The 49,599-nt window shown below is 73.6% G+C and carries 43 protein-coding genes, 1 pseudogene and 1 riboswitch (1 of these 45 cut by a window edge); of the genes and pseudogenes, 13 read left to right on the top strand and 31 right to left on the bottom strand.

Annotated elements, in window-relative coordinates; translation table 11 throughout:
* Together AB0I22_RS07910 and AB0I22_RS07905 are read left to right on the top strand one after the other, a co-directional pair.
* A pseudogene (locus AB0I22_RS07910) lies at positions 1 to 347 on the top strand (DNA polymerase III subunit alpha); the annotation flags it as partial.
* A 101-nt stretch (positions 348 to 448) separates the two neighbouring features.
* The gene (locus AB0I22_RS07905) at positions 449 to 1,399 is read left to right on the top strand and encodes an NAD-dependent epimerase/dehydratase family protein (RefSeq protein ID WP_363129773.1); all 951 of its coding nucleotides are present in this window, start codon (positions 449 to 451) and stop codon (positions 1,397 to 1,399) included.
* 27 nt (positions 1,400 to 1,426) lie between these two features.
* Here AB0I22_RS07905 and AB0I22_RS07900 read toward each other — a convergent pair whose 3' ends face one another.
* Both AB0I22_RS07900 and AB0I22_RS07895 read right to left on the bottom strand, forming a co-directional pair.
* The gene (locus AB0I22_RS07900) at positions 1,427 to 2,476 is read right to left on the bottom strand and encodes a prevent-host-death family protein (RefSeq protein WP_363129772.1); all 1,050 of its coding nucleotides are present in this window, start codon (positions 2,474 to 2,476) and stop codon (positions 1,427 to 1,429) included.
* Positions 2,477 to 2,558: 82 nt separating this feature from the next.
* Positions 2,559 to 3,983 (bottom strand): peptidase C39 family protein, encoded by a 1,425-nt coding sequence (locus tag AB0I22_RS07895; protein ID WP_363129797.1) that lies wholly within the window; start codon positions 3,981 to 3,983, stop codon positions 2,559 to 2,561.
* 178 nt (positions 3,984 to 4,161) lie between these two features.
* On the opposite strand from AB0I22_RS07895, the gene AB0I22_RS07890 reads away from it, so the two are divergent.
* Positions 4,162 to 4,770, top strand: coding sequence for a hypothetical protein (locus AB0I22_RS07890; RefSeq protein WP_363129771.1), 609 nt, complete (start codon positions 4,162 to 4,164; stop codon positions 4,768 to 4,770).
* A 465-nt stretch (positions 4,771 to 5,235) separates the two neighbouring features.
* Positions 5,236 to 7,134: an AAA family ATPase gene (locus AB0I22_RS07885; RefSeq protein ID WP_363129770.1), complete on the top strand. Its 1,899-nt coding sequence runs from the start codon at positions 5,236 to 5,238 to the stop codon at positions 7,132 to 7,134.
* Positions 7,135 to 7,209: 75 nt separating this feature from the next.
* On the opposite strand, the gene AB0I22_RS07880 is transcribed toward AB0I22_RS07885, so the two are convergent.
* The 12 genes from AB0I22_RS07880 to AB0I22_RS07825 form a co-directional block, all read right to left on the bottom strand.
* Positions 7,210 to 8,346, bottom strand: a complete 1,137-nt coding sequence (locus tag AB0I22_RS07880) for a hemolysin family protein (RefSeq protein WP_363129769.1) — start codon at positions 8,344 to 8,346, stop codon at positions 7,210 to 7,212.
* Entirely contained in the window at positions 8,343 to 9,668 is a 1,326-nt protein-coding gene (locus tag AB0I22_RS07875; protein ID WP_363129796.1) for a hemolysin family protein, read from the bottom strand. The genes AB0I22_RS07880 and AB0I22_RS07875 overlap by 4 nt, the downstream gene beginning before the upstream one ends.
* A 195-nt stretch (positions 9,669 to 9,863) precedes the next feature.
* Entirely contained in the window at positions 9,864 to 10,319 is a 456-nt protein-coding gene (locus AB0I22_RS07870; protein ID WP_363129768.1) for a PH domain-containing protein, read from the bottom strand.
* 44 nt (positions 10,320 to 10,363) lie between these two features.
* Complete coding sequence (hisG, locus tag AB0I22_RS07865) at positions 10,364 to 11,212, bottom strand: ATP phosphoribosyltransferase (RefSeq protein WP_363129767.1); 849 nt, start codon at positions 11,210 to 11,212, stop codon at positions 10,364 to 10,366.
* A gap of 73 nt (positions 11,213 to 11,285) precedes the next feature.
* Positions 11,286 to 11,558, bottom strand: a complete 273-nt coding sequence (locus AB0I22_RS07860) for a phosphoribosyl-ATP diphosphatase (RefSeq protein ID WP_363129766.1) — start codon at positions 11,556 to 11,558, stop codon at positions 11,286 to 11,288.
* Positions 11,559 to 11,593: 35 nt separating this feature from the next.
* Complete coding sequence (ribH, locus tag AB0I22_RS07855; RefSeq protein WP_363129765.1) at positions 11,594 to 12,079, bottom strand: 6,7-dimethyl-8-ribityllumazine synthase; 486 nt, start codon at positions 12,077 to 12,079, stop codon at positions 11,594 to 11,596.
* Between the two features lie 41 nt (positions 12,080 to 12,120).
* A complete protein-coding gene (locus AB0I22_RS07850) occupies positions 12,121 to 13,404 on the bottom strand; it encodes a bifunctional 3,4-dihydroxy-2-butanone-4-phosphate synthase/GTP cyclohydrolase II (RefSeq protein ID WP_363129764.1) in 1,284 nt (427 codons plus the stop codon).
* Positions 13,401 to 14,057 (bottom strand): nicotinamide mononucleotide transporter family protein, encoded by a 657-nt coding sequence (locus tag AB0I22_RS07845; RefSeq protein WP_363129763.1) that lies wholly within the window; start codon positions 14,055 to 14,057, stop codon positions 13,401 to 13,403. The genes AB0I22_RS07850 and AB0I22_RS07845 overlap by 4 nt, the downstream gene beginning before the upstream one ends.
* Positions 14,054 to 14,659, bottom strand: coding sequence for a riboflavin synthase (locus AB0I22_RS07840; protein WP_363129762.1), 606 nt, complete (start codon positions 14,657 to 14,659; stop codon positions 14,054 to 14,056). The genes AB0I22_RS07845 and AB0I22_RS07840 overlap by 4 nt, the downstream gene beginning before the upstream one ends.
* A gap of 9 nt (positions 14,660 to 14,668) precedes the next feature.
* A complete protein-coding gene (ribD, locus tag AB0I22_RS07835) occupies positions 14,669 to 15,787 on the bottom strand; it encodes a bifunctional diaminohydroxyphosphoribosylaminopyrimidine deaminase/5-amino-6-(5-phosphoribosylamino)uracil reductase RibD (protein ID WP_363129795.1) in 1,119 nt (372 codons plus the stop codon).
* A gap of 188 nt (positions 15,788 to 15,975) precedes the next feature.
* Positions 15,976 to 16,106: riboswitch (FMN riboswitch) on the bottom strand.
* A 71-nt stretch (positions 16,107 to 16,177) separates the two neighbouring features.
* Positions 16,178 to 17,689, bottom strand: a complete 1,512-nt coding sequence (locus AB0I22_RS07830; RefSeq protein ID WP_363129761.1) for a UDP-N-acetylmuramoyl-L-alanyl-D-glutamate--2,6-diaminopimelate ligase — start codon at positions 17,687 to 17,689, stop codon at positions 16,178 to 16,180.
* A gap of 357 nt (positions 17,690 to 18,046) precedes the next feature.
* Positions 18,047 to 19,255: an ROK family transcriptional regulator gene (locus tag AB0I22_RS07825; protein WP_363129760.1), complete on the bottom strand. Its 1,209-nt coding sequence runs from the start codon at positions 19,253 to 19,255 to the stop codon at positions 18,047 to 18,049.
* A gap of 128 nt (positions 19,256 to 19,383) precedes the next feature.
* Here AB0I22_RS07825 and AB0I22_RS07820 point away from each other — a divergent pair, with 128 nt between their 5' ends.
* Positions 19,384 to 20,577, top strand: coding sequence for an MFS transporter (locus tag AB0I22_RS07820; RefSeq protein ID WP_363129759.1), 1,194 nt, complete (start codon positions 19,384 to 19,386; stop codon positions 20,575 to 20,577).
* A gap of 263 nt (positions 20,578 to 20,840) precedes the next feature.
* Here the strand turns inward: AB0I22_RS07820 and AB0I22_RS07815 are convergent, their stop codons facing one another.
* Positions 20,841 to 21,131 carry a hypothetical protein gene (locus tag AB0I22_RS07815; RefSeq protein WP_363129758.1) on the bottom strand — a complete coding sequence of 97 codons (291 nt, stop codon included), beginning with the start codon at positions 21,129 to 21,131 and terminating at the stop codon, positions 20,841 to 20,843.
* Between the two features lie 204 nt (positions 21,132 to 21,335).
* Entirely contained in the window at positions 21,336 to 22,721 is a 1,386-nt protein-coding gene (locus tag AB0I22_RS07810) for a solute carrier family 23 protein (RefSeq protein ID WP_363129757.1), read from the bottom strand.
* A gap of 591 nt (positions 22,722 to 23,312) precedes the next feature.
* Here AB0I22_RS07810 and AB0I22_RS07805 point away from each other — a divergent pair.
* Positions 23,313 to 24,002 carry a DUF5995 family protein gene (locus AB0I22_RS07805; protein WP_363129756.1) on the top strand — a complete coding sequence of 230 codons (690 nt, stop codon included), beginning with the start codon at positions 23,313 to 23,315 and terminating at the stop codon, positions 24,000 to 24,002.
* Between the two features lie 280 nt (positions 24,003 to 24,282).
* Here AB0I22_RS07805 and AB0I22_RS07800 read toward each other — a convergent pair whose 3' ends face one another.
* The 6 genes from AB0I22_RS07800 to AB0I22_RS07775 form a co-directional block, all read right to left on the bottom strand.
* Positions 24,283 to 25,983, bottom strand: a complete 1,701-nt coding sequence (locus AB0I22_RS07800) for an NAD(P)/FAD-dependent oxidoreductase (RefSeq protein ID WP_363129755.1) — start codon at positions 25,981 to 25,983, stop codon at positions 24,283 to 24,285.
* Between the two features lie 53 nt (positions 25,984 to 26,036).
* Positions 26,037 to 26,837, bottom strand: coding sequence for a carbon-nitrogen hydrolase family protein (locus AB0I22_RS07795; RefSeq protein WP_363129754.1), 801 nt, complete (start codon positions 26,835 to 26,837; stop codon positions 26,037 to 26,039).
* 194 nt (positions 26,838 to 27,031) lie between these two features.
* The gene (locus AB0I22_RS07790; protein ID WP_363129753.1) at positions 27,032 to 27,481 is read right to left on the bottom strand and encodes an Lrp/AsnC family transcriptional regulator; all 450 of its coding nucleotides are present in this window, start codon (positions 27,479 to 27,481) and stop codon (positions 27,032 to 27,034) included.
* A 20-nt stretch (positions 27,482 to 27,501) separates the two neighbouring features.
* Positions 27,502 to 29,010 (bottom strand): amino acid permease, encoded by a 1,509-nt coding sequence (locus tag AB0I22_RS07785; RefSeq protein WP_363129752.1) that lies wholly within the window; start codon positions 29,008 to 29,010, stop codon positions 27,502 to 27,504.
* Positions 29,011 to 29,254: 244 nt separating this feature from the next.
* A complete protein-coding gene (locus tag AB0I22_RS07780) occupies positions 29,255 to 29,959 on the bottom strand; it encodes a methyltransferase (RefSeq protein ID WP_363129794.1) in 705 nt (234 codons plus the stop codon).
* Between the two features lie 152 nt (positions 29,960 to 30,111).
* A complete protein-coding gene (locus AB0I22_RS07775; protein ID WP_363129751.1) occupies positions 30,112 to 31,578 on the bottom strand; it encodes a GuaB1 family IMP dehydrogenase-related protein in 1,467 nt (488 codons plus the stop codon).
* A gap of 212 nt (positions 31,579 to 31,790) precedes the next feature.
* On the opposite strand from AB0I22_RS07775, the gene AB0I22_RS07770 reads away from it, so the two are divergent.
* From AB0I22_RS07770 to AB0I22_RS07760, 3 genes are read left to right on the top strand one after another with little or no spacing between them, the layout of a single operon-like run.
* Positions 31,791 to 32,522, top strand: a complete 732-nt coding sequence (locus AB0I22_RS07770) for a DUF6230 family protein (protein WP_363129750.1) — start codon at positions 31,791 to 31,793, stop codon at positions 32,520 to 32,522.
* Entirely contained in the window at positions 32,519 to 33,094 is a 576-nt protein-coding gene (locus tag AB0I22_RS07765; protein WP_363129749.1) for a DUF6114 domain-containing protein, read from the top strand. The genes AB0I22_RS07770 and AB0I22_RS07765 overlap by 4 nt, the downstream gene beginning before the upstream one ends.
* Positions 33,091 to 33,783 carry a hypothetical protein gene (locus tag AB0I22_RS07760; RefSeq protein WP_363129748.1) on the top strand — a complete coding sequence of 231 codons (693 nt, stop codon included), beginning with the start codon at positions 33,091 to 33,093 and terminating at the stop codon, positions 33,781 to 33,783. Before AB0I22_RS07765 ends, AB0I22_RS07760 begins: the two co-directional genes overlap by 4 nt.
* Before the next feature lie 18 nt (positions 33,784 to 33,801).
* Here the strand turns inward: AB0I22_RS07760 and AB0I22_RS07755 are convergent, their stop codons facing one another.
* Entirely contained in the window at positions 33,802 to 34,758 is a 957-nt protein-coding gene (locus AB0I22_RS07755; protein WP_363129747.1) for a GDSL-type esterase/lipase family protein, read from the bottom strand.
* A 316-nt stretch (positions 34,759 to 35,074) separates the two neighbouring features.
* Here AB0I22_RS07755 and AB0I22_RS07750 point away from each other — a divergent pair, with 316 nt between their 5' ends.
* A complete protein-coding gene (locus tag AB0I22_RS07750; protein WP_363129746.1) occupies positions 35,075 to 36,490 on the top strand; it encodes a helix-turn-helix transcriptional regulator in 1,416 nt (471 codons plus the stop codon).
* 212 nt (positions 36,491 to 36,702) lie between these two features.
* Here AB0I22_RS07750 and AB0I22_RS07745 read toward each other — a convergent pair whose 3' ends face one another.
* The 6 genes from AB0I22_RS07745 to fmt all read right to left on the bottom strand — a co-directional run bounded on the left by AB0I22_RS07745 (position 36,703) and on the right by fmt (position 43,120).
* Positions 36,703 to 37,692 carry a sugar-binding domain-containing protein gene (locus tag AB0I22_RS07745; protein WP_363129793.1) on the bottom strand — a complete coding sequence of 330 codons (990 nt, stop codon included), beginning with the start codon at positions 37,690 to 37,692 and terminating at the stop codon, positions 36,703 to 36,705.
* Positions 37,693 to 37,897: 205 nt separating this feature from the next.
* The gene (gene rpe / locus AB0I22_RS07740; protein WP_363129745.1) at positions 37,898 to 38,593 is read right to left on the bottom strand and encodes a ribulose-phosphate 3-epimerase; all 696 of its coding nucleotides are present in this window, start codon (positions 38,591 to 38,593) and stop codon (positions 37,898 to 37,900) included.
* Positions 38,594 to 38,711: 118 nt separating this feature from the next.
* On the bottom strand, positions 38,712 to 39,368 hold the full coding sequence (locus AB0I22_RS07735; protein WP_363129744.1) for a hypothetical protein: 657 nt from the start codon (positions 39,366 to 39,368) through the stop codon (positions 38,712 to 38,714).
* Positions 39,368 to 40,591, bottom strand: coding sequence for a MerR family transcriptional regulator (locus tag AB0I22_RS07730; RefSeq protein ID WP_363129743.1), 1,224 nt, complete (start codon positions 40,589 to 40,591; stop codon positions 39,368 to 39,370). The genes AB0I22_RS07735 and AB0I22_RS07730 overlap by 1 nt, the downstream gene beginning before the upstream one ends.
* A 73-nt stretch (positions 40,592 to 40,664) precedes the next feature.
* Positions 40,665 to 42,131, bottom strand: a complete 1,467-nt coding sequence (locus AB0I22_RS07725) for a transcription antitermination factor NusB (protein WP_363129742.1) — start codon at positions 42,129 to 42,131, stop codon at positions 40,665 to 40,667.
* Between the two features lie 53 nt (positions 42,132 to 42,184).
* Entirely contained in the window at positions 42,185 to 43,120 is a 936-nt protein-coding gene (fmt, locus tag AB0I22_RS07720) for a methionyl-tRNA formyltransferase (protein ID WP_363129741.1), read from the bottom strand.
* A 432-nt stretch (positions 43,121 to 43,552) separates the two neighbouring features.
* On the opposite strand from fmt, the gene AB0I22_RS07715 reads away from it, so the two are divergent.
* Positions 43,553 to 44,176, top strand: coding sequence for a hypothetical protein (locus AB0I22_RS07715; RefSeq protein WP_363129740.1), 624 nt, complete (start codon positions 43,553 to 43,555; stop codon positions 44,174 to 44,176).
* Positions 44,177 to 44,347: 171 nt separating this feature from the next.
* On the opposite strand, the gene AB0I22_RS07710 is transcribed toward AB0I22_RS07715, so the two are convergent.
* Positions 44,348 to 46,516 (bottom strand): primosomal protein N', encoded by a 2,169-nt coding sequence (locus AB0I22_RS07710; RefSeq protein ID WP_363129739.1) that lies wholly within the window; start codon positions 46,514 to 46,516, stop codon positions 44,348 to 44,350.
* Positions 46,517 to 47,098: 582 nt separating this feature from the next.
* Between AB0I22_RS07710 and AB0I22_RS07705 the strand changes: the two genes are divergently transcribed.
* Both AB0I22_RS07705 and AB0I22_RS07700 read left to right on the top strand, forming a co-directional pair.
* Positions 47,099 to 48,496, top strand: a complete 1,398-nt coding sequence (locus AB0I22_RS07705; protein WP_363129738.1) for a hypothetical protein — start codon at positions 47,099 to 47,101, stop codon at positions 48,494 to 48,496.
* Between the two features lie 133 nt (positions 48,497 to 48,629).
* A complete protein-coding gene (locus AB0I22_RS07700) occupies positions 48,630 to 49,289 on the top strand; it encodes a DUF4360 domain-containing protein (protein ID WP_363129737.1) in 660 nt (219 codons plus the stop codon).
* A 119-nt stretch (positions 49,290 to 49,408) separates the two neighbouring features.
* Here AB0I22_RS07700 and metK read toward each other — a convergent pair whose 3' ends face one another.
* A protein-coding gene (gene metK / locus AB0I22_RS07695; RefSeq protein ID WP_363129736.1) for a methionine adenosyltransferase crosses the window boundary here: on the bottom strand, positions 49,409 to 49,599 show its end. 1,033 nt of this gene lie beyond the right edge of the window; the window shows 191 of its 1,224 coding nt (coding positions 1,034-1,224); the start codon falls outside the window, past its right edge; it ends in the stop codon at positions 49,409 to 49,411.

The following is a 49,599-nucleotide window of genomic DNA, read 5'->3' as shown; positions in this document are numbered from 1 at the left end:
TCGTCTCCACCCAGCTCGTCGAGGACACCGTCGTCTTCGTCAAGGGCCGCCTCGACAAGCGCGAGGACGTCCCGCGCCTCGTCGCCATGGAGATGGCGGTCCCCGACCTGAGCGACGCGGGGCCGAACGCGCCCGTACGCCTCGAAATGCCGGAGTCGGGCGTGACGCCCGCGTCGGTCGGCCAGCTGGCGGAGATCCTTCGCTCGCACCCGGGGCGGGCCGAAGTGCACCTGAGGGTGCGCGGGAAGCGGAAGACGACCGTCTACCGGCTGGGTCAACGCGTCGAGGCACGTCCGGAGTTCTGGGCGGATCTCAAGGCGGCCGTGGCCGTGACGCGGGTGACGTGACGACCATGACGAAGCCTATTGACACCATCACTGGAACGATCGATCCTAGCGTCAGTTAGAAGTTATAACTAACACGTAGAGCGCTAACAAAGGATCGGTACATGAACGACCGTCAACTGCACGTTGTCCTGGGCACCGGCCCCTCGGGCCTCGCGGTCGCCGACGAACTCCTCGCCCGCGGCCACCGCGTCCGCTGCGTCAACCGCTCGGGCAGCGCCACGCTGCCGACAGGCGCGGCACTCGTCACCGCGGACGTCACGGACGCCGCCCGGCTGCGCGAGATCACCGAAGGCGCCGCCGCCGTCTACAACTGCACCCACGTCCCGTACGCGCAGCAGCCCGAGACGCTCCCCCGCATCCAGGACGCGCTCCTGAAGGCGGTCGGGCCCAGCGGGGCCGTCCTCGCCACCGTCGAGACGCTCAACCTGTACGGGCCGACGGGCGGCGTCCCCATGACGGAGCGCACCCCGTTCGCCGCCACGTCGCACAAGGGCCGGGTACGGGCCCGGATCGCCGAGCGCTACCTGGAGGCGCACAGCCGGGGCGACGCCCGCGTGGTGCTCGGAATGGCCGCGGACTTCTTCGGCCCCCGCACGCTGACGTCGTCCCTCGGCGGAGGCGTGTTCCCGCCGGCGCTGAGCGGCGACCCGGTAGGCGCCATGGGCGACATCGACCTGCCGCACAGCTACAGCTACGTCCCGGACATCGCCCGCGCCCTCGCGACCCTCGCCGAGCGCGAGGACTGCTGGGGCCGGCTGTGGCACCTCCCGGTGGCCCCGGCGCTGACCACCCGCCAGGTCTTCGACCTCATCGCCGAGGAGACCGGCCGCCCCGTCCGCGCCGAGGTCCTGACCGAACCCAGGCCCTGGGGCCCGTTCGACGCGGCGTTCATGGCCGAGTACGCCGAACTCTTCTACTGGCACACCGAGCCGTTCGTCATGGACGACACGGCCGTCACCGAGGCGCTGGGGCTGCGCGCCACCCCCCTGCCGGACGCGCTGCGCGCCACTGTCCAGTGGTACCGCGACGCCTTCGCCGCGCCGACCGGCTGACGGCCGCGCCGTGCCGGGCTCCGGGGGTCAACGACGGGCCGGCCGGGCGCAGCGCACGTGTCCGGAGGTGATCGCGCGCTGGGGCAGGCACAGGCCGAAGGCGCGTTCCAGTCCGGCGAAGAACAGCGGGATGCCGCCCGTCCAATCGGTCTGCCGCTCCGCGTGACGGATGTGCGGGTTGAGGAATTCCAGCGGCGCTTCCGGGCCGAACGGCGGCTCGCCCGGCGTGTACCAGATGAGCTCGTATGCGTCCGATCCCGCGTCGGCGCCGCCTTCGGCCGGGAAGGGGTTCTGGTATTCCCCGTCCTTGCGATAGCTGAAGTCGTAGATGGCCTTGGCCCCCGTCGCGGTCAGCGTGATCTGCTGCGCGGGAGGCGGGTCGAGCCGGCGGGTGAAGGCGTCGTCGAAGTCGTGGTAGCCCAGCCACGTCCACCCGGCCGCTTCCCCGAAAGCGAGCACGCGACAGAGTTCGTCGGTGCCTTCGCGTTCGTCTTGTTCCCGCACCGTGTGCAGCAGCAGCCCGCCGTCGATGTCCTGAGCGTCGGCCCCGTAGGCGAGAGCGACCTCTTCCGCTGTCACGCCCTTGATGAATTCGAGGACGGTGAAAGGCTCTTGTTCGCTCCAGTCGTCGGCGATCCACGCTATGCCGTCCTCGAATGGGGGCTGGCGGGCGAGGAATTCCTCGAACGCCGCCGCCTGCTTCGGGTCCATGTAGCTCTGGCGGCCGATGCGTGCCTTGCTCTCCAGCCAGTCGAGTTCGGCCGCGGACCGCAGCTCGGCCACGGTCGCGCGCTCCCGTGTGAACGTCATCCGCACCTCGCCGGTGTACGCGTACCGGGTGTACGGGCCCTGTCGCTCCGGGCCGGCCGGGCGCTCCTGCCCGCTTCCCGGCCGGGGCCTCGGGCCGGCGTGGACCCGTTGCGCGAAGTGCTCCAGCTCGGCCAGTTCGGCCGCCGCGAGGAGCACGCCCGCCGGTTCACGGTCTTCGGTGACGCCCACCCGCTCACCGGTCTCCTCGATACGGCCGATCACCGGCCCGAAGTCCGCTATGAGATCGCGTAGTTCAATGCAGTCCATGCGCTCGGACACTACTGGGGCCCTCTCCCCGTCCCGCGGGCAGAGGGCCCCACCTGAAGTCCGGGGCACCGCGTCGCGCCCGTCAGCGGATGCCGAAGGACCTCAGGACGCGCCGCTGCTCCGCCGTCACCTCGACGGGGAAGTACAGGTAGCAGACGCCGCCGGGGTTGCCCACCACCTTGTTGGAGGCGTTGTAGCGCCGCGTTCTCAGCCAGACATTTTCCCACTGACGACGTTTGTAGACGCGCCGGACCGCCGCGTTGGTGGGCGACGCCGGGTCGTTGGCGATGACGTCGCCGTCGGCGGTGAAGCCGACGACCGTCATCAGGTGGCCCGCCGTGCCGTAGCCCGCGCCGTCCAGCTCCGTGGCGAGGAAGGACTGGGAGGTGATGAGGGGGATGCCGACGCCGATGAGCCGCTCGGCGTCGTTGAGGGAGCCGAGCCGGGTGACGACGCCCTGCATGCCGCGGTAGGTCGCGGCGTAGGCGGCGTTGAAGGGCCAGTTGCCGCAGCCCTGGTACTGGTAGTCGTACGTGTAGCGGGCGGCGTGGCAGACCTGGGGGTCGGCGTAGGCGGGATCGACCCAGGACAGGTCCGCCGGGGTGGCGCGGCGGCCCCAGTACTCGATGATCATCTGCGAGGAGGTGGGGCTGCACCACGCCTCGCCGCCGTTGTCGTACTCCGGGTACTGCCCCTTGTGGATCTCCTGCGAGTAGCGCGGCACCTTCAGCTCGCGCGCGCCGCCCGGGAGCGGCGTCGAGGCGGGCACGGTGAAGCGGGCGGGCAGGTCGGAGGCCATCGCGCCGAGCCGCCACACGGTGGGCGTGAGCTTGCTGCCCGGCCTGCGGTAGAGGGTGATCTTCAGCTCGTACGAGGCCAGGCGGAGCCCGCCGGCGGCGGCGTCCATGGCGAAGGTGTCCGTGGAGATGCCGCTCTTGCCGTCGCGCTGGTCGTCGACGGAGGTGCGCCGGATGTCCTCGGCGGCGTCGCCGGCGGTCCAGCGCCCCATCACGTACCAGGGGGTGCTGGTGCCGTCCGTGTACGTGCCGTGGAGCTCGATCTGGAGCCAGGTGCCGTGCGGGGTGTGCGCGTTCCACGAGATCACGGCCTCGTCGGCCGGTACGGGCAGGGTGCGCGGCGGGGAGGTCCAGGTGGCGTACTCCCAGGTGGCCCGGGTACCGGTGTGCGGGTCGGGGTAGAGCGCGGTGCCGACGGGGTGGTCGATGACCACGCCCGGCCGGTCGCCGTGCTCGATCCGGGTCCCTTCGGCGGCGCCGCAGCGCCAGTCGCCGTAGCTGGTCCAGCCGTGGTAGTCGATGGCCGCGCCGGCCGCCGCGTCCCCCTCCGTCTCCGTTTCCGTCTCCGGGGCGGCGGGCGGGGGCCCGGCCGGGCCGTCAGGCTTCTGGGGGCCGCGGCGCGGCGCGGCGTGCGCCGAGGAGGAGACGGTCGCGGCGACGACGCCGATGGCGACGGCGAGCACGGTGCGGCGCGGAGTGGATCTGCTGATCATGGCGGGTGTCCCCCAGTCGTCTGCGGATGGGGCGGGAGCTGTGTGAGCGCGGCACAACTATCGCCCGGCTCGGCGTCCTGGGCCAGTGATTCCCCCTATGGCGCGCCGTGAATACGGGTGGCGACCACAGCCAGGGACGACCGGCCCGCCCCGCGTCGGACCGTAGGCTGACCAGGTGAAAGATCCCATCGACGCCGGCGCCCCCGCTCCCCTCGACGCGCTCGCCCGGCGGCTCGAAGCGCTGCCGCCCTCCCTCGGGCCGGTGCGGCTGGTCGCCGTGGACGGGCACGCGGGTTCCGGCAAGACCACGTTCGCGGGGCGGCTGTCCGAGGCGCTCGGCGGGGCACCGGTGCTGCATCTGGACGACCTCGCGACGCACGAGGAGCTGTTCGGCTGGACCGGGCGGCTGCGCGAGCAGGTGATCGGGCCGCTGGGGCGCGGGGAGGCTGCGCGGTACGGCGCGTACGACTGGGTGGAGCGGCGGTTCTCCCGGGTGAAGGAGGCCGGCCCCGCGCCGGTCGTCCTCGTGGAGGGCGTGGGGGCGGGGCGCCGGGCGCTGCGGCCGTATCTGGCGTGCCTGCTGTGGATGGAGCTGCCGGCCGGCGACTCCTGGGAGCGGGGTCAACTGCGTGACGGTCCCGAGCTGTCCGGATTCTGGGACGGCTGGATGCGCGCGGAGCGGTCGCATTTCGCCGCGGACCCCTCACGTCCGTACGCCGAACTCCTGGTGTTCTCGCGGGATCAGGGGTATGAGGTACTGCCGGGGCCCGCCGGGCCCCGCTGAACTGCCCTTGCCCTTACGCTCCGTGAGCGGGTGCGATCGGTCCGTTTTCCGTGGCCGGGCGTTCCCCGCCGAGTGTCTCAACTCCGCTTGACCTGGGGGCCGTACAGGACTTACGTTCTCATTGTGCGGTCCGCGAGGGCCGCCGACAGACGCGAAGCCCCCGGTTGTTCCCCCGTGATCGGGGGCTTCGTTCTGTCCTCCGGCGGCGATTTGCGGCCTTTGCGCACATCAGGCCTTACCCTCAGTAACCACCGCCAGGATTCCCCTTCGCACCGCGAACAGCCGTGCGGCACCCTTCGGTCGACGGCAACTCCGCAGGTACGATGCCAAACGGCGCACTCGGCGGGTCGCCGCACGAGGGCGCCGACGCAATGGTCAACTCCCGTCCACGGCACAACGGTCAGAAAGCGCGGCCAGGCACTCGCCCGGCGGCACGCTACGGGGGCACGGTTTGTGGGGGACGTGATGGATTTCGGCACGCAGGGCTCACACGCCCCGGCCGAACTCGCCTGGCTGCGCGCCGTCGACGCCTACACCATGGGCGCGTACGCGCAGGCCGAGGAGGAGTTCCGGGTCGCGGTCCGCATCGATCCGGCGATGGCGGACGCCTGGCTCGGCCTGCACGCGCTGCGCGCCGACACCACCACCGCGCTGCTGCGCATGCACCGCCACCGCGACCGCTTCGGCGAGCAGCGCACCCGCCACCGGCGCTCCCTCAATTCCTGGTACTGGCTCGGCTGGTGGGTGCAGCCGGTGCTGGAGAGCGGCCGCGATCTGCTGCTCGCGCACGCCTCGCACTGGCTCGACGGCCGCCACGTCCCCGACCTGGACCGGGCCCTGGCCGGCTGCCCGCCCGTCGAGGCCGACGCGCAGGTGCGGTTCCTGCACGCGTGCCGCGCCTATCTCGTCAAGGACTGGGACCAGCTCGTACGCCATACCGAACCGCTCCTCGACGACCCGGTCCTGGGCATCGAGGCCGGGCTGTTCGGCGGCATGGCGCGGGTCCGGCTGGAGATGTACGGGCAGGCCGAACCGCTGCTGGCCGCCGCCCTGATGCGCTGCCGCAGCGAGCAGCCGCAGCGCAAGGAGCTGCGCTACTGGCTCGCCCGCGCGCACGAGGGCACCGGCCGCAGCGCCGCCGCCCTCCCCCTCTACCGCGCCGTGCACCGCGTCGACACGGCGTTCATGGACACCGCCGCCCGGCTCGCCGCCATCGCCGACGGGGACGGCTTCGACGGGCCCGTCGAGTCGGACCTCGCGGCCGTATCGCTGGCGGGCATCGGCCAGGACGCGGCGGCCGACCCCGAGACGCAGGCCGCCGACAACGCCGCCGACGGCCGCGACCTGCTCGCCGGCCTGGACCCCGACCTCCCCGGCGCCGCACCGCCCGGCTCGCCCCTCGACTCCGAAGGCATACGGTCCAAGGGCCGAGTCCCCGCCCAGCCCGGCGGCGACGAGCTGCCCGTCGGCCCCTCCGACCCCGTGCTGCTCGCGAAGGCGCTCGGCGAGCTGGAGCGGATGGTGGGGCTGGAGCCCGTGAAGCGGCAGGTGCGGGCGCTCTCCGCGCAGCTGCACATGGCGCGGCTGCGGGCCGGGCAGGGCCTGCCCGTACAGCCGCCGAAACGGCACTTCGTCTTCTCCGGACCCTCGGGCACCGGCAAGACCACCGTCGCCCGCATCCTGGGACGGGTCTTCTACGCGCTCGGACTGCTCGGCGGCGACCATCTGGTGGAGGCGCAGCGGGCCGACCTGGTCGGCGAGTTCCTCGGCCAGACGGCCGTCAAGGCCAACGAGCTGATCGACTCGGCGCTGGGCGGGGTGCTCTTCGTCGACGAGGCGTACAGCCTCTCCAACTCCGGCTACAGCAAGGGCGACGCCTACGGCGACGAGGCGCTCCAAGTGCTGCTCAAGCGCGCCGAGGACAACCGCGACCGGCTGGTGGTCATCCTGGCCGGCTATCCCGAGGGCATGGACCGGCTGCTCGCCGCCAACCCCGGCCTCGGCTCCCGCTTCACGACCCGCGTCGACTTCCCCAGCTACCGCCCGCTGGAACTCACCAGCATCGGCGAGGTGCTGGCCGCCGAGAACGGCGACGGCTGGGACGAGGAGGCGCTGGAGGAGCTGCGCAGCATCAGCGGGCATGTCGTGGAGCAGGGCTGGATCGACGAGCTGGGCAACGGCCGCTTCCTGCGCACGCTGTACGAGAAGAGCTGCGCCTACCGGGACCTGCGGCTGTCGGGCTTCCCGGCCACCCCCACCCGTGCCGACCTCGCCACACTGCGGCTGCCGGACCTGATGCAGGCGTACGGCGAGGTCCTCTCGGGGCGCGGCCCGCTGGACCGCGACCCGCGAGAGCCGCAGTAGACCGGCGGGCCGCCGCTCAGCGGCCCGCCGTCCGTCTCAGCAGCCCTCAGCGGCCCGCCGTCCGTCTCAGCGGCCTCAGCCCGCCATGGCGTCCCGCTCGGCCGGCACCAGCGGTGTGGCGCCCGCCGCCCGGGGCCGCAGCAGCAGGTCGCCCGGCACCGCGTCGGGCCGGGTCTGCGGCACGACCCGGTGCGCCGGGTCGCGGACCTCGCCGACCAGCTTCTCCAGTACGTCCTCCAGCGCGACGAGCCCCAGCACCCGGCCCGAGGCGTCCGCGACGGCCGCCAGGTGCGCGGCGGCCCGGCGCAGCACGGTGAGCGCGTCGTCCAGGGGCAGTTCGGCTCGCAGCGTGTCGATGCGCCGCCAGACGTGCTGCGGCACCGCCCGGTCCCGGTCCTCCAGTTCCAGTACGTCCTTGACGTGCAGATATCCCATGAAGGCGCCGCCGGGGGCGCGGACCGGGAAGCGCGAGTAGCCGGTCCGTACGGTCAGCTCCTCGATCTGCCGCGGAGTGGCCGACGGGTCGATGGTGACCAGCGTGTCCGCGTCCAGGAGGACGTCGGTGACCGGGCGGCTGCCCAGCTCCAGCGCGTCCTCCAGCCGGTCCTGCGCCTCGGGGTCGAGCAGCCCGGCCTGCCGGGAGTCGTCGACGAGGTGGGTCAGCTGCTCGCTGGTGAAGACCGCTTCCACCTCGTCCTTGGGCTCGACGCCGAAGACCTTCAGCACGCTACGGGCGCACGCGCCGAGCAGCGCGGTGACCGGCCGGCACAGCCGCGCGAAGGCGACGAGTCCGGGCCCCAGCCACAGCGCCGCCCGGTCGGGGGCGGACATGGCCAGGTTCTTGGGCACCATCTCGCCGATGACCAGGTGCAGGAAGACCACCACGGCGAGCGCGATGGCGTAGCCGAAGGGGTGGACCAGCTGCTCGGGCAGGCGGGCCGCGTGGAAGACGGGCTCCAGCAGGTGCGCCACGGTCGGTTCGGCGACCGCGCCGAGCGTCAGCGAGCAGACGGTGATGCCGAACTGGGCCGCCGCCATCATCTGCGGCAGGTTCTCCAGCCCGGTCAGGACGGTGCGGGCGCGCGCCGAGCCCTCGGCGGCGCGCGGCTCGATCTGGCTGCGCCGTACGGAGACGAGCGCGAACTCGGCCCCCACGAAGAAGCCGTTGGCGAGCACCAGGAGGAGGGCGAAGAGGAGTTGCAGCAGGCTCATCGGTTCTCTCCCTGCGGGCCGCCGGTCCGTGCTATCCGCACCCGTTCGGCGCGGTGGTGGCCGACCTGGCGCACCGAGAGGCGCCAGCCGGGCAGTTCGGCGCTGTCGCCGGGGGCCGGGATGCGTCCGAGCAGCGTGGCGACGAGGCCGGCCACGGTCTCGTACGGGCCGTCCGGGGCGGCGAGGCCGATGCGGCGCAGAGTGTCGACCCGGCAGCCGCCGTCGGCGTCCCAGGCGGGCCGCCCGTCCTCGGTGAGGGCGGCGGCCAGCTCCGGCAGGTCGTGGCCGTCGTGTTCGTCGCGGACCTCGCCGACCAGTTCCTCGACGATGTCCTCCAGGGTCACGACCCCGGCCGTGCCGCCGTACTCGTCGACGACCACGGCTATCGGCTGCTCGCTGCGCAGCCGCTCCAGCAGCGGCCGTACGGGCAGCGTCTCGGGGACGAGCATCGGGGGCACGGCTACGCGGCTCACGGGGGTGCGCAGCCGCTCGTGCGCGGGGACGGCGAGCGCGTCCTTGAGGTGGACCATGCCGACGACCTCGTCCAGCCGCTCGCGGTAGACGGGGAAGCGGGAGAGGCCGGTGGCGCGGGTGAGGTTCAGGACGTCCTCGGCGGTCGCGGACGACTGGAGGGCGCTGACCTTCACGCGCGGCGTCATGACGTGCTGTGCGGTCAGCTCGCCGAGCGAGAGGGTCCGCACGAACAGGTCGGCGGTGTCCTGCTCGATGGCCCCGGCGAGCGCCGAGTGCCGGGCGAGCGAGACGAGCTCGCCGGGCGTACGGGCCGAGGCCAGCTCGTCGGCGGGTTCGACGCCCAGGGCCCGTACGAGCCGGTTGGCGACCTTGTTGAGGGCGGTGATCACGGGCCGGAAGAAGCGGGTGAAGGCGTGCTGCGGGCCGGCGACGAACCGCGCGACCTGGAGCGGCCGGGAGACCGCCCAGTTCTTGGGCACCAGCTCGCCGATGATCATCTGGACGGCGGAGGCCACCAGCATGCCGACGACCACCGCGACGCCGGCTCCGGCGCCGCCGGGCAGGCCGATGGCCGAGAAGGGGCCGGCCAGCAGCCGGCCGAGCGCGGGCTCGGCGAGCATGCCCACCACCAGGGAGGTGATGGTGATGCCCAGCTGGGTGCCGGAGAGTTGGAAGGAGAGTTCGCGGAGCGCCTCGACGACGGTCCTGGCGCGGCGGTCGCCTGCGGCGGCGGCCCGCTCGGCCTCCGGCCTCTCGACGGTCACCAGCCCGAATTCGGCGGCGACGAAGAAGCCGTTGGCCAGGATGAGGAGGAGGGCTGCCGCGAGCAGCAGGAGAGACACGGTGATGCTCATGCCGCCGCCTCGTGGTGGGGGGCGGCGCAGGTACTACAGGAAGATCCGTCCATCGCTGGAGGGAGTCACTCCTCGGTTCGCAGGTCCCCCGCCGGCCGGTTGGGGCGCGGCCGCTTGGGTGCGGGGCGGAGCACGGTGTGTGCCCGTGGCACCAGAGTAATCAAGGAGGCCCCGCCGGGGGCAGCCGCCTCAGGCGGAAGCGCCCGCTCCGTGCGTCTCGGCGAGGGCGCGCAGCGCGCGGGCGTCGCCGATGGCCTGCTCCTTGGCGACGCCGGGCTGGATGCCCATGGCGGGCAGACTGGTGCCGTCGGCGAGGTCGAGGTGGACCCAGGCGTCGCCGGGGCGCAGATTGACGCGGACGATCTGCGCCCAGGCCAGCCGGCGGGTCGTCGTCAGGTTGACGACGAGGACGCCGTCGGGGCCGGCGACGACCTTGGGGCGGCTGAGCAGCACCAGCACCGCGAAGATCACCAGGCCGGTGCAGATGAAGGTGGCCCTGTCGCCGGTGCTCAGGGTCTCCAGCATCAGCGACATCACGGTGAGCGCGACGAGCAGGGCCGTGCCCGAGGTCAGCAGGACGATCCGGGTGCGGGTGGGCCGGAAGGTGACCGGCAGGGCGGGGAGGTCGGGCTGGGGCGTGGACACGGCCGTCGTCTCTTCGTGGTGGGTGGGCGTGCTCTGCCGGGTGCTCAGAGGCGGCAGGCGTGGATGCCGGTGGTGAGGATCGCGCGGGCGCCCAGTTCGTACAGCTCGTCCATGATGCGCTGGGCCTCGTTGGACGGGACCATCGAGCGGACGGCGACCCAGCCCTCGTGGTGCAGTGGGGAGACGGTGGGCGACTCCAGGCCGGGGGTGAGGGCGACGGCGCGCTCGACGTGCTCGACGCGGATGTCGTAGTCCATCATCACGTACCGCCGGGCGACGAGGACGCCCTGCATGCGGCGGAGGAACTGCCGGATCTTGGGGTCGTCGACGCCCTCGCCGGTGCGGCGGATGACGACGGCCTCGGACTCCAGGATCGGCTCGCCGATGATCTCCAGGCCCGCGTTGCGCAGCGTGGTGCCGGTCTCGACGACGTCGGCGATGATCTCGGCGACGCCGAGCTGGATGGCGGTCTCGACGGCCCCGTCGAGGTGGACGACGGCGGCGTCCACGCCGTGGTCGGCGAGGTGCTTGCTGACCAGGCCGTTGAAGGAGGTGGCGACGGTCATGCCGCCGAAGTCTCCGACGCCGTTCGCGGTGCCCGGGCGGGTGGCGTAGCGGAAGGTGGAGCCGGCGAAGCCGAGCTGCATGATCTCCTCGGCGTTGGCGCCGGAGTCGAGCAGCAGGTCGCGGCCGGTGATGCCGATGTCCAGCTTGCCGCTGCCCACGTACACGGCGATGTCGCGGGGGCGCAGGAAGAAGAACTCGACCTCGTTGGCTGCGTCGACGAGGACGAGTTCCCTGCGGTCCTTGCGCTGCTGGTAGCCGGCCTCATGGAGCATCGCCGACGCAGGCTCGGAGAGAGAACCCTTGTTGGGGACGGCGATGCGCAGCATGAGGTCTGTTTCCTTTGTACGTCGGGGTATCGGACGTCGGAGTGGTGCGTCGGGGCGCCCGGCCGGGGCCGGGTCAGAGGTGAGCGTATACGTCGTCGAGGGAGATCCCCCGGGCGACCATCATCACCTGGACGTGGTAGAGCAGCTGGGAGATCTCTTCGGCGGTGGCGGCGGCGCCCTCGTACTCGGCCGCCATCCACACCTCGGCGGCCTCCTCGACGACCTTCTTGCCGATGGCGTGCACGCCCTTTTCCACCAGTTCGGCGGTGCGGGAGGTGCTGGGGTCGCCGGAGGCGGCCTTCTGCTGGAGCTCGGCGAAGAGCTCCTCGAATGTCTTGTCAGCCATGGTGGTGCCCAGCCTACGGGGTGGCGGGCCGGGGATCAGCGCCAGGGCTCCGACACGGAGCGCAGCGTGGTCGCGGTGGCGACGGCGGCGGTGACCGCCTCGTGCCCCTTGTCCTCGGTGGACCCCTCGATGCCGGCCCGGTCCAGGGCCTGCTCCTCGGTGTCGCAGGTCAGCACGCCGAAGCCGATCGGCACGCCGGTGTCGACGCTGACCTGGGTCAGCCCCTGCGTCACGCCCTGGCAGACGTATTCGAAGTGGGGGGTGCCGCCGCGGATGACGACGCCGAGGGCGACGATCGCGTCGTAGCCGCGGCCGGCGAGGACCTTCGCGACGACGGGCAGCTCGAAGCTGCCCGGCACCCGCAGCACGGTGGGCTCGTCGATGCCCAGCTCGCCGAGTGCGCGCAGGGCGCCGTCGACGAGGCCTTCCATGACCTTCTCGTGCCACTGCGCCGCGATGACCGCCACCCGCAGGTCGCCGCAGTTCTTCACACTCAGTTCGGGTGCGCCCTTGCCGCTCACGTCTCTCCTAGGTACTGGTGCTGTGTTCTCGGATACGGCTGCTATTGGTTGCCGCAGGCGGACGCCCGGTCGGCGTCCAGCCACGGCAGGTCGTGCCCCATCCGGTCCCGCTTGGTGCGCAGGTAGCGGAGGTTGTGCTCCTGGGCCTGTACGGGCATGGGCTCGCGGCCGGTGACCACCAGGCCGTGCCGGACGAGGGCCGTGACCTTGTCGGGGTTGTTGGTCATCAGCCGCAGGCTGTGCACGCCGAGGTCGGCGAGGATCCGCGCGCCGGCCGCGTAGTCCCGGGCGTCGGCGGGCAGGCCGAGTTCCAGGTTGGCGTCGAGCGTGTCGCGGCCGCGCTCCTGGAGCTCGTACGCGCGCAGCTTGGACAGCAGGCCGATGCCGCGGCCCTCGTGGCCGCGGAGGTAGAGGACCACGCCGCGGCCCTCGGCGGCGACGCGCTCCAGGGAGGCGTGCAGCTGCGGTCCGCAGTCGCAGCGCTGGGAGCCGAAGATGTCGCCGGTCAGGCACTCGGAGTGGACCCGGACCAGCAGGTCCTCGCCGTCCCCGATGTCGCCGCTGACCAGCGCGATGTGCTCGACGCCGTCGACGGTGGAGCGGTAGCCGTACGCGCGGAAGTCGCCGAACGCGGTGGGCAGCCGGGTGGCGGCCTCGCGGCGGACGGTGGGCTCGGCGGAGCGGCGGTAGGCGACGAGGTCCTCTATCGAGATGATCGCGAGGCCGTGCTTGCGGGCGAAGGGCACCAGCTCGGGCAGGCGCAGCATGGCGCCGTCCTCGCCCGCGATCTCGACGATGGCGGCGGCCGGGCGCAGCCCGGCGAGGCGGGCGAGGTCGACGCCGGCCTCGGTGTGGCCGGGCCGGACCAGGACGCCGCCGGGGCGGGCGCGCAGCGGGAAGACGTGGCCGGGGCGGACGAAGTCGCCGGGCTCGGAGTCCGCGTCGGCCAGCAGCCGGATGGTGGTGGCGCGGTCGGCGGCGGAGATGCCGGTGGTGACGGAGTGCGCGGCGCTCGCGTCGACGGAGACGGTGAAGGCGGTGCTCATCGACTCGGTGTTGCGGGCGACCATCTGCGGGAGGTCGAGCCGGTCGAGGGTGCTCTCCTCCATCGGCGCGCAGATCAGGCCGCGGCACTCGCTCATCATGAAGGCGACGAGTTCGGGGGTGGCCTTCTCCGCGGCGACGACGAGGTCGCCCTCGTTCTCGCGGCTCTCGTCGTCGACCACGACGACGGGGCGGCCGGCGGCGATGTCGCTGATCGCCCGTTCGACGGGGTCGAGGGTGAGGTCCTCTTCGGCCCCGTACCAACTGTGCGGTGCGGTCATGCCGCCGCTCCTTCCGGGATGTGCTGCTGAGTGCTCGTGCGGGACCGCAGCCACCAGTCGCGCAGTCCCCACAGGACGAGGCCGAGGTAGACGACGTAGACGAGGCCGGCGAAGGCCAGGCCGCTGGTGAAGGCGAGCGGGACGCCGACGAGGTCGACCAGGAGCCAGGCGAACCAGAATTCGACGAGGCCGCGGGCCTGGGCGACCATCGCGGTGAGGGTGCCGACGAAGATGTAGGCGTCCGGCCAGGGGTTCCAGGACAGTTCGGGGACGGCGGTGAAGAGCGCGCCGACGGCGAGGGTGCCGAGCGCCGTGCCGCCGGCCAGCAGCCCGCGCTCGCGCCAGGTGGCGAAGCGGACGGCGATGGAGCCGTCCTGCGCGTCGCGCCGGCCGCGCTGCCACAGCCGCCAGCCCCACAGCGCGACGCCGATGACCAGGAGTTGCTTGCCGACGCCGCCGGACAGGTGCGCGTAGGCGTAGGCGGAGACGAGGACGACGCCGGAGAGGAACTGGGCCGGCCAGGTCCAGATGGAGCGCCGCCAGCCGAGGGCGAGGGCGATCAGGCCGACGATGTTGCCGATCATGTCGGACCAGATGACGTGCTGGCCGAGGACGGCGAACGCCTCGTCGTTCAGCCAGCCGACGGCAGTCACTTGGCGGTCTCCGTACGGTCGCCCAGCAGCCGCTCCACGTACTTGGCGAGCACGTCCACCTCAAGGTTGACGCGGTCCCCGGGCTGCTTGATGCCGAGGGTGGTCAGGGCGAGGGTGGTGGGGATGAGGCTGACGGTGAAGTAGTCGGGGCCCGCGTCGACGACGGTGAGGCTGATGCCGTCGACGGTGATGGAGCCCTTCTCCACGATGTAGCGGGTGAGGTCGGCGGGGAGGGAGATCCGGACGATGTCCCAGTGCTCCGAGTGTTCGCGGCCGGCGATGGTGCCGGTGCCGTCGACGTGGCCCTGGACGAGATGGCCGCCGAGCCGGCCGCCGAGCGCCATCGGCCGTTCGAGGTTGACGCGGGAGCCGGCGGCGAGGTCGGCGAGGCTGGAGCGGTCGAGCGTCTCGGCCATGACGTCGGCGGTGAACTCGCCCTCGCCCGCGTCGACGACGGTGAGGCAGACGCCGTTGACGGCGATCGAGTCGCCGTGGCGGGCGCCGTCGGTGACGACGGGGCCGCGGAGGCGGAAGCGGGAGGCGTCGCCGAGGTCCTCGACTCCGGTGACCTCACCCAGTTCTTCGACGATTCCGGTGAACACGTGACTCTCCTAGCGGGCGGGGTGCGGAGCGGCGGCGCTGCCGGGGGCGGGTTCGGCGGCGTGCCGGATGCGGGGCACGGCGGTGAGGCGCAGGTCGGGGCCGAGGCGGCTGACCTCGCTCACGTCGAGGCGCAACGCCTGCGAGATCGTGCCGATTCCGGCGTCCGTCAGCACGGCGGGCCCGGCGCCGAGCAGGGCGGGGGCGAGGTAGCCGACGACCTTGTCGACGGCGTGGGCGGCGAGGAAGGCGCCGGCGAGGGTGGCGCCGCCCTCCAGCAGGACGGAGCGGACGCCGCGGCGGTACACCTCGGCGAGCAGGGCGTGGATGTCCAGGCCGCGGCCGCCGGCGGCGCGCGGCAGCCGCACCACGGGGGCGAGCCCGTCGAGGTGGGCTGTCCCGGCGTCCTCGGCGACAGCGATGAGGGTGGGCGCGGCGCCGTCCAGGACCCGGGCGCCGGGCCGTACGGCGGTGGCGTTGGTGTCGACGACGACCCGCAGCGGCTGGCTGATCCCGGTGTCCGGCATCCGTGCCGTGAGCTGCGGGTCGTCCGTACGGGCGGTGCCGGAGCCGACGATCACGGCGTCGGCCTCGGCGCGCAGCCGGTGCACGTCGGCGCGGGCCTCGGGCGAGGTGATCCAGCGGCTGGTGCCGTCGGCGGCGGCGGTGCGGCCGTCCAGGGTGGCCGCGTACTTCCACAGCACGAAGGGGCGGTGGCGCAGGACCGAGGTCAGCCACGCCTCGTTGCCGGCGGCGGCCTCGTCGGCGAGCAGGCCGCCCTCGACGTCGACGCCCGCGTCCGCGAGGGTGCGGGCGCCGCCGGTCGCGGTGGGGGTGGGGTCGGCGACGGCGTAGACGACGCGGGCGATCCCGGCGTCGAGGAGCGCCTGGGCGCAGGGGCCGGTGCGGCCGGTGTGGTTGCAGGGTTCGAGGGTGACGACTGCGGTGCCGCCCCGGGCCCGCTCCCCCGCCGCGTGCAGCGCGACGACCTCAGCGTGCGGGCCGCCCGCGTGTGCGTGCCAGCCCTCGCCCACGGCGCGGCCCTGGTCGTCGAGGACGACGCAGCCGACGACGGGGTTGGGGCTGGTGGCGCCGAGGGCGCGCGCGGCGAGCGCGATGGCGCGGCGCATGGCGTCGCGCTCCCCGAGGGGCGCTGCGGCTGAGGTGGCCACCGGGTCCTCCTGCCTTCATCAGGCACGGACTCCGGGGCTGTCGGAACGACAAAAAACGGGAACATCGCAACGGCTACGCGGACGCCGGGATACAGGTCGCCCAGGGGAGGACGAGCCGTCGGCGACGGCGTACCGAAACGAGCCCGCCGCGCACTGCCTCCCATCCGGACTTTAACCGTCGGTCCAGGAGTTTCACCTGGTCAACCGGTCGCTGGAGGCGACCGGGTCGCGGACTGTAACCGCCGGTTCGGACTTTCACCGACCCCGGAGTGCGCTTGCGTATATCAGTACGGGTCCAGTCTGCCACGTCTGATCGCAGGGCATGCGGGCGAACTGTTGTGCACTGGGTCACACGCCGTGGGAGCGGTCGCCGGTACCCGGGGGCCTGCGGGGCTCGGCGAGCTCGCGGACGACGGCCATGTCGCTGAAGGGGATCAGCTCGTCGCCGATGCTCTGGTACGGCTCGCTGCCCTTGCCCGCGACGAGGACGGTGTCGCCGGGCTGGGCCATGGCCAGGGCGAAGCGGATCGCGCGCCGCCGGTCGGCGAACCGCTCGAAGGGGGTGCCGGTCGGCGTGACGCCGGCCTCCACGTGGTCGAGGATCGTCTCCGGGTTCTCCGTGCGCGGGTTGTCCGAGGTGAGGACGCACAGGTCGGAGAGGCGGCCGGCGATCGCGCCCATGGCGGCGCGCTTGGTGGTGTCCCGGTCGCCGCCGCAGCCGAAGACGGTGATGATCCGGGCGGCGGCGAAGCCCCGGAGCGTGGTGAGGACCTTCTCCAGCGAGTCCGGGGAGTGCGCGTAGTCCACGATCACCGAGGTGCCGTCCCGGGTGTCGTACCGCTCGAACCGGCCCGGTATGGGCGGCAGCCGGTCGAGCGTGCCGACCAGCGCTTCGAGGTTGTGGCCCAGCTGGTGGCAGGCGGCGACGGCGGCCAGGGCGTTGGAGACCGAGTAGCGGCCGGGGAAGGGGATGGCCGCCGGGTGCTTCTGGCCGTCGTAGTGGAGGGTGAAGCGGCTGCCGGAGGCGCCCACGGAGAGGTCGCTCGCCCGGTAGTCGGCCTCGGTGTCGATGCCGTAGGTGACCGACGCGTCGGGCATCAGCGCCCGTATCTCGGCGCCGACCGGGTCGTCGGCGTTGACGACGGCGCGCCGGCAGAGCCCCTGGAAGAGCCGGAGTTTGGCCTGCTTGTACCGGTCCATGGTGCCGTGGTCGTCCAGGTGGTCCTGGGTGAGGTTGGTGAACACCCCGACGTCGACGAACGTGCGGTCAACCCGGTGGGTGAACAGGGCCATGGAGGTGGCCTCCAGCACCACGCTGGAGGCTCCGCGGTCGCGCATGCGGCCGAGCAGGTACTGGAGTTCCGGGGCCTCCGGGGTGGTCAGGACCGACCTCGGCATCGGGATCGGCTCGCCGCCGACCCGGCTGCCCGAGGTGCCGATGACGCCCACCCGCGCGCCCTCGGCGAGCTGCAGGATCGATTCGGCCATGTACGAGACCGAGGTCTTGCCGTTGGTTCCGGTGATCGCCACCAGGTCCATGCCCCGGCCCGGTTCGCCGTGGTAGCGGGAGGCGGCGACGGGGGCCGCGACGCGGGCGTCCGGCACCCGCACCACGCACACCCCGTCGCCCGCCCCCTCGGGCACCGGGACCTCGCCGTCGATCAGTACGGCCGCCGCGCCCCGCGCCAGCGCCCGTCCGACCGCCCCGGGCCCGCCCTCCGCGTGGCCCCGGACCGCGATGTAGAGCGAGCCGGGCGCCGAACGGTCCGCGTCGAAGGTGATTCCGCCGGTGATCGCGGTGCTCGGGTCGCCCTGGAGGACCTGGTGCTCGTGCCCGTCCAGCAGTTCGCTCAACTTCACAACTGTCCCCATTCGAAGTGCGATCGCGGCGTGCCGAGCGCGGCCTCGGCGGGCGGGCGTGCGGCGTTCCGGACATCGCGGTGGTGGGCCTTGGGAAGGCGAGCGGACCCCACGGGGCGGGGAGATCTGCGGACGAGCCCGGAGCCGGGGCGGCAAAGGACCGCTACCTGCGGCGGCGCGAAGCACTCCGGTGAGCGTCCTGCCCGGCATCGGAGCCGGGCCCGCCAAGGGCCGGAGCGAGAGCGGCATTCGTGTCCGCAGGCCGTCGGGTACGGCAAGGACCGACCCGACGCCATGTGAGCATACATCGGGTCATCGGTTCACTACGCACCGCACCCCGCGCCGCCCGGACCGCGGTCAACGGTCCGGCGAGAACAGGTCGTTGTGGGCGGCGTCCATCGCGGTCAGGACGGCGCCGCGCAGCACCGCCGAGCCGCCTACGGCCGTGGGGCGCACCTCGGTGCGCAGCGGGGACATCCGGGCCAGCCGCCGCTCGACGCGGTCGGCGAGGGCCGCGCCGCCGGCCCGGCCGGTCTCGCCGCCGAGGACCACGCAGCCCGGGTCCAGCACGGCACACAGGGCGGCGGCGCCGAGAACGACGCGGTCCGCCAGCGCGTCGAGGAAGCCCTCGCCCCGCTCCCCCGCGCCGGCCGCGGCGCGTACCGACGCCTCCGCCGCGGCGGCCCCGTCGGACGGCTCGGTCGTGTCCGGGACAGGAGCGATGCCGTGTTCGCGGGCCAGGGCGCACACGGCGGCGCTGCCCGCGAGGGAGTGGAAGCCGCCGTCGCAGGCGGTGGCCGACGGCAGCGACGGGGTGCCGGGGACCGGCAGGAAGCCGATCTCGCCGGTGCCGCCGGACGCGCCGCGGTGGAGTCTGCCGCCCAGGACGACGGCCGCGCCGGTGCCGAGCCCGAGCCAGAGCAGGACGAAGGTGTCCCGGTCGCGGACCGCGCCGAGCCGCCGCTCGGCGACGGCGGCGAGGTTGACCTCGTTCTCCAGCAGGACGGGGACGGCCAGCCGGTCGTGCAGGGCGGCGGACAGCCGGCCGTGCCAGCGCGGCAGGCCGCCGGTGGGCGAGAGCGCGCCGGTGGCCGGGTCGATCAGGCCGGGGGCGCCGACGCCGACCGTGTGCAGCCGGGTGGCGCCGGCCTCCGCGGCGGTACGGGCCACCAGTTCGACGACGTCCACCAGAACTCTCGTCGAGCGCGGGCCCGTACTCGCGTCCGGGTCGACGGGCAGCGACGCCTCGGCGAGCGGCCGGCCGAGCAGGTCGGCGACGCGGACGGCGACGCTGTGGGCGCGTACGTCCACGGCGGCCAGGTGGGCGCGGTCGGCGACGAGCCCGTACAGCCGGGCGTTGGGGCCGCGGCGCTCGGCGCCCGCCTCGCCGACGACCGCGATCAGGCCCGTCTCCCGGAGCCGTTCGACGAGGTCGGCGACGGTGGGCCGGGCGAGCCCGGTACGGGCCCTGAGCTGGCCTGCGGTCAAGGGGCCTTCGTCGCGGAGGAGTTCGAGGGCGATGCGGTCGTTGATGGCGCGGGCCGTGCTCGGGGTCGCGGTGCGCATGCCGGGTTCCTCGCAGACGCTGGTGGACAGGCTATTTAACAGGCAGGGTTCCTGATAGTTTATCGCCTCGAATGGACAGGGCAGGTCGGAGGGAGGGCTGAGCGGCCCTTCGGGGAGGACATGGGGGCATGGCCAAGGGCACGGATCCGCAACTGCGCAGGGCGCGCGTCGCCATATCGGTGGTCTTCGCCGTGCACGGCGCGGTCACCGGCAACTTCGCCACCCGGGTCCCCTGGATCCAGGAGCACGCGGGGATCAGCTCCGGCCTCCTCGGGCTGGCGCTCGCGTTCCCCGCGATCGGCGCGTCGTGCGCGATGCCGCTCGCGGGCCGGATATCCCACCGCTTCGGCTCTCGCGCCGCGCTGCGCGGGCTGCTCGGCCTGTGGTGCGCGGCCCTCGCGCTGCCCGCGATCGCCCCGGGCCTGGCCGGGCTGTGCGCGGTCCTGTTCGTCTACGGCGCCACGGCCGGTGCGGCGGACGTCGCCATGAACGCGCTGGGCGTGGAGACCGAGGAGCGGCTCGGCCGCTCGATCATGTCCGGGCTGCACGGCATGTGGAGCGCGGGGGCGCTCGTCGGCTCGGCGGCGGGCACGCTCGCCGCGCGGGCCGACGTGGACGCCCGGCTGCACCTGGCCGTCGCGGCGGCGGTCCTCGTCGTGCTGGGCGCGCTCGCCTGCCGGTGGGTCCTCGATCTGCGCGGCACGGCCGAGGAGCACCCGCCGCCCCGGTTCGCGCTGCCGCCGCGCTCCGCGCTGATCATCGGCGCCATCGGGTTCTGCGCGGTCTTCGCGGAGGGCGCGAGCCTGGACTGGTCGGCCGTCTACCTGCGGGACGTGATGGACTCCGACGCGGGCCTCGCCGCGGCCTGCACCACGGCGTTCTCCTGCACGATGGCCGCGTCCCGGTTCGCGGGCGACGCGGTGGTGCGGCGCTTCGGGCCCGTACGGACCGTACGGGCGAGCGGCGTGCTGGCGACGGCGGGCGGCCTGCTGGTGGTCCTCGCGAACGGCCCGGGGCCGGCCATCGCGGGGTTCGGGCTGATCGGGCTGGGCATCGCGGTCGTCGTGCCGCTGGCCTTCGCGGCCGCCGCGCGGAGCGGCCCGGCGCCCAGCCAGGCCATCGCGGGCGTCGCGACGATCACCTACACCTCGGGGCTCGTCGCCCCGGCGGCCATCGGCCAGATCGCCAACGCGACGTCGCTCACGGTCTCCTTCGGTCTGGTCACCGCGCTCGCGTTCGGGCTGATCGCGGGGGCGGGCGTCCTGCGCGGCGCCGGCCGCGAGGCGGCCGGGGCGCAGTCCACGGCGGTCGAGCGCAGCTGATCCGGGGGCTCGGCGGACCGTACGGGCACCCGATCCGAGGCCTGTAGGCGCACACGGGCAGCCGGTTCGGGCGAGGCTCGCCGACTGTGCGTACGGGCGTCGAGCGGTACGAACGCCCGGCGACGGTACGGACGACCGCCGGGCGTTACGGGCACCACGCCGGATCGACAGCAGCCCATACACGCGGCATGGGCCGTACCCCGCTCCCCTCGACGGAGTGCGCGGTACGGCCCACGGTCTGCCGGCAGGTAAGCCGCCAGGCGTCAGAAGCCCCAGCCCTGGTGGTGGTTGTGGTGGCCGCCGTGCCAGCGGTGGTTGTCACAGCCCCAGCCGCCGCTGTGGCCCCAGCGACCGCTGTGACCCCACTCGGCGTTGTCCCAGCCGTTGTTCCAGCTGTTGCCCCAGCCGCGGGCCGGCAGGTCGTGGTAGCTGCCGTAGGAGTGGCAGTCGTTGTGGCGCCAGCCGTCGTGGGCCTGGGCCACGCCGGACATGGGGACGACGACGGCGCCCGCCAGAATCGTGGCGGCCGCGGCGCGGCCGATGAACTTCAGCATGTTGCGTCTCCTGTTGCGCAGGAAGAATGTGACACCGAACGCTTACCGTGGCGCGGCGCCGGAGGGTTCCCGGCTCGGCGGCAGTGCATTCGATGGGGTGGCCGGAATTGAGCCGGTTGCAGCAGCTCAACAGGGCGCCGCGGCCGGGCTTCCGGCATAGTGCGGAAGCCCGGCCGCCGACCCGCGCGCGGGAGCGCCGCCCGGTCAGTCCCCTGCGCCGGCGGCGTGGTCGTACTCGGTGGTCCCGCCGTCCAGCAGGGAGGGCCGCTGACGGCCGGCGGCGCGGGAGAGCCAGCGCAGCGCGTGGTAACCGGTGAGGACGATCAAGGTGCCCAGCGCGATGCCGCTCAGTTCGAAGTTGTCGGTGAACTTCAGGGTGACGCCGCCGATGCCGATGATGATGCCGGCCGCCGCCGGTACGAGGTTGAGCGGCTGCGAGAAGTCCACCTTGTTCCGCACCCAGATCTGCGCGCCGAGCAGGCCGATCATGCCGTAGAGGATGACGGTGATGCCGCCGAGCACGCCGCCGGGGATCGCGGCGACGACCGCGCCGAACTTGGGGCAGAGGCCGAAGAGGAGGGCGAAGCAGGCGGCGGCGGAGTAGGCGGCGGTCGAGTAGACGCGGGTGGCCGCCATGACGCCGATGTTCTCGGCGTACGTGGTGGTGGCCGGGCCGCCCACCGCGGTGGAGAGCATCGTCGCCGTGCCGTCCGCGACGATGGCCGTTCCCATCTTGTCGTCGAGGGCGTCGCCGGTCATCTCGCCGACGGCCTTGACGTGTCCGGCGTTCTCCGCGATGAGCGCCACCAGTACGGGCAGCGCGACGAGGATCGCCGACCACTGGAAGTTCGGGGCGTGGAAGGTGGGGGCGCCGATCCAGTCGGCCTTGGCGACGCCGGAGAAGTCGATGCGCCAGTGGTCGACGACCTTGCCGGCGCCGTCCGCCGAGTGGATCTGTCCCAGCACGGCGTCGAGGAGCCAGGAGAGCAGGTAGCCGAAGACCAGGCCGAGGAAGATCGCGATACGGCCCCAGAAGCCGCGGAGCACGACCAGGGCCAGCCCCGTGAAGAGCATGGTGGCCAGGGCGGTCCACTGGTCCTGGGGCCAGTACGTGGTCGCGACGACGGGGGCCAGCCCGAAGCCGATCAGCATCACCACGGCGCCGGTCACCGCCGGGGGCAGTACGGCGTGGATGACGCGCGCCCCCAGGAAGTGCACGGCGATGCCGCATCCGGCCAGGCAGGCGCCGACCACGAACATCGCGCCCGTCAGGGTGCCCGCGTCCCCGCCCTGGCCCGCGATGACCGCGGACACGCCGACGAAGGAGAGCGAAGACCCCAGGTAGCTGGGGATTCGGCCACGGGTCAGCACGAGGAACAGCACCGTCGCCACGCCGGAGGCCATCAGCGCCAGGCCGGGGTCCAGGCCCATGAGCACCGGGGCGACGAAGCACGCGCCGATCATCGAGACGACGTGCTGGGCCCCGAGTCCGACCGTTCTGCCCCACGTCAGCCGCTCGCCGGGTTTGACCACCTCGTCGGGGCCCAGGTGTTTGCCGTCGCCGTGCAGCTTCCACCCGAAGCCCGCCATGTTCACGCTCCACATCTGTGCCGCCCTGCACGCCACAGAGCCGAAGTGATTAATAGCTGATCACTTCGACGGGGACAAACCGAACCGGAAGGGGTATTCGAGTGGATTCGCTCAGTGACCAAAAACCGCCCGCGGCCGGACTCGCGCTGGGGCCGGGGGCGCGGCCGGGGATCATCCGGAAGGAGCGGGTCCGTGCCCCGCGCACGCGATGTGCCCGCTCTCTGCCCGCGCACACCCTGTTGCTCGCGTCACACGCGGTCGACGCTGCGACATACCCCTTCGGCGCGGGCGCGGCCGGAGGGGCCGGCCCCCGCGCGGAACGCATCCGGGCGGGGGCGTGCGGGGGCCGCGTGCGGCCGGCATGGGCACGCGGCCGGAACGGGCCCGGTGGGCGGCCGGGGCCGAGCCGGCGCTTCCGTCGGCCTCCCCGCCGGAGGCGCCGCCGCAGCCGCCCCGGTCACCGCTGACACCGGGGGCAGCGGTGGCCGTACCGGCCGGGCGCGGCGGGCGCCCGGCGGCGGGGTTCATCCGTTCCGGTCATCCGCCGCCCGGCGCCCGCCGCGCCCGGTACGGGCCTGTCACGCTGAGCACATGACGACGACGCAGTCGCAGTGGGTCCCGACCGATGTCGACGGCGTGCTGGCGCGCATGCGGGCGCTGGACGCCGAGCTGCCGCCGGGCGACGGCGTGGCCGTCTTCAACCGGGTGTATCTGTCGGTCACCGCGGAGATCGCCCGGCGGATCGCGGCCGGGCACTTCCGGGACCGGGCGACGGCCGCGGAGCTGGACGCCCGGTTCGCCGGGCGGTATCTGGCGGCGGTGGACGCGGCCGGGGCCGGGCGGCGGGCCCCGGCCTGCTGGCGGCCGCTGTTCCAGTCGCGCCGCCACCCGTCCGTACGGCCTCTTCAGTTCGCGCTGGCCGGCATCAACGCACATATCGGGCACGACCTGGCGCTCGCGCTCGTCGACACCTGCCGGGCCCGGAGCGTCGAACCGGCCGCGCTGGAGGGCGACTTCGACCGGGTCGGCGATCTGCTCGCGGGGATGGAGGAGATGATCCGCGAGGAGCTGATGCCCGGCCCCGATGTACTGGACGTGGCCGATCCGCTGACGCATCTGGTGGGGTCGTGGAGCTTGCAAGCAGCGCGGGAGGGGGCGTGGGCGGCGTTCCGCGCGCTGTGGGCGGTGCGCGCGCTCGGCGATGTCGCCGAGGAGCTGACGGAGCGGATCGACGCGAGCGTGGGCCTGGTCGGCCGCTGCCTGCTGACGCCGCTGAGCTGAGGCGGCGCTGTGGGAGCGGGCCGCCGCCGTGTCCCCTGAACACGGCGGCGGCCCGCGGCTCGGGGCCGGGCGGGGGGCCGGCGGCACGCATCGCGGCGGATGCCCGCGCCGCGGCGGCCCGTTCGTACGCCGCTCGCCAGGCCTGTTCGTACCCCCACCGTCAGGCCTGCTCGTACACCGCCCGCCAAGCCGGTTCGTACACCCACCGTCAGGCCTGCTCGTACACCGCCCGCCAAGCCGGTTCGTACACCGCCCGCCAAGCCGGTCCGTACGCCGCCCGTCAGTCCTCGGGGAGCTCCACAGGCGCGATCTCCTCGAAGCGGTCGCCGGGGCCGGGGTTGGCCGGGTCCGTCGCGCCGCCGAAGTGGTGCATGACGCCCCACACGGCGTTGAGCGCGGTCTGCACGGCGCCCTCCGCCCAGCCCGCGGTCCAGGAGATGTCGTCGCCCGCGAGGAAGAGGCCGCGCTTGTCCTCGGCGAGGCGGTCCTGCATGAAGTGGGTGAACAGCCGCCGCTGGTAGCGGTAGTGGCCGGGGAGGTTGGCCTTGAACGCGCCCATGAAATAAGGCTCGTTCTCCCAGGAGACGGTGACCGGGTTGCCGATGATGTGCTTGCGGATGTCGACCTTGGGATAGATCTCGCCGAGCGACTTCAGCATCACCTCCATCCGCTCGTTCGCGGACAGCGGCAGCCACTTGAGGCTGTCGTCGCACCAGGTGTACGAGAGGCAGATGGCGGCGGGCCGGTCCGGGCCGTCGTCCAGCAGGTAGGTGCCGCGCGTCATCCGGTCGGTGAGCGTCATGCTCATCACGTCCCGCCCGGTCTCCTCGTCGGTGTCCCGCCAGAAGGGCCGGTCGACGGGGACGAAGAGCTTGGACGACTCCATGTAGTGGGTGCGCTCCACCGCCGTCCAGTGGTCGATGGGCAGCAGCGACTCATCGCAGGCGATCTTGGAGAGCAGCATCCAGGACTGCGCGGTGAAGACCGCCGCCCGGTACGTGCGGATGTCGCCGGAGGCGTCGGTGACGGTGACGCGGTTGCCCGCCGTACGGTCCATCCGGGTCACGGCCGGGCGTGGGTCGCCGCCGTGCAGCGAGGCCAGCGAGGTGCCGGGCGCCCAGTGCACGGTCTTGGCCGGCTCGCGCTCCCACAGCCGCTGCGGCAGCTGCTGGCTGCCGCCGACGATCCCCCGGTGGTCGTCGTCCGCGCCGGTGTAGACGACGCGCAGGATCTCCAGGATCGAGTTGGGGAAGTCCGTGTCCCAGCCGCCGGTGCCGAAGCCGACCTGGCCGAAGATCTCGCGGTGCCGGAAGGACTTGAAGGCCGGGGAGTCGCAGAGGAAGCCGTAGAAGGTCTGGTTGTCGAGCCGCTCGACGAGCTGTGCCCAGATCGCGCGGATGCGCGGGATGTCGCGCTCGCGGATGGCGTGCTGCATGTCGGAGAAGTCGGCGCCCTCTTCGAGGCAGGCGTTCCAGGCGTGCATCACCTGGTGGTAGACCTCGGGCAGGTCCTCGACGGTCTCGGCGTAGTGCGTCTCGCCCTTGAGGTCGACGATGGTGGAGGGGGTGTCGGGGGCCAGCGGGTTGGGGAACGGCTCGGTCCGCAGCCCGGCCAGGTCGATGTAGTGCTGGAGCGCGGTGGAGCACGGCGGGAAGCGCATGGCGCCCATCTCGGCCGTCAGCGTCTCGTCGCAGCCCTCGAAGCGCTCGGTGCGCAGCCGGCCGCCGATCCGGTCCGCCTCGTACACGACGGGCCGCAGCCCCATCTTCATCAGCTCGTACGCGGTGACGATGCCGGAGAGGCCGCCGCCGATGACCGCGACCTCCGTGCCGTGCTCGGTCGCGGGTATCTGGCCGAGGCCCGCCGGGTGGGCGAGGTAGTCGTCGTAGGCGTAGGGGAAGTCCGGGCCGAACATGGTGATGGGCGGCAGGGCGGGCTTCGCCTGCTCGTCGTGGACGGCGGTGGGCACCGTGGACGTCATCGGCTGGACTCTCCTACTGGCAAAGGGGGGTGAGGGACTTCGAGAGAGGGTGCTCACACGAGCGAGGTGTACAGCTGGGGCCGCCGGTCGGCGAGGTAGCTGTTCTCGGCGCGGGACGCCTTCAGGAACTGGGTGTCGACGTCGGCGAGGATCAGGTCCTCGCCCGCGCCCGCGCGTGCCCGTACGGTCCCGTCGGGCGCGGCGACGCAGCTCATCCCGGCGAAGTCGAACTCCCCCTCCCTGCCGCAGCGGTTGGCGTAGGCGAGGTAGAGCTGGCTCTCCCAGGCGCGGGCCGGGATGATCGTCTGCGGGACGATCTCGTACGGGCGCATCAGCGCGGTCGGCGCGAGCAGCAGTTCGGTGCCGGCCAGCGCGTGGACCCGTACGGTCTCCGGGAACTCGACGTCGTAGCAGATCAGCAGGCCCAGCCGGACGCCGTCGAGGTCGGCCTGGACCAGGGCGTCGTCGCCGGGGGTGAAGCAGCCCGTCTCGAACGGGCCGAAGAGGTGGGTCTTGCGGTAGTTCGCCAGCCGCTCACCGGCGGGGCCGATCAGCTGGACGGAGTTGTACAGCGCGTCCCCGGCCCGCTCCGGGTAGCCGTAGCCGATGGCGATGCCCTGCTCGGCGGCGATGCGGGCGACGGCCTCGGCCCCCGGCCCGGAGGCGGTCTCGGCGCGCCGGCGGACGTCCTCGCCGATCGCGTACCCGGTGAGGTACAGCTCGCCGGTGAGCAGCAGCCGGGCACCCGATCCGGCCGCCCGGCGGGCGGCGGCGGCCAGCGCCGCGATGCTGTCCGCGGTGGTCTCGGGGACGCCGCCGGGGCCTTGGTACAGCGCGATGCGCAGCGACGGCATGGGGGACCTCTTCACCGGGTTGGGGGGCGGCTGCCGGGGATCGAAGAGGCGATCACCGGGACGTATCGACGCTACGGTTCGCGCTCAGCACCGGACAAGCGGCCTCTGTTGCGCGTTCCCGGAGGATTCGTTGCGTGTTGTACGGACCTGGCGGCGATTCATTGCGCCGCGCCCCGTAAGCGCGGCGGAGCGGCTCAGGAAGGGGCGCCGGAGGTGAAGCGGCGCAGCAGCGGGGAGAGCACGAGGACGGACTTGGTGCGCTCCACGAACGGCTCGCCCGCGATGCGCTCCAGCACCCGCTCGAAGTGGCGCATGTCGGAGGCGAAGACCTGGACGATGGCGTCGGCCTCGCCGGTGACGGTGGAGGCGGACGCCACTTCCGGGTAGCGGGAGAGGCCGCGGTGGATCGATTCCGGCGAGGTGTTGCGGCGGCAGTACAGCTCGATGAATCCCTCGGTCTCCCAGCCGAGGGCCGCCGGGTCCACCCGGACGGTGAATCCGGTGATGGCGCCCTCGGCGCGCAGCCGGTCCACGCGCCGCTTGACGGCGGGCGCGGAGAGGCCGACCTCGGCGCCGATGTCGGCGTAGGAGCGGCGGGCGTCCTGGGCGAGGGCGTGGACGATGCGCTGGTCGAGCTCGTTCATCTGGCGCACGTGCGGACGGGTCACTTCTCTGCGGGCGGCTGCGGGTCTTCCGGGGCGGGCCGGGCGTCGCGGGCCAGCCGCGAGCGGTTCATGCCGTACCCGAAGTAGATCACGAGGCCGACCGCCATCCATGCCGCGAAAACGACCCATGTGATGGGGGACAGACTACCCATCATGTAGACGCACAGGACGAAACCGACGGCCGGGAAGAGCGGGGCGAGCGGTACCCGGAAGGTGCGGTGCATCTCGGGGCGGGTCCGGCGCAGCACGATGACGGCCACGTTGACCAGCGCGAACGCGAAGAGCGTGCCGATGCTGGTGGCGTCGGCCAGCTGGCCGAGCGGGATCGCGGCGGCCAGGACGCCGCAGAAGAGGGAGACGAGGACGGTGTTGGCGCGGGGGACGCCGGTGCGCGCGTGGACCCTGCCGAAGACCTTCGGTACGAGCCCGTCGCGGGCCATCGCGAAGAGGATGCGGGTCTGGCCGTAGAGCACGGTCAGCACGACGCTGGCGATGGCGATGACCGCGCCGGCCGCGAGCAGCACGGCCCAGAAGCTCTGCCCGGTGACGTCCTCCATGATCCCGGCGAGGGCGGCCTCGGAGCCCTTGAACGACTTCCAGGGCATGGCCCCCACCGCGACGGCCGCGACCAGTACGTACAGGGCGGTGACGATCAGCAGCGACAGCATGATCGCGCGCGGCAGGTCGCGCTTGGCGTCCTTGGCCTCCTCGCCCGCGGTGGAGGCGGCGTCGAAGCCGATGTAGGAGAAGAAGAGGGTGGCTCCGGCGGCGCTGACGCCGCCGAGGCCGAGCGGCAGGAACGGCGCGTAGTTGCCGGCCCGGATGCCGGTGAAGGCGACGGCGCAGAAGAGCAGCAGCGCCACGATCTTCACGCCGACCATGATCGCGTTGGCGCGGGCGCTCTCGCGGGCGCCGCCGAGCAGGAAGGCCATGCACAGCGCCACCACGAGCAGCGCGGGCAGGTTGAAGACGCCGCCGTCGCCGGGCGGGCTCGCGAGAGCGGTGGGGATGGTGACGCCGATGGTGCCGTCGAGGAGTTCGTTGAGGTACTGGCCCCAGCCGACGGCGACGGCCGCGACGGAGACCCCGTACTCCAGGATCAGGCACCAGCCGCAGACCCAGGCGACGAGTTCGCCGAGGGTGGCGTAGGTGTACGAGTAGGAGGAGCCGGAGACGGGGATGGTGCCCGCCAGTTCGGCGTAGGAGAGGGCGGAGAAGAGCGCGGTGATCCCGGCGAGGACGAAGGAAATCATCACGGCGGGCCCGGCCTTGGGCACCGCCTCGCCGAGTACGACGAAGATGCCGGTGCCCAGCGTCGCCCCGATGCTGATCATCGTCAGCTGCCACATGCCCAGGGAGCGCCGCAGCGAGCCGCCCTCGCCCTGCCCGCTCTCGGCGACCAGCAGCTCGACGGGCTTGCGCCGCATGACGCGTCGGAGGGGGCCGGCGGGCGGCCGCGAGGGCCGCCCGGGGTCCGCGGCCGGGGGCGCTGCGCCGTGCTCCAACACTGGGGTGGCTCCTTTATCGCTGCCGGTCGGGCGGCGACCGGCGGCGGGCCCGGGCGGCGGGCACGCGAAAGGCGCGTGCAACCCGTAGCCGAGGGACCGCCGAGCAGGCGGTCCCCGCCACTCCACGTACAGCGCACGACCCTACGAGCTGGGTGCGTACGCCCGTAATGCATCATTCTTGCGCACCGGCGCACGATCGTTGCGCAGGGGGCGGCCCAATGGGGAAACGTTGCTCCTCACGTCATCAATCAGCACATTGCGGCACCGCCCGCAGCCACGTCCGGTCGTCCGTGAGATAGGCGTCCACCCGCAGCCCGGCCTCGGCCAGGACGGCTTCGACGGCCGCTTCGTCCAGGTCGTGCGAGGTGTGCGTCTGGCTCCACCGGCGCCCGTCGAAGTCGTACTCCATGCGTACGGACGTCCGGCCCGGTCCGAGCGGCTCGACGGCGGCCACCGTGATCCGCAGCGGGCCGCGCAGCAGCTCGCGGGGCACGTTCGCGGGGTCGTGCCAGCCCTCGCCCTCGCGCTGGATCAGCACGCAGCCGTCGTCCTTCACATGGCGGCGGCAGGTGCGCAGCAGGTCGGCGCGGAGCGCGGGTCCGGCGGTGTTGACGAGGTAGGAGGCGAGCAGCACCGCGTCGAAGCGCTCGCCGAGGTCGAGCCCCTCGATGGTGGAGCGCACGGTGCGCGCGCCGCGGATCTCGGCCAGCATCTCGGGCGATTCGTCGACCGCGACCACCTCGAAGCCGAGCTCCAGCAGGGCGTGCGTCACCCGGCCCGCGCCCGCGCCCAGTTCGAGGACGGTCCTGGCCCCGGCCCGTACGGCGCCGGCGACGATGTGCTGCTCGCCGTCGGGCCCCATCCGGGCGTACATCTCGACGGCGCAGCCGTCCGGGGTGATCGTGCCCGGTCCCGCTCCCGCGCTTCCCGCGCGCGTCTCTTCGCTCATGTCACTCATGCGGACCAGCACAGCACGGGGCCCGGGGGCCGGAAAGGGATTCGGGAGGAGGCGAATCACCGGTGGGGCAGGCGGCTTATACGGCTACGGGCCCGGCCGCCGCGTGGGTCGCGGCGGCCGGGCCCGTAGAGCGCCGGTCGTGCTCAGCTCCAGCTGGCGTGCAGCGGCTTGCCCTCGGCGTAGCCCGCGGCGCTCTGGACGCCGACGACGGCCCGCTCCTGGAACTCGGCCAGAGAGTCCGCTCCCGCGTACGTGCACGAGCTGCGCACGCCCGCGATGATCGAGTCGATCAGGTCCTCGACGCCGGGCCGGGCCGCGTCCAGGAACATCCGCGAGGTGGAGATGCCCTCCTCGAAGAGGCTCTTGCGGGCCCGGTCGTACGCGGACTCCTCGCTGGTGCGGTTGCGCACGGCGCGCGCGGAGGCCATGCCGAAGCTCTCCTTGTACAGCCGGCCGTCGGCGGCCTGCTGGAGGTCGCCCGGCGACTCGTACGTACCGGCGAACCACGATCCGATCATGACGTTCGACGCGCCCGCGGCCAGCGCCATGGCGACGTCGCGCGGGTGCCGGACGCCGCCGTCCGCCCAGACGTGCTTGCCGTACTTGCGCGCCTCCGTGGCGCACTCCAGCACGGCGGAGAACTGCGGGCGGCCCACGCCCGTCATCATCCGGGTGGTGCACATGGCGCCGGGGCCCACGCCCACCTTGATGATGTCCGCGCCCGCCTCGATGAGGTCGCGCACGCCCTCGGCGGCGACGATGTTGCCCGCGACGATCGGCACCTGCGGGTCGAGCGCCCGCACCGCCCTGACCGCGCTGATCATCGAGTCCTGGTGGCCGTGCGCGGTGTCCACCACGATGGTGTCCGCACCGGCCGCCAGCAGCGCCTTGGCCTTGCCCGCCACGTCGCCGTTGATGCCGACGGCGGCGGCGACGCGCAGCTTGCCGTCGGCGTCGAGGGCCGGGGTGTAGAGCGTCGCGCGCAGCGCGCCCTTGCGGGTGAGGATGCCGGCGAGCCGGCCCTCCGCATCGACGGCGGGGGCGAGCTTGCGGTGCCCGGCGTCGAGCCGGTTGAACGCCTCGCGCGGGTCTATGTCCGCGTCGAGGAGCAGCAGCTCCCTGGACATGACCTCGGAGACCTGGGTGAAGCGGTCCACGCCGGTCAGGTCGGTCTCGGTGACCACGCCGACCGGCTTGTGGTCGCCGTCCACGACGACGCCCGCGCCGTGCGCCCGCTTCGAGAGCAGGGCCAGTGCGTCGGCGACGGTCTGGGACGGCGCGAGCACGATCGGGGTGTCCAGCACGTGGTGGCGCGTCTTGACCCAGCCGATGACCTCGGTGACGACGTCGATCGGGATGTCCTGCGGGATCACCACGAGCCCGCCGCGGCGGGCGACGGTCTCGGCCATCCGGCGGCCCGCGATGGCGGTCATATTGGCGACCACGAGCGGAATGGTCGTGCCGGTCCCGTCCGGCGCGGACAGGTCCACGCCCTGCCGGGAACCGACCGCGGAGTGCCGCGGCACCATGAACACGTCGTCGTACGTCAGGTCGTACGGCACGGAAGAACTGCTCTCCACGGCGCCGGTCCGCGGGTTGAGGAATCGCATACCACCAGGGTACTTGCCCCTTTCCCGCTCAATACGATCGTCCGATTGAGCGCCGCTCCGGTTGTAGGAACACCTGACGATCCGGTGGCCCCGCCGACGCTTTATGGGCCCGATCGACTGGAGAACACGCCGAAACTCCCCGCCCACGTGTCCTACGGCATCCGGCGGGGGTTATGGCCACTGCCATGGCCATAACGACGGTGGAGGAATGCATGACCTCTCAAGAGCCCGGCGCGGCCGGGGGGAGAACGGCGGCCGGAGACGGCACGGCAGCCGACCGCGGAACGGCCCCGGCCGGCGGTGCGACAGAGACCGGGCAGCCCACGAGAGCCGGCGGCGGCGCGCGTGACGGCGCGCGGCGGGCCCGTACGGACTGGCGCCGCCTCGCCCTGGCCGCGCCGCTGGCGCTGGCGCTCGCGGCGGGCAGCGTCTGGGCGACGACCGCCTCGGCGGTCCCGGTCACCTTCGCCGTGTCGGGCAGCACCTTCCAGGTCGCCGCCGACCACCTGGCCGGCAAGGACGCCGTGCAGTTCGCCTCCTTCTCCTCGGACGCCGCGGGCAAGCGCCGCCCCGTGGCGGTGGCGGGCATCGGCAGCGCGCGCATCTCCCACCTGTGCCAGTCGTCGGTCGCGCACACCCCGTTCGGCAGCGTGACGCTGACCATCCGGTCGGGCGGGGACCGCCCCGTCGAGGCCGAGAACCTGGTCATCGACCTCAAGCGGCTGGACGGCGACCTGCGGTTCGGCCGGGTGCAGATGGGGCGGGACGCCGGGACGCTGGACGCCGTCGAGGGGGTGCGCGGCGCGCGCGGCGCCTACGGGCAGCAGGCCCGCACGCTGGACATCGACCGGATGCGGCTGCGCGCGTGGTCGCTCACCGCGGGCACCTTCGGCCTCAAGGACGCCAGCATGTCGATCAGTCCGGGTGATCATTCGTGCCTGTGAGCGCCTCGCCCCCAGCCTCCCCCCGCGTCCCTTCCCGCGCTGGGGAAGGTATCGCGCGCCGCCGTCCCCGGCTGCGCGAACGCCCGCTCACCGCCGCCGCGCTGATGGCGGCGGCCGGCGCGGAACTGGCCTACTTCCCGCTGCGCCGCCCCGAACTGCTCGGCCTCCAGGGGATCGGCGGGACCTCCGCCGTGCTCATCGCCTGCGCCCTCGTCGGGTGCGCCGTCCTCCTACTGCTGCGGCCCCGGCTGGCGCCGGCCTGCGGCGCGGCGGCCATCGTGCTGGGGCTGGTCTCCTGCCCGATGGCCAACCTCGGGGGCTTCCTCGTCGGCATGGTGCTCGCCGTGCTGGGCGGGGCGTTCGCGACGGCCTGGCGGTCCGCGCCTGTGGCGGAGGCCGCGTGTGTGGCTGCGTCCGAGTCCGAGGTCCCGCCTGTGGCCGTGACTGCGTCCGAGGCCGTTCCCGCGCCCGTGTGCTCGCCCGAGGCCGTGCCCGTTTCCGAATCCGCGCCGGAATCCGAGCCCGAATCCGCGTCCAAGGCCGTGCCCGACGAGCCCGCGACGGCGCGGTGACGGGCGCGGCGACGCGCTGGACGGCCCTCGCGGTCCTGGTCCAGACCTCACTGGCGACGGCGGCGCCCGCCTGGCCGGCCGCTCCCCCGCCGAGCGCACGCGCCCCGGCCCGCGCCCTGGCCCGCACGCCGGCCCCCGAGCCGGAAGCGCGCGCCGCCCCCGTCCCGGCGACTGCGCACCGCCCCGTCCCGGACGGCGAGCGCTGCCGGCGCGCCGCGCTCCCCCGCACGGCGGCGCCCGAGCAGGCCCGCGAGGCCGCGTCCGCGCTGGCCGACTGCCTGACCGGAGGTCGCCGCCCGGCCGTGCCCGCGCACGGCGGGGCGGTCTCGCTCACCGCCCGGACCATGACGGTGACCGGCCTGCTGTGCCCGCTCCTGCCCCTCGCCCACGGCGTGTGCCGGGCCGAATCCGTCGTCCTCGACGACCCCCTGGTGTCCTACGGCGGCGGCCGTGAACTGTGCACGTCGGCACGGCGGTTGACGGTCCGCGGCACGGTGCGGCTGCGCGCCGAGTGGCTCACCGGTCGCGTCTTCGGGCTGCTCCCCGTGGGCTTCTCCACCCGCGTCCTGCCGCCGGTGCCCGTGCCGTACGTACAGCTCACCGACGTCCGCGCCCTCGGCGTCGCCCTGAGCGCCGACGACATCCGCGGCGACCGCGTGACCATGGGCACCGGCCGCGAGTGCGGCTGACGGGGGCCGGGACAGGCGTCAGGGGCTCAGCGGCAGCGGAACGTCCGTCAGGCGCACGACCGCCCGTCCGGGGCGGCCCGGCGCGCACTGCAACCCGGGGATGATGACCGCGGCAGCGGCGGCGGTACGGAGCGGGACCTCGCGGTCGTGCGGCCAGGCCGCCCCCGGGCTCACCGGCCCGTCGGCCGACCGCCGGGGCTCGGGCATGGCCCGGTGCTCCGGGGGCCGCGGCCGCCCGGACTCGGCGGCGAGGCGCGCGGTGGCCTGGACGGCGGGGGCCAGACGCCGCAGGTGCAGCGCGTAGCCCTGCGCCGAGGGGTGCAGGCCGTCGGCGCACAGCAGCCCGTCGCCGAGGTCGAGGTGGTGGTCGAAGAGCGAGACCGACTGGGCCCCGCAGCGCAGCGCGGCATGGGTCTGGGCGCGGGCGAGGCGGCGGCTGCGGCGGGCCGTGAGCGACCGGGCCCAGCGCCGCACGGCGGGCTGCTGACGTACGTACGGGCAGGTCGCGATCGTCACGGACCACCCCGCGTCGGTGAGCCGCCGCAGCTCGGCCTCCAGGTGGCGCGCAGCCGTCCGGGTCCGTACGGGCGCCAGTACGTCACTGGTGCCGATGGCGACGACGGCGACGCCGGGGTGGGCGAGCATCATCCGGTCCACCTGGCGGCTCAAGGAGCCGCTGAGCGCCCCGAAGCGGGCCAGCACCCGGAGTTCGACGCGGCGGGCGGCGGCCTTCGACAGGGCGGTGGCCAGGACCGATCCGACCGTCTCGGACCGGCGCTCGACGCCGATGGAGAGCGCGGCCGAGTCTCCCAGCAGGACGAGCCGCAGCGGCTCCCCCGGGTCGTCGCCGTACGTGCCGGAGCAGGCGACCTCGGACTGCCGGCCGGGTTCCTCGCCGCGCGCGAGCACCGCCGCCGTCCAGAGCCTCGACAGCGCCTTCCTGACGGGGCGCCGGCGGGCGGACCGGGTAGTCATGTGATCTCCAAGAACGTTAGTGGATTCATCATCGGTCCGAATTCATGATGAGAGGTGCCATGGATCAAGAACTACCCGCAATCGTCAATCCATGAGGCCGAACCACACACCGTCATGTGTTGAAAGTGTTGAAAGCCCGGCGCGACGGAATATGGCTCGGCGCACGGTCCAATGCGCCCTTTCACGGCCGGTCACAGCTGTGAGATGAATGTGGAGAGCTGCCCGCCGCCACGGCCGGACCACGCGTGCGCATCGCCTCCGGCCCGCCGCCCGGCAGCCGGCCCGTAATGATGATTTGCGGCTTTCCGGAGGCATGATGGCCGAACGACGGTGCCCCAATGAGCGATTGCGCGCGCTGCTGCGCGAGGCTGGATGGACCCATGAGGCATTCGCCCGGGCGGTCAATTCGGTCGGCTCGGAGATCGGACTGAGCCTCGCGTACGACCGCAGCTCCGTATCGCACTGGCTGGCGGGCACCCGGCCGAACGCCCCCGTGCCGCAGCTGATCGTCGAGGCGCTCACGCGCAGGACGGGACGGGCGATGACGGCGGGCGCCGCGGGGTTCGAGGAGACGTCTCCCCAGCCTCCCCCGTCGCCCCAGGACCCCCTGAACCCCCAGGAACCGCCGGCCGTCCGGCGGGCCGGGGCCGCCGAGACCGTCAACGCCCTGGCCGTGCTGAGCCGGCAGGACACGGACCCCGTGACGAGGGCGCCGCTGCTGCTGCGCCCGTTCCGGGCGGCCGTGTCGCACGTGCCGGTCTGGGCCGAGCCGCAGGAGGCCCCGGCGGAACCGCTGTCCGCCGAGCGCATGCGCGTCGGGAGCAGCGAAGTCGCCGTGTTGCGCGGCGCGGTGCGCTTCTTCGCCTCCTCCATGGACGCGCACGGCGGCGCGCACGCCCGGGTGGCGCTGGCCGCCTGCATCGCGGACACGGCGGTGCCCTGGCTGCGCGCGCCCGGACCGCAGGACGTGCGCGACACGCTGCGCACCGAGACCGCCCGGCTGGCGTTCGTACTGGCCCGGATGCACGCCGACATGTCGGGGCACGGCCTGGCCCAGCGGTATCTGCGGCTCTCCATGGAGCTGGCCAACCAGACCCGGGACCGGGTCACTTGGGCCGTGGCGCTGCGCGCGATAGGCGCTCAGTCCCTGGCCCTGGGGCACCGCCGGACCGCGCTGCACTGCGTGGAGGCGGCGGTCGACGCGCTGCCCGCGCACGCCTCGCACGCGGTACGGGCGTTCGCCCTGGCGCAATTGGCGCTGACCCGCGCGGCGGTCGGCGAGCGGCACGCGGCGCTGACCGCGCTGGCGGCCGCCGAACGGTCCGGGGAGCGCTCCTGGGACCACTCCGGCGACCGGCCGCCGGAGGACGGGGGCCCCTTCGCGCACTACCCGCCCGCCGCGTTGGCGTTCCAGACCGCGGAGACGCTGCACCGCCTGGGGCAGTTCGCGGCGGCGTCCCGCGCGCTGGAGCAGTCGCTGCGCCACCGCGCCGCCGCGGACCGCCGGGGCCGTGCGCTGACCCTGGCCAGGCAGGCCGAAATCCTGCTGGAAATGGGGCAGTTGGAGGAGGCGTGCGCCACCTGGCGGGAGTTCCTGCGCGCCGGCGACGGGCTGCGTTCCCACACGGTGGGCAGCGCGGTCCAGTCGATGCGCGCCGGCCTCACGCCCTACCGCGGCCACCCGGCCCTCCACGGCCTGCACCCTGGAGCCCCGCACGCCGCCGCCCGGTGACGCGGGTTGGTACGCGCCAAGGCCCGTATGCCTGGAGCGCGTACGTATGGAGCGCGTACAGCCGAAGTGCGTGACGCCGAGGCTCGTGCCCCCAAGGGGCGTACGCCCGGTGCGCATACGGCGGGGGTTGCGCGCGCCCGGAGCAGAGCCCCCGTACGGCCGGGGTCAGGGCGTACGAGGCCCGTGCGCCCAAGGCTCGTACGCCCGCGGCGTCACGCGCCGTCCGGGTCCGCCCGGTCCAGCGCGGGGCGCGGGCCGGGGCCGGTCTCCAGCAGCAGGTAGTCGGCGGCGGCGGTGTCCGTGACCAGGCTGGTCACCAGCCCGGAGCGGAGGACGGCCCCGATGGCGGCGGCCTTGCGCGAGCCGCCGGCGATGGCGACGACCTCCGGTATGCGCCGCAGCCGGTCGGCCTCGACGGTGATGCAGCGCTCCCCCAGGTCCCGGCCGACGCGGCGCCCGTCCGCGTCGAAGAGGTGCGCGGACATCTCCGCGGCGACGCCGAAGGAGGCGTAGCGCGCCCGCTCCTCGGGGGAGAGCATGTCGTACACGGTGGAGATGCCGGGTTCCCAGGAGCCGATGGAGACGGCGGCGACCGTGACCTTGTCGAAGTACTCGAAGGCGCGGGCGATGCCGGTCTGGTCGCGCAGCGCGGCGGCGGTGGCCGAGTCGGGCAGCAGCATCGGCGCGTAGATGGGGTGGGCCTCGCCGCCGGAGACCTGGGCGGCCCGCCGTACGGCCTCGACGGAGCCGCGCTCGGCGGTGCCCGCGTCGTACACGCCGGTGAGCTGGACGACGGTGCACGGCGGCAGGCGGTGCAGGGCCGCGGCCATGTGGATGGTGGAGCGGCCCCAGGCGAGGCCGAGCACATCGCCCTCGGCGACGAGCTCGCCCAGCAGGTCGGCCGCCACCTCGCCGAGGTTCTCCGGGTCGGGCGCGTCGTCGCTGGCGTCGGCCGGGGACTCCACGACCACGGCGTGGCGCAGGCCGTAGCGGGCCCGGAGTGCGTCGGAGCGCTCCGCGTCGAGCTCCGCGGGCACCCTGATCTCGATCCGCACGAGGTCGTGTTCGAGCGCTGTCTCCAGGACGCGCGCGACCTTGAAGCGGCTGACGCCGAACTCCTCGGCGATCTGGATCTTGGACTTGCCCTCTAGGTAGAAGCGGCGGGCCATGGCCGCCGCTTGAACCAGCTCGGCGGGTCCCATCCGCGTGGCTGAACGGCCCGTCGACACCGCGGTCTCCTCACTTAGTTCAAAAATTGATCGAGGTTCGGATTCAAGCTACGAGTCCGAGCTATGAGTTCGAGCTCTGTGTACGTGTAATGGGTCCGCCGCGCGGACACCACCGTCATCCTGTCAGATGCCACGGACCCCGCTCAGGCCCTGACCTCCGAGTTCACTTCCCCGTGGCTCAGTGGTCGCACGACCAGCCCGCCTCGCCGGTGCTCTCCGCGGCCATCGACCGCAGGGAGCGTACGGCCTCCGCCGGGTCCTCCGCGCCGTAGACGGCCGAGCCCGCGACGAAGACGTCGGCGCCGGCCTCGGCGCACCGCTCGATGGTGGTCGCCGACACCCCGCCGTCGACCTGGAGCCACAGCTCCAGCCCGTGCTTGGCGATCAGCTGCCGGGTCCGGCGGATCTTGGGCAGCATGATGTCGAGGAACGCCTGGCCGCCGAAGCCGGGCTCGACCGTCATGATCAGCATCATGTCCAGCTCGGGCAGCAGGTCCTCGTACGGCTCGATGGGCGTGGCGGGCTTGAGCGCCATGGACGCCCGCGCCCCCTTGGCCCGGATCTCGCGGGCGAGCCGTACGGGCGCGGCGGCGGCCTCCGCGTGGAAGGTGACGGAACCGGCCCCGGCCTCGACGTACGCGGGCGCCCAGCGGTCCGGCTCCTCGATCATCAGGTGGCAGTCCAGCGGGGTGTCCGCGGCGCGGCTCAGCGACTCGACGACCGGCACGCCGAGCGTGAGGTTGGGGACGAAGTGGTTGTCCATCACGTCCACGTGGAGCCAGTCGGCGCCGCCGGGGCCCCCTACGCGACGCGCCTCGTCGGCGAGTCGGGAGAAGTCCGCGGACAGGATGCTGGGGTTGATCTGCACGGCCATGCCCCAAGCCTGCCATGCCCGCGGCGCACCCCCGACTCCGGAGGCAGGCATTCCGCGACCGAGCCGCACATAACGCCCCCGGATTCGGCGCTCGGGCCCACGGACCGGACGCCCGTCCTCACACGTCGGCCGACGCCCGCAGAGAGGCGATGATCCCACCGAGCGACTCCTGCTCCGCGGCGGGCAGCCGCCGCCCCGCGTGGAGCATGCCGAGCGCGGTCAGCAGCCGCACCCGGTCGTCGTCCGTCCCGAGGTCGCCCACGAAGGCGGGCAGGACCAGGGCCAGTGGGACGAGATCCGCACGGGCGCACAGCCCGGTCAGCAGTTCCCGCAGCCGCTCGTCGCGCCCGTCCGCGCCGCCGCCCGTGGCCCGCAGCCCCTCGGCGACCGCGTACCGGCCCCAGTCCCCGTACGGCCCCGGCGGCGCGTCCGCCAGCCGCCGGGCGGCCTGGCGGAAATGCTCGCGTGCGCTGTCCCGGTCGCCGAGCTCCTGATGCGCGCGGGCCATGTTCAGGTGCAGCGACGGAAAGAAGCCGCGCACCCGCTCGTCGGCCACCAGCTCCGCCCGGCGCAGGCACTCCGCGTTCCAGTCCAGCGTCGCCCGCGCCGTTAGCTGATGCCGCGCCACGTAGTGGGCCGCGACGCACGCCTCGTAGTCGTCGGCGGCCGTCTCCCAGGCGCGTACGAACAGCCGTCGCGCGGCCGCGTCGTCGCCGCGGGTCTCGGCCTCCATGCCCTGAACGCAGAGCCGCACGACGGGATTGTCAGGATTCATCATGGCCTCCGTCCCCTCCCGACGTCCCCTCCCGGGGCGCCGTGGACCGGCATGACCAAGGTCGTGAAACTGCCCTGGTCCGCGGAGCGGACGACGACCGGTTCGGCGGCGGAGGCGATCTCCAGCAGGACGTCGGGGCCGACGCTCGCCTCCAGGGCCGGCAGCAGCACGGCGGGGTCGAAGGCGAGGTCCTGCGGCGGCCCCGTGCACACGGCGCGCAGGGCCGCCGGCGGTGAGCCGCCCTGTTCGAGATCGCTCTGGCCGAAGTCGCCCTGACCGAAGTCACCCTGCCCCAAGTCGCTCTGCCCGAAGTCGCCCTGACCGAGGGCGATTTCCCGCTCCTGGACCCGGACGCGCACCACGCCCTCGCCGTGCCGCCCGTCGAGGGCCGCCCGCAGCGCACTCCGGTCGGTGATCACTCTGGTCCGTACGGGCGCGAGCGCGTCGAGCATCGTGCGGTACGAGGGGAACGCGCCGTCGGCCCCCGGCAGGCAGCGCCGCGGCCCGTCGTCGGCGCGCAGCGCTACCCGCCCGCCGTCGACTTCGATACGGACGTCCGTACCGCTCAGCGCCCAGGCGCCGATCTCCGCCAGCTGGTCGGCGCCGACCAGCGCCCGGCCGGGCCCGCCCGCCGTCGAGCGCCCCGGCAGGACGCGGACGGCGAGGCGGTAGCGGTCGGTGGCCACCAGCCGCACCTCCTGGCCGTCGAGTTCGATCAGTACGTTGCCGAGCACCGGGAACTCCTCGCGGGCCGCGCCGCGCGCGACGGCCGGCGCGACCTGCCGCAGCGCGCTCGCCAGTTCGGGCCCGCCGACGACGGCTGCCGCGCGCCCGCCGCCGCCCGGCAGCGCGTGCAGGATCTCCTCGACGGCAGCCCGCGTGGCCTCGGCCAGGTCCCGGGTGCGCAGCAGATGGCCGTGCAGCACCCGGCGGGCCTCCTCGGGCTCCCCGTCGAGCACCGCCGTCACCTCCGCCAGCGGCAGCCCGGCCGCACGCAGCCTGCGCAGCGCGACGGCGCGCGGCCGCTGGGCACGTGCGTAGTGGCGGTACCCGCTGGCCTCGTCCACCCGGGCGGGCCGCAGCACGTCGCAGTCGTCGTAGAACCGCAGCGCGCTGGGGGCCAGCCCCACGCTCCGGGCGAAGGTGCCGATGCTCAGCAGCGGCGGGGTGTCGCGGTTGTCGTCCGTGTCGCCCATGTGGTCCACGTCGTCCATGTCGTCCATGGACGCGATGGTGGGCGTTCAACCGACTCGAAGGTCAACTCGGCGGACGCGCCCCCGCGAGAGGAACCCTCGTTCAGTCCGTACGCCGCAGCAGGGCCAGGTACATCGCGTCCGTACCGTGCAAGTGCGGCCACAGCTGTACGTCCGGGCCGTCCCCGAGCGCCGGGACGCCCGGCATCAGGGGGCGCGCGTCGATCAGCTCGGCGCCGGGGGCCGGTCCGCCGCGCCCCTTGAGGACGTCGTCGACGACGGCGCGGGTCTCGGCGAGATGCGGCGAGCAGGTCGCGTAGCCGACGACGCCGCCGACGCGCACCGAGCGCAGGGCCTCGCGCAACAGCCCGCGCTGGAGCGGGGCGAAGCCCTCCAGGTCCTCGGGCCGGCGCCGCCAGCGGGCTTCGGGGCGGCGGCGCAGCGCGCCGAGGCCGGTGCACGGCACGTCGACCAGGACGCGGTCGAAGACGCCCTCGCGCCAGGGCGGACGGGTGCCGTCCGCCGCGATCACCTGGTACGGGCCGGGGTTGCCGGCCAGCGCCCGGCCGACGAGGCGGGCGCGGTGCGGCTGCTTCTCGGAGGCGAGCAGCGCCGCGCCGCGCTCGGCGGCGAGCGCGGCGAGCAGGGCGGCCTTGCCGCCGGGGCCCGCGCAGCCGTCGAGCCACCGCTGGTCGGGGCCGTCCAGCGGGACGTTGGCCAGGGCGACCGCGACCAGTTGGCTGCCTTCGTCCTGCACGCCGGCCCGGCCATCGCGGACCGAGTCGAGCGCGCCGGGCTCGCCGCCCTCGGCGAGCCGCACGGCATACGGGGACCAGCGGCCGGGCAGTCCGGAGTCCTCGCCCACCTCGGCCATCAGCTCGTCGACGGTGGCGCGGCCCGGGCGGGCGACGAGCGTCACCTCGGGCCGTTCGTTGTCGGCTTCGAGGAGGTCCTCGATGCCGGCCCGGCCGCCGCCGAGGGCGTCCCACAGCGCGGAGACGACCCAGCGCGGGTGGGAGTGGACGACCGCCAAGTGGTCCTCGGCGTCCGCGTCGTAGGGCGGCGCGACCTTCTCCAGCCAGCCGTCGAGGTCATCGGCCGCGATCTTGCGGAGCACCGCGTTGACGAACTTCGCGCGCCCGTCGCCGAGGACGACGCGGGCCAGTTCCACGGTGGCGGAGACCGCCGCGTGGCTGGGGATGCGGGTCCCGAGCAGCTGGTGCGCGCCCAGTCCCAGCACGTCGAGGACGGGCGGATCCACCTCGCGCAGCGGCCGGTCCACGCAGGCCGCGATGATCGCGTCGTACGTGCCCTGGCGGCGCAGCGTCCCGTACACCAGCTCGGTGGCCAGCGCCGCGTCCCGCGCGTCGAACGCCGTGCCGTCCTTGCCCGCTGCGGCCTTGTCGCGGGCCTTGCGCAGCATCGGCGGCAGCACCAGGTTCGCGTAGGCGTCCCGCTCGTCCACGGCGCGCAGCACCTCGAAGGCGAGGATCCGCACGGGGTCCTTCTTGGGGCGGCGGTGGGGTTTCGCGGGCCTGGCGGGCCGGCGGCGGGGGGCCTGATCGTTCACGAAAGGTGCTCCGGAGCTGGGATGACGATGGGCTCAAGGCTACGCCCCGGGTCCTACGCGGCGCCGAGCCGCTCGCCTTCGGCGATCCGGACGCCCCGCGCCCAGTCGGCGGCCTTCATCGGCTTCTTGCCCTGGGGCTGGACCCACAGCAGCTCGACGGCGTGCGAGCCGGTGCCGGCGTACACGGCGTTCTTGGCGACGGAGAGTTCGCCGGGCGCCAGGTCGCCGCGGTCCGGGCACAGGGCCACGGACATCAACTTGAGCCGCTCGCCGCGGAAGAGGGTCCACGCGCCGGGGGCGGGGGCGCATCCGCGCACCACCCGGTCGACGCGGAGCGCGGGCGCGGTCCAGTCGGCCTCGGCGTCCTCGACGTTGATCTTCGGCGCGAGGGTGACGCCCTCGGCGGGCTGGGGCACCGCTTCGAGGGTGTTGTCCTCGATGCCGTCCATGGTGGCCACGAGCAGCCCGGCCCCGGCGAAGGCCAGCCGGGTCAGCAGGTCGCCGCTGGTGTCGGTGGGGCGGACCTCCTCGGTGAGCACCCCGAACACCGGCCCGGAGTCGAGCCCCTGCTCGATCAGGAACGTCGACGCGCCCGTCACCTCGTCCCCGGCCAGTACGGCGTGCTGCACGGGGGCGGCGCCGCGCCACGCGGGCAGCAGTGAGAAGTGCAGATTGACCCAGCCGCGGGCGGGCACCTCCAGCGCGGCCTTGGGCAGGAGCGCGCCGTAGGCGACGACGGGGCAGCAGTCGGGGGCGATCTCCCGTAGCCGGGCGAGGAAGTCCTCGTCGCGCGGCTTGACGGGCTTGAGCACCTCGATGCCCTCTTCCTCGGCGCGCTGGGCGACGGGGCTGGCGACCAGTCGGCGGCCGCGCCCGGCGGGGGCGTCGGGCCGGGTGACGACGGCGACGACCTCGTGCCGGTCCGACGCGAGCAGCGCGTCGAGGGCGGGCACTGCGACCTCGGGGGTACCGGCGAAGACGAGCCTCATGGGTGGCGATCTACCTCTCAACGCGCCGAGCGGAACGGCGGACCAGTCTAGGCCCTGGGGGTGGGGGCCGCGGCCGTACGGGCGGCAGGGCCGTGGGGGCTCGGGGCCGACGGCATGGCCGTACGGTCCCGGGGACGCGACCGTACGGGCAGGGTCAAGGCCGTACGGCGGGGCTGCGGGATCGATCCGCGACCGTAGGGGGCGTACGCGTCAATTCGCGCCCCGCCGCGCAGGCCGTACGCCCCCTCACCGTGACCCACAAGGCACGTCTCGCGTTGAGGTCAAGAGAGATTGACCGGAACGGGCCACGGCACGGTCCGGCCCTCGTTCGCTTCCGATGGCCAGCCGACTCACTGCCCTGATGTCCGCGTTCCACCTTCCCTATCGCACCTTCCCTATTCAGCATTCCACGCCGGTTCGAGAGGCTTGTTCATGGCCGACCACGCAACCCACGACGCCCAGGCACGGGCCAGCCTGCATCTGCTGGTGCGGGATATCGAGCGGGTCCGCCGACAGGTGGACGCACTGCGCACCCTCACCGCCCAGCTCGGAAACGTCTACCGCCCGCGGCGCACCGGCCCGTCCGCGGGCTTCGTCGTGTACGGGCGGGCGCCCGCACCGACCGTACGGCTCGCGCAGGAGCTGCGCGACAGCATCGAGACACTCGTCACCGCGGCGGTGGACTTCGACCGCTCGCTGGGCTTCTCGTGGGACGCGGTGGGTTCGGCGCTCGGCGTCACCAAGCAGGCGGTGCACCGGCGTTACGGCACCCGCCGGGCCGGCGCGCAGAACACGGCCGGCGGCGGCGAGCCGGCCCGTACGACGGATGCGGCCGGACTGCCGGCCGTATCCGTCGGCCCCCAGCTCCCCGCCGTACCCGCCGCCCGCGCCATGCCGGGGCAGCCGGCTCCGGCGCTGCGGGATTCGGGGCTGAGGGACTCGGGCCTGCGGGATTCGGGCCTGCGGGAGCCCGGTCTGCGCGACGGGGCGCTGCGGGACTCGGCACTGCGGGACGAGCCGCGGCCGAGCGCCTTCCCCGGCCCCCGCAACGGCTGAACTCACACTCACTCCGCTCCCCGTCAACTCCCCACCCCCTGCCAGTCCTTCAACTGCCCCGAGGCCCGGCCCGCGCCGGACCGCGGGGCAGCGCCGCTTCAACCGCTCCCCCGTCGCCGACCGACTCACTGCCCGACCCACCGCCCCACCGGCTCACTCTCCGACGGCCCGTCAGCCGATGTCCGGCGGATCGATCCTGATACGCACCGGGGCCCCCTCGCGGCGCGCCAGCCGGGCCGCCTGCGCCGTCTTCAGCGCGGCGGCCAGCGCGGCCCCGTTGCCGGGACGCACCCGCAGCAGCGCCCGTTCCCACCGCTCCCCCGGGGGCGGGTCGCCCGTACGGCGCGGCCGTCCGGCCTCGGTCACGGGCAGCTCGACCGGGCCCAGCACCTCGGCGTCGCCGGGGAGTTCGGCCACCTCGATCAGGTCTGCCACGGCCTCCGGCGGGCCGGCCACCGCGGCCATCCGCGAGACGGGCGGGAACCCCAGCTCGGCGCGGTCCGCGAGCTCCCGCACCGCGTGCCCGGCCGGGTCCCAGCGCACCAGCGCCTGTACGGGCCGCAGGGTGGGCTCGGCGACGACGACCACCGTGCCGCCCGCCTCCTGCCCCCGCACCAGGGCCGCCGCACCCAGCCAGCGGCGCAGCGCCTCCTCGCCCGCGCGCAGGTCGGGGCGGGTGAGGAGCGCCCAGCCGTCGAGGAGCAGGGCTGCCGCGTACCCCGCTTCGGCGACGGGCTCCGCGCCCGGCGTCGAGACGATGAGGGCGGGCCCGTCTGGCACGGTGTCCAGGATGTGGTCGCGCCCGGAGGTCCGTACGGGCACGGCGGGGAACGCCCTGCCCAGCTCCTCGGCGGTGCGCCGGGCCCCGACGATCTGGGCCCGCAGCCGGAAGCCGCCGCACTCGCCGCAGTGCCAGTCGCGGGTCTCGCGCCCGCACCATCCGCAGTGCAGTTCGCCGTCGCCGCCACGCGCCTCCAAAGGGCCCGCGCAGTGCCGGCACCGCGCGGGCTCGCGGCACCGCTCGCAGGCCAGCCGCGGTACGTACCCCCGGCGCGGCACCTGTACGAGCACCGGTCCGCTCTTGAGGCCCTCCCGCACCGCCTGCCAGGCCAGGGTGGGCAGCCGCGCGGCGCGCGCCGCCTCGTCGCGCGCCTGGTCGCCGTCGCCGACCGTACGGATCATGGGGGCGGCGGCGCGCACCTGGGCGCGGTCGGCGGCCAGCGGCAGCGCCCAGCCGGTCTCCACGAGCTGGGCGGCCTCGACCGTGCAGCCGTGGCCGCCGAGCAGGAAGGCCGCCTTCTCGTGCGCGGCGCGCAGCAGCAGCACCTCGCGCGCGTGCGGCTGCGGTGCGTGCTGCTCACTGTGGCTGGCGTCACCGTCGTCCCAGATCGCGACGAGGCCGAGGTCCCGTACGGGCGCGAACATCGCGGCGCGGGTGCCGACCACCGCCCGTACGCTGCCGCGGCTGACGGCGAGCCAGCGGCGGTAGCGCACCTCGGGCCCGGCGTCCGCGGTGAGCAGCGTGTGCCGGCCGTCGCCGAGCAGCGCGGTCAGCGCGGCGTCCACGCGGGCGGCGGTGCGCCCGTCCGGCACGACGATCAGCGCGCCGCGGCCGGCGGCGAGGGCCGCGACGGCGGCACGGGCCAGCTCCTGGGGCCAGTGCGGGCCGGGCAGCGCGGTCCATACGGCGCGCGGGCGCTCGCCCCGGCGGACGGCGTCGAGGTAGGCGGGGCCGGTCGGATACCGGGACCAGCTGCCGGGCTCGGGCGGGGCGGGCGGAGGCAGCGGTTCGGACAGGGGCTCGGCCTCGGGGCGGGCGCGGCGGGGCGGTACGGCGAGCTGGACGACGTCGGCGAGCGTGCCCGCGTAGCGGTCGGCGACGGCGCGGCACAGCGCCAGCAGCTCGGGACCGAGCACCGGCTCCGGGGAGAGGACCTGGGCGATGGGGGCGAGCGGACCGCGGTAGTCGCTCTCCGCCCGGCGCTCGACGATGAAGCCGTTGTGCAGCTCGCCGCCCTCGCGGCGCCCCTTGGCGACGCGGGCCCCGAACCGCACCCGCACCCGGGCGCCGGGCCGCGCCTCGGCGTCCATGGCCTCGGGCACGGCGTAGTCGAAGAACTGGTCGAGGTGGATGAGCCCCTTGTCCACCAGGACCCGGGCGACGGGCCGGTCCGCGGCGAGCTCGGCGCCCCGCCAGGTACGCGGCTTGGCCCGCGGCTTCTTCGCCTCGCGCACGGTCTCCCGAATGAGCGCGAGCTGCTCTCCCCCGGCGGGATCACCCGCCGGGGCCGCGTCCGCCTGCGCCGGCTCCCGCTCCGGCCGCCCGTTCTCGCTGCTCACAGCTCCAGTCTTAGCAGACACCACCGACACTCCCCGCCCCGCGAACGGCGGCCGGGTACGGCCCGGGGCGTATCGACACCCAGGGGTCCTTCCTGTTGCGTTCCCACCGGGAAACCCCCGGGGAAGCCCCACACGGCAATCTGAACAGGAAACGGGAAACGTCCCCATTCGCCTTGTTCCGCCGAGCGGCCTGCCGCACGCTACTCGCGGCGAACGCCAGCTGCCCGGCGCACGGAGTACGGGGGTCGAAATGCCGGAGCAGCCCTACGAGTTCGGACGCGAACTGCGCAGACGACGGCTGGCCGCAAGGTGGTCGCCCTCGACGCCGCGAAACCGTCGTCGTCGATGCTCGGCACGTCCCATCTGCCCGACGCATCTCGATGTTCACCGGTTGTTGCCTGCACGGACTCCGCCGCCCGTGCCGCGCCGCCGAAGCCCTCGATTGGGAGACGGCCCGGCTTCCAGCCGACGCGCTGCGCACGCGGTCGCCGAGGACAGCGACCGCGCAACGGGTCGGTACAGATATGGCCCCGGAATCATCCAGCGCTGTGACCCATACGCCTCTCCGAGAGGACGCACATCATGCACGAGGTCTTCATCAACTTCCGCGTCATGGGCGCCAAGGCAACCGCCCATGAATTCAAGCGGGTGCTGGAAGAGCGATTCGGGGACGGCAGCGTATTCCTCGCCGGGGGCTCCATCGAGTTGGGCTCCAACTATGTCGAGATCCTTGACAGCAAGGTACGGCGCAGCAGCGTTCTGCTGGTGCTCATCGGCCCGGACTGGCTCGACGCCCCCGACCCGAAACGAAAGGGGCGCAGGGCGCTGAACAATCCCGTGGACTGGGTTCGCCGCGAGTTGGAGGAGGCATTCGAGTGCGGGGTACTGGTCGTACCGGTCCTGCTCGAACGGAAGACGGAGCAGCTCGATGTCCGACGGCTGCCGAGGACGCTGGCCAGGCTGGCGGAGTGCCAGTTCGAGCGGTTCTCCCAGCGTACGTCCGCCACCGACCTCGCCCGGCTGGGAGACCGGCTGGTCCGACGGGTCCCGGAGCTGGCCGCGCTGGACAAGCGTCCCGACACGCGTAAGAAGAAGGCGGATACGGCCAATGGGCCGTCAGTGAGCAACACCGGGCAGCGGGGCGGGATCGGCAATTTCCAGGGAGAACTTGGGGCGTACATACAGAATTCGAGCGGTCCGCTCAACACAGGCCCTGGCCTTCAGATCAACAACTTCTATTTCCAACTGACTTCGCGCATCCAGGGCAGGGCGCTCACCAACGACGAGCGCATCGAGCCGATCCTCTGTTTCACCGAACAGCGCCTGCGTACCGACCACCCCGAGGACATATTGCCGTTGGCCGAGCAGTGGGCTCAGCACATCGGTGACGTGGGCCGACTCACGCTCGGCGCGACCCAGCTCACCTCCGCCGCCAACAACGAGGACATCCCCGAGCCCTTCCAGCGGCTGGTGCCCGGGGCGCGTCCCGAGCCGGAACCGGCGCCGCGGTTCGCCGGGGCATGGCCGGGTCCGTTCGGGCAGCCGCCTCCAGCGGACGGCCTCTTCGCCGGTGACGACCCGTCGGGCGACACGGGGTTGTCCGACCTGCTGAACAAGCTGATGGACCAGGCCGGCATGGCCGAGGACGCTGCCGATCGCGCGCTGTTCGCCCGCCGGATCGCGAATGACCTCGATGCCGCGAACGCGCCGGACGCCGCCGACGAGATCCGCCGCCGCTTCGACGCCCCGACGCCCCCACCGGGCTCCGACAAGCCTGATTCCGACGAACCGGGCTTCGGCGCATCAGGTTTCGACGAACCGGGCCCCGACGCGCCGGATGCCAACAGGCCTGGCGCCGACGCCCCCGGCCCCGACGGCGAACCTGGCCCCGACCACGGCCCCGGTCCCAGCGGCCCCAGCAGCCCCACGCCCCATGCCCCGTACACAGATCCAGACACCCCCCAGCCCCCCACCGGCTGAATCAAGGCGTAGGTTCGCACCGACCTCGGGGCGAGCGGGGTCCGATCCGTGATCCCCGTGCTGGCATGCCCTCGTCATTCCTCGCCTGCCGTCCCCGCGCCGCGGGGACCAGGACGACCGGAAGGAAGAGCCCATGCTCCGTACCCTGGGTGTTGGTGCCGTCGCGGCGTCGTTGCTCCTCATCGGATCGACCGCTCCCTCCTCGGCGGCGCGGGGCGGCGACGACGTGCCGCCGCCCGACGGCAAGATCACGATCACCGTCGCCGCGGTCAACGGGTCCGGCTGCCGCCCCGGCAGCGCCGCCGTGGCGGTCGCCCCGGACAACACCGCGTTCACCGTGACGTACAGCGAGTACCTCGCCCAGGCGGGCAAGGACAGCAAACCCACCGACTCCCGCAAGAACTGCCAGATCGCGCTGAACGTGCACGTGCCGCAGGGCTTCACGTACGCCATCGCCCGCGCCGACTACCGCGGTTACGCCTCGCTCGCGGCCAAGGCCACCGGGCTGGAGCAGGCCGGGTACTACTTCCAGGGGTCCCAGCAGACCGCGCGCCTGAGCCACCGGTTCACCGGCCCGTACGACGCCAACTGGCAGACCTCGGACGAGACCGAGCTCGACGCGCGCGTCTACGCGCCCTGTGGCGAACAGCGCTACTTCAACATCAACACCGAGCTGCGGGTCGACGGCAAGAACGCGGACCCCAAGCTCACCAGCTACATGGCGATGGACTCCACCGACGGCAGCATCAACACGCTGTACCACTTCGCGTGGAAGAAGTGCCCCAAGCGGTAACCCCCGCCCCCAGCGCCTCGCGCGTAGCGCTTCTCGCAGTCCGCGCGCAGCACTTCGCCCCGCCGATCGGACGTGAACGATCGGCGGGGCGAAGCGGCCAGGCTCCGGCGCGAGGAGGGTTACAGCCCCGCGGCCCGGCGCAGTGCGTCCACGCGGTCCGTGCGCTCCCACGTGAAGTCCGGGAGCTCGCGTCCGAAGTGCCCGTACGCGGCGGTCTGCGCGTAGATCGGGCGCAGCAGGTCGAGGTCGCGGATGATCGCGGCGGGGCGGAGGTCGAAGACGTCCGAGATGGCCGTCTCGATCTTCTCCA

It is taken from the genome of Streptomyces sp. NPDC050610, from assembly GCF_040654875.1.
Taxonomy (GTDB): Bacteria; Actinomycetota; Actinomycetes; order Streptomycetales; family Streptomycetaceae; genus Streptomyces.
The sequence above is the reverse complement of the archived record's forward strand: the minus strand, read 5'-3'. Positions and strand labels throughout refer to the sequence as shown.

Coding starts and splice junctions, on each gene's coding strand:
- AB0I22_RS07800 (WP_363129755.1), bottom strand. CDS start 25,983: ATGACGTCCACGGTGCCCACCGCCGTCCACGACGAGCAGGCGAAGCCC.
- AB0I22_RS07750 (WP_363129746.1), top strand. CDS start 35,075: ATGGCCGAACGACGGTGCCCCAATGAGCGATTGCGCGCGCTGCTGCGC.
- AB0I22_RS07715 (WP_363129740.1), top strand. CDS start 43,553: ATGGCCGACCACGCAACCCACGACGCCCAGGCACGGGCCAGCCTGCAT.
- AB0I22_RS07905 (WP_363129773.1), top strand. CDS start 449: ATGAACGACCGTCAACTGCACGTTGTCCTGGGCACCGGCCCCTCGGGC.
- ribD (WP_363129795.1), bottom strand. CDS start 15,787: ATGCGCCGCGCCATCGCGCTCGCCGCGCGCGCCCTCGGCGCCACCAGC.
- AB0I22_RS07880 (WP_363129769.1), bottom strand. CDS start 8,346: ATGAGCCTGCTGCAACTCCTCTTCGCCCTCCTCCTGGTGCTCGCCAAC.
- AB0I22_RS07780 (WP_363129794.1), bottom strand. CDS start 29,959: ATGAGCGAAGAGACGCGCGCGGGAAGCGCGGGAGCGGGACCGGGCACG.
- AB0I22_RS07850 (WP_363129764.1), bottom strand. CDS start 13,404: ATGACCGCACCGCACAGTTGGTACGGGGCCGAAGAGGACCTCACCCTC.
- AB0I22_RS07755 (WP_363129747.1), bottom strand. CDS start 34,758: ATGACTACCCGGTCCGCCCGCCGGCGCCCCGTCAGGAAGGCGCTGTCG.
- AB0I22_RS07770 (WP_363129750.1), top strand. CDS start 31,791: ATGACCTCTCAAGAGCCCGGCGCGGCCGGGGGGAGAACGGCGGCCGGA.
- AB0I22_RS07705 (WP_363129738.1), top strand. CDS start 47,099: ATGCACGAGGTCTTCATCAACTTCCGCGTCATGGGCGCCAAGGCAACC.
- AB0I22_RS07805 (WP_363129756.1), top strand. CDS start 23,313: ATGACGACGACGCAGTCGCAGTGGGTCCCGACCGATGTCGACGGCGTG.
- AB0I22_RS07745 (WP_363129793.1), bottom strand. CDS start 37,692: ATGGGACCCGCCGAGCTGGTTCAAGCGGCGGCCATGGCCCGCCGCTTC.
- fmt (WP_363129741.1), bottom strand. CDS start 43,120: ATGAGGCTCGTCTTCGCCGGTACCCCCGAGGTCGCAGTGCCCGCCCTC.
- AB0I22_RS07795 (WP_363129754.1), bottom strand. CDS start 26,837: ATGCCGTCGCTGCGCATCGCGCTGTACCAAGGCCCCGGCGGCGTCCCC.
- AB0I22_RS07700 (WP_363129737.1), top strand. CDS start 48,630: ATGCTCCGTACCCTGGGTGTTGGTGCCGTCGCGGCGTCGTTGCTCCTC.
- hisG (WP_363129767.1), bottom strand. CDS start 11,212: ATGCTGCGCATCGCCGTCCCCAACAAGGGTTCTCTCTCCGAGCCTGCG.
- AB0I22_RS07825 (WP_363129760.1), bottom strand. CDS start 19,255: ATGCGCACCGCGACCCCGAGCACGGCCCGCGCCATCAACGACCGCATC.
- AB0I22_RS07900 (WP_363129772.1), bottom strand. CDS start 2,476: ATGGACTGCATTGAACTACGCGATCTCATAGCGGACTTCGGGCCGGTG.
- AB0I22_RS07815 (WP_363129758.1), bottom strand. CDS start 21,131: ATGCTGAAGTTCATCGGCCGCGCCGCGGCCGCCACGATTCTGGCGGGC.
- AB0I22_RS07860 (WP_363129766.1), bottom strand. CDS start 11,558: ATGGCTGACAAGACATTCGAGGAGCTCTTCGCCGAGCTCCAGCAGAAG.
- AB0I22_RS07730 (WP_363129743.1), bottom strand. CDS start 40,591: ATGGACGACATGGACGACGTGGACCACATGGGCGACACGGACGACAAC.
- rpe (WP_363129745.1), bottom strand. CDS start 38,593: ATGGCCGTGCAGATCAACCCCAGCATCCTGTCCGCGGACTTCTCCCGA.
- AB0I22_RS07810 (WP_363129757.1), bottom strand. CDS start 22,721: ATGGCGGGCTTCGGGTGGAAGCTGCACGGCGACGGCAAACACCTGGGC.
- AB0I22_RS07790 (WP_363129753.1), bottom strand. CDS start 27,481: ATGAACGAGCTCGACCAGCGCATCGTCCACGCCCTCGCCCAGGACGCC.
- AB0I22_RS07735 (WP_363129744.1), bottom strand. CDS start 39,368: ATGAATCCTGACAATCCCGTCGTGCGGCTCTGCGTTCAGGGCATGGAG.
- AB0I22_RS07775 (WP_363129751.1), bottom strand. CDS start 31,578: ATGCGATTCCTCAACCCGCGGACCGGCGCCGTGGAGAGCAGTTCTTCC.
- AB0I22_RS07820 (WP_363129759.1), top strand. CDS start 19,384: ATGGCCAAGGGCACGGATCCGCAACTGCGCAGGGCGCGCGTCGCCATA.
- AB0I22_RS07885 (WP_363129770.1), top strand. CDS start 5,236: ATGGATTTCGGCACGCAGGGCTCACACGCCCCGGCCGAACTCGCCTGG.